Origin of the sequence: Variovorax defluvii, assembly GCF_039541515.1 — a bacterium.
GTDB classification, from domain to species: domain Bacteria; phylum Pseudomonadota; class Gammaproteobacteria; order Burkholderiales; family Burkholderiaceae_C; genus Variovorax; species Variovorax defluvii.
The window spans coordinates 1-54,236 of sequence record NZ_BAABGJ010000075.1 but is presented as its reverse complement, the minus strand read 5'-3'; the positions used below and the strand labels follow the sequence as shown (position 1 = coordinate 54,236).

The window sequence follows — 54,236 nt, the reverse complement described above, 5'->3', positions numbered from 1 at the left end:
CGCACCACCAGGAGACATCGATCATGCAGATCACGGGCATGTTGCACGGCGCGCGGCTGTTGCACTTCGCCGGCTTTCCGGCCACCGAGGTGCTGGGCCCCGCGGCCAGCGAGGAGGAAATCAAGGCGCTCATCGACAAGTACGGGCTCATCTTCATCAAGCCCGTCTTCAAGGGCGGCATCGGAAAGAAGGGCAAGGCCGGTCTGCTGGGCCGCGCCGGCGACCTCAAGACCGCACTCGCGGAGAAGGAACGCCTCTACTTCGCCGAGCACCAGGTCGGCCACGTCAAGGCCAAGGCCAACGGCGTCACCTTCGAGGCCGGCGTGCCCGCCAGGCACGAGGTGTACTTCTCGATCACCGACTCCACGCGCTACCGCGCGCCGACCATGACGCTCACGCACATGGGCGGCATGGACATCGAGGAGCTCGACAAGAGCCAGGTCGCGACCGTCCCCTTCGATCCGCTCACCGGCCTCAAGGCCTTCGTGGTCGCCAATGCGCTGGGCGAGATCGGTGCGCCCAAGGAGATCATCTCTCCGCTGGTGCAGCAGTTGCCCAAGCTGTGGGAGCTGTTCCACGACTTCGGCATGACCACGCTGGAGCTCAACCCCATCCGCATGCGCGAAGACAAGAAAGGCCGCCTCACGCCGGTGGCCTGCGACTTCAAATGCGGCTTCGACCGCGACGACCCGCGCTGGCTGCGCCTAGGCCTGCCGCCGCACCTGTTCGCGGCCGACTACTCCGACTTCGAGCAGGAGATCAACACCCTGCGCACGCACCAGGGCCAGAGCGACGTCTACGTCATCAACGACAAGGGCACGGTGCTCGCCCCCACCTTCGGCGGCGGCGCCAACTCCCTGGTGACGGAGATGCTGGGCGACGACGCGATCATCAGCTCCGACTTCGGCGGCAATCCGCCCTACGAGAAGATGAAGGAGGTGGCGCGCATCTGCTTCAGGCACTGGCTGAAGCAGGCCAACGTGCTCTTCATCATCGGCGGCAAGAGCAACAACACCGACATCTTCGAGACCCTGCGCGCCATGGCCGACGCGCTGCGCGAGCACTTCGGCCAGCACGGCCCCACGCCGCTGTACGTGGTGCTGGGCCGCGGCGGGCCGAACCTGGTGCGCGGCATGGGCGCGCTGCGCGACACCTGCGATGCGCTGGGCCTGCCCTACCGGCTGTTCGGCTTCGATTCCGACATGAGCGAGGTGATCCAGTTCGCCCGCAAGATCGACGCATGGATGAAGGACGGCGGGCGCGAGCAGATCGCCGCGCGCCTGGGCATCTCGGCCGCCACGGCCGCTTGAGCAGGAGGAACGGAACATGCAAGCCAACTGGCAGAAGACGGGCGTGGGCGATTTCAAGTACCACGTCGGCATCAGCTCGCTCACGCAGGTCGCCTCGCGCGAGGACCGTGTCTGCGTGCTCAACATCCTGGGCGGCGAATCGAGCGAGGTGACGCCGGTGAGCCATGCCTACTCGGGCGGCAACGTGGTGTGCGGCACGGCGCCGGGCAAGGGTGGTGCAGTGCTGGAGACCGGCATCGGCAACATCCCGGTCTACAACAACGTGCGCGATGCGCTGGCTGCCGGCCACCGCTTCAACTGCGGCGTGGTGTATCTGCCGCCCTCGGCCGCGCGCGACGGCGTGGCCGAGCTGATCCGCATCAACCCCGACCTGCGCAAGATCTTCATCATCACCGAGAAGATTTCCGTGCACGACGCGCGCGAGATCCGCGCCATGGGCCAGCAGAACGGCATCGACATCTTCGGCGCCAACGGCCTGGGCGTGGCCGATGCATGGAACCAGGTGCGTATCGGCGGTGCCCTGGGCGGCGACCGGCCGGGCGATTCGCTGCGGCCCGGCTCGATCGCGATCTTCTCCAACTCGGGCGGCTTCTCCACCACCATCGCGCAGTACCTGCGCATGGCGGGCTGGGGAACGACCACCGTGATCTCCTCGGGCAAGGACGTCTACATCCACTACGCCGCGCCCGAGTTCGCCTTCGCGCTGGCCAACGACGCGCGCAGCAAGGCCGCGGTGCTGTACTGCGAGCCGGGCGGCTACTACGAGCTCGATGCGAAGTTCACCAAGCCGGTGGTGGCCTGCGTGGTCGGCCGCTGGAAGAGCAAGCTCACCCGCGCCGTGGGCCATGCCGGCGCGATGGCCGGCGGCTCGGACGACGCGATGGCCAAGGAGCGCTGGTTCATGGAGAAGTTCGGCGTGGACGCCATCTTCACGCCCGACAACCCGGTGTTCTCGGCCAAGGGCGCGCTGGTGACCAACATCGCGCACATCCCGGCCGCGCTGACCGCCGTGATGCGCGCCAACGCGACCCTGCCGGATTTCGCGCCCGAGGGCTCGCTCGCACTCAAGCCCTGGTTCGGCTCCGACGAAGGCCTGGACCTGCCCGAGCACCTGCGCCCCGCGGTGGTGGAGGCGCTTGCGCCCTACGACGAGCAGGTGGCCGTGCTCAACATGCAGATCGGCGGCGTGGTGCCGCGCCAGCCGATGAAAGACGCCTCCGGCGCCTCGCAGATGGATGCGAAGACGCAGGTCAGCAGCCTGTACGGCACCACCATGCTGGACGCGGCCACGCTGCCGCTCGAATCGAATGTCGCGCTGGCCCTGGTGCACGACGCCGGCGGCGAGAACGACCGCAAGCTGATCGCGCCGGCGATCGCCGCCTACGTCAACCTCCACGGACGGCCCGAGCTGGCCGCGGCACAGGCCAGCCGCGAGGCCGGCAATGCGCCCAACGCGGTGCTGGCGGCCGCAGCCGCGATCGTCGGCCCGAAGCGCCAGCAGGCGGCGCGTGAGGCCTTGGGCTTCATGCTGGAGCGCTTCCATGCCGCCGGGCTGGGCAACGAGTTCGGTGCCTCGCTCGGCGAGAACTTCGACGTCGCCGGCATCGACGCGGCCGGCGCCCCCGAACTCACGGCCCAGACGCCCGACGCACGCGCTCAGGCCCTGCTGGCCGGCGTGCAGGCACGCGGCGGCCGCTCGGTCTTCCTGCGCTGGCTGCAGGGCCGGCCCGGCCATCCGACCGAGGCCGCGGTGCTGGCCGCGATCTCCGCCACGCTGGCCTGGGGGCCCCTGTCGCGCAAGCGCATCTCGCTGCTGACGGCGATGAGTTTCCCGTGGTGGCTGCAGCTCTTCGGCACGCTGATCGGCGCCTCCGCCGATGCGGCGCGGCACGAGGACGGCCGCTTCTGCGGCCTGCCACAGCAGCGCCTGCTGGACGAACTCAGCCTTGGCGAGATCGCCTTCGCCGCCCTGCTCGGCCGCATGCCGGGCGAGGCCGACCTGTTCGCTTTCCAGACCCTGGTCGGCCTGCTGCTGACCAACGGCCCCGGCGCCATCTCGGCGCAGGGCGCCAAGGGCGCGGTCTCGGCCGACGGCCCCGAGCAGCCGGAGCGCGTGCAGCTCAACAAGGCGCTGGTCGGCTTTCTCACGCACACCGGCTATGCGCACGGCGGCAACGGCTACGAGGGCATCGCCTACCTGCTCGAGCAGTTCGAGGGCAGCGGCCTGGACGATCCGGGCGCCGCCGACCCGGGCGTGGACCTGAAGGCGCTGGCGGAAAAGGCGGTGGCGCAGTATGCGCAGTACAAGAGCCGGAAGAAGAGCGCCGGCAGCCTCGACATCGCCAAGCTGCCCGGCGTGAACCACCCGGTCTTCAAGGACAAGCCGGTCAACTTCGACCCGCGCGAGGTCTTCATCGCGAAGCTGCGCGAGGCGCGCGGCGACCACAACGTGTTCCACGACTTCTACCGCGCACTGGTGCAGCAGCTCTTCGATGCCGGCGTCTCGCGCAATGTCTACTGCGTGAATGTGGACGCGGTGATCGCCGCCCTTCTCCTCAAGATGCTGTGGCAGCCGCTGCAGTCGGGCCGGATCGGCGAGCGCGAGCTGGAGACCGCCGCCTTCACCATCTTCCTCTACCCCCGCATGCTGGGCTGCGCCGCCGAGATCGACGACCACCTCAACCGCGGGCGCAACATGGACACGCGCACCGCCGCGTCGCTCTGCAAGTTCGTCACTTAGCAGGCTCGCCACGGCGCTCGCCGGCCCCTTGCGATCGGCAGGCGACAGGCGCACACTGCCCGGACGGCCCGGGCCGCGCCGGCCGGGCCGTTCAACTCGCACAAGGAGATGCCATGTCCATCCCTTCGCATCTGTACAGCTACCTCGACCAGCGCGGCACCCGCTACGAGGTCTGGACGCACGAGCACAGCCACAGCAGCGCGGAGACCGCCCGCGCCGCGCACATTCCGCCATGCCAGTTGGCCAAGTCGGTGATCCTCCAGGACGACGAGGGCTGCGTGATGGCCGTCCTGCCGGCCGACCGGGTCCTGATGGTGGGCGAGTTCTCCCGCCTCGCCGGCCGCTACCGCCTGCGACTGGCCGACGAGGACCGCATCGCCTCGCTGTTCGAGGACTGCGAGCGCGGCGCGGTGCCGCCGGTCGGCATGGCATGGGGCATCCCGACTCTCGTGGACGACGAGTTGGAAAGCAACGACGTCATCTACATGGAGGTCGGCGATCACCAGCGGCTGCTGCGGATGTCGCACGACCAGTTCCACGAACTGATGCGAGCCCAGCCGCATGGGTGCTTCAGCAAGTCCCCGATGCATTGAAGGCCAGGGGCCGATTCGCCCCACGCAGCCGGGGAGATCGCCGGCGGTGCAGGTCCGCGCGACTCTCTAGAATGCGCATCGCCGCTTCGCAGACGACGCGCCTTCAACCGACATCCGAATGCTTGAGATTGATCTGTCCGCCCAGACCGAAGCGGTCCGCAACGTCCTCGCCAACCATGGCATCCGGCCCGCGCTGGCGCTGCTCAACGATCGCACGCCCTACCGCTACACCGCCCTTTACAAGCTGATCGGCGTGACCATGCATGCGGCCCACGTCTTCGACCGGCAGTCGGAGTACCGCACCTGGCTCAAGGCCGTGCCGCTGGACAGCAGTTTCTGCGCCCTGGCCATGCGCGAGGGCGAGTTCGTCACCCGCCATGCCTCCGCCGATCCCCGGCTGACGCAGAAGCGCCCGCTGGCAGGCCTGGTGGAGTCCTACTACGGCCGCGTCCTGCGGCGCGGCGACGGCACACCCTGGGGCACCTTCATCCACTTCGACCTGGAGCCGCGCTCCATCGCCGAGGGCGAGGTGGCCTTCCTCAAGGGCGTGGTACCGCTTTTTCTCGACTACCTCGACTGACGGCCGGCGGGCACGCGGGCGGGATGTCGGGTCTCGGGCCAGGCACTGACCTTGGCGACGTTCCTTCGAACGCAGGGTTCGAATCAGGCGCGACGAGCGCCCGAATCGATGATGAGCTCACCGTCTTCCTTTGTGAACGGAGGCAGCTTGTCCACCGGCAGCAGTTCGAGGACTTCCTCCGAAGGCCTGCAGAGCTTCGTGCCGAGCGGTGTCTCGACGACGGGCCGGTTCATGAGGATGGGGTGCTGGCCAATGAAGTCCAAAAGCTGATCGTCGGAAAAGCTGGGGGCGTCCAAGCCGAGCTCGGCATAGGGCGTTCCCTTCTCGCGCAGCAGCTCGCGGACGGTGATACCCATCGCCGCAACCAGCTGCCTGAGCTTCTCCTTCGAGGGGGGCGTCTTCAGGTACTCGACAACGGTCGGCTCCAGGCCAGCGTGACGGATGAGCGCGAGCACGTTGCGGGAGGTCCCGCAAGCCGGGTTGTGATAAATCGTGATGGTCATGCAGTTCTCTTGTGAAGGCCGTGCTCGTACCAGCCGGCGGAGCGATTCACGACCGCGACCACGGCCAGCATCACTGGCACCTCGATGAGGACACCGACGACAGTGGCCAGGGCGGCGCCCGACTGGAAGCCGAACAGGCTGATGGCCGTTGCCACTGCGAGCTCGAAGAAGTTGCTGGCACCGATGAGAGCGGACGGACCGGCGACGCAGTGGGCGACGCCCATCTTCCGGTTCAACCAGTAGGCCAATCCCGAGTTCAGGATGACCTGAATGAGGATGGGCACGGCCAGCAACGCGATGACGAGTGGCTGCTCCAGGATAGCTTCGCCTTGGAACGCGAAGAGCAGTACCAGCGTCAGAAGCAGCGCGGCGATGGAAAGCGGCCCGAGCTTGGCGACGACCGCCTGGACATGCCCGACGCCACGGCGTAGCAGCGCTTTGCGCCAGACCTGCGCAATGATGACCGGGACCACGATGTACAGGCCGACCGACACAAGCAGCGTGTCCCATGGCACGGTGATGGAAGACAGGCCCAGCAGCAGGGCCACGACGGGCGCGAAGGCGACCACCATGATGGCGTCGTTCAAGGCCACCTGGGAGAGCGTGAAGTACGGGTCGCCTTTGCAGAGCTGGCTCCATACGAACACCATGGCCGTGCACGGGGCAGCCGCAAGAAGGATGAGCCCCGCGACGTAGCTGTCGAGCTGGTCGGCCGGAAGGTAGGGGGCGAAGAGATGGCGGATGAAAATCCAGCCGAGCAACGCCATCGAGAAAGGCTTGACTGCCCAGTTGACGACAAGGGTGACCCCGATGCCACGCCAATGGGAAGTCACCTGGCCGAGTGCGCCGAAGTCGATCTTCAGCAGCATCGGAATCATCATCACCCAGATGAGCACACCGACCGGAGCATTGACCTTGGCCACTTCGAGCCGGGCCACCGCCTGGAAGACGCCGGGAAGCAGCTGACCGAGAGCGATGCCAACGACGATGCACAGAGCGACCCACACCGTGAGGTAGCGCTCGAAGAAACTGATGGCGGGTTTGGGCCGCGAGGCAGCCGCTATGGTGGAACCGGTCATCGAGGGTCAGCTTTTCGAGACGCGGGTGAGCGCACCCTGTAGGTCGATGGCGCTGAGCTCTTTCAGCGGCAGCGCCAGCAGTTGCAGCATGCGGTAGCCGATGGCCTGGCGCGTCAGCTCGAACGCGTTGGCCTTCTCCGCTTCTGGCGCGTTGGAGGGGTCGGGGTAGCCCCAGTGGACTTTGACAGGGCTGCCGGGCCAATACGGGCACTGCTCCGCTGCCGCGCTGTCGCACACAGTGATGACGATGTGCATTTCGGGTGCACCGTCAGCGGTGAACTCGTCCCAGCTCTTGCTGCGATACCCCTCCGTGTTCACGCCAGCGCCTTGCAGCGTCTCGAGTGCCAGGGGGTTGATGCGCCCGCTGGGCGCACTGCCTGCGCTGAAGGCGCGGACGTCCTTGCCGAGCACTCGCGCCCAGTGATTGAGCATGCCCTCCGCGAGAACGCTGCGCGCGGAGTTGTGGGTGCACAGAATCAGTACGTTGATGGTCATTGGGTCCCGATGCCTTTGACTTCTCGGTGAATCGCCATGGTGTCCAGACGGTCCAGGGGCAGAGCAAGCATGAGTTCGATGCGGCGCTTGAGCGTGATGGCGGCGTCGCGGAACTGCTGGCGCTTGGCATCGTCCGAGCCTTCGAAAGCTGCCGGGTCGGCCACGCCCCAGTGGGCAGTCATGGGTTGGCCTGGCCACACCGGGCATACCTCACCCGCCGCCTTGTCGCAGACCGTCAGGACAAAATCCATCTTAGGCGCGTCAGGCTTGGCGAACTCGTCCCAGTTCTTGCTTCGGTAGCCGCCCGTCGAGATGCGGAACGATTCCAGCGTCTCGAGGGCGAAGGGATTCACCTCGCCGTTCGGATGACTGCCTGCGGAGTAGCCGCGGAAGCGCCCCTTGCCAAGAGCATTCATCAGGCCTTCGCCAGGATGGAGCGTGCGGAGTTTCCCGTGCAGATGAACAGCACGTTGTATGTCCTGTCAGCCAAGAGAGCTCCTTCAGCAGCAGGACGCCGCAGGTTTGACTGCGACACCCACAGGCTTGCCGCGGGTCGTGGGCGCGCAACAGGCGGAAGCCTGTGTTTCGGTTTCGCGCGTGCCCTCGCCGAACACCGGAATGCTGCCCAGCGTGTGGAAATGCTCCCACGCGATGCCTTGTGGGTCGGCAACCCAGTGCTTTTCGCTGCGGGCATAGCAGCAATTGGTCTCTCCCTGGTCCAGGAGCGCCATGTCGGCTGCAGTGGCCCGGGCCTTCAGCTCGGCGAGCTCCTGGGCATCATCGGTCTGGAAGCCAAGATGGTCGACACCGGCGGCCCCGCTTCCACGGGTGGAGATGGCGAAGTTGATTCGAGGGTCCTCGAGCATCCACTTGGCGTAGTCGCTCTCGACACGGGTCGGCTCAGCGGCAAACAGCTTGGAGTAGAAGGCGATGCTCGCCTTCAGGTCGGTGACATGAGCGTGGACGTGAAATCGCTTCATCGTGGTCTCCTAGAAGGGGGTCAGCACTTGCAGGCGTCGCCACTGGCCTCGACTTCGCATACGGCACCTTGGCAACAGTTTTCAGTGAGGTAGCCGAGCAGCGCATTCATGCGGTCGAACGCGGCGCGGTAAATGAGGTTGCGACCTTGGCGTTCCTGGGTGACCAGGCCGGCATGCAGCAACTCTTTCAGGTGGAAGGACAACGTATTGGCGGGGGTACCCAGACCCTCCGCCATGACACTGGGCGTCATACCGCGTGGACCGGCGATGACCAAAGCGCGGAAAACCTGCAGGCGAGCGGCTTGCGCAAGGGCAGCCAAAGAGCGGACGACATCCTGTTCTTCCATGATTCCATTATCCTGGAACTATTGTTGATGTCAACCACAACTAAGGCCCCGGGGTCGGGGGAGGGTCCACACAAAGCCTTCCTGCCCGCCCCTCTGAACATCCGTAGGGGATTGACATACATCAATACCCCGACGTCGCAGGCTGCTACAAGGGTCACATCAGCAGTCGACAACGGTCGCTCCTGCCGGGCGCGTTGCGTTTGATTGGGCACTCTTCGCTCTGGCAGCAGTTCTCGGTGAGCTACCCGAGGACGTCATTCATTCGCTCGAAAGCGGCCCCGAGACGGCACACAATGTCGTATGGTGGCTACGAGTCCTTCAAGGAAGACCATGGACCAGGCCAACGCACCTCTCTCGCTGCTGCGCGACGCCCCGCGCTACCTTTTTTTTACCGGCAAGGGAGGTGTCGGAAAGACTTCCGTCGCCTGCGCTTGCGCGTTGGCCCTGTCCGACGGGGGCGCGCGCGTGCTGCTCGTCAGCACCGACCCTGCCTCCAATCTCGATGAAATGCTTGGCGTGGCTCTGTCGGACCGGCCGCGCGAAGTGCCGGGCGCTTCGGGGCTTTGGGCCATGAACATCGACCCGGACGCGGCCGCAGAAGCCTACCGTTCTCGCGTCTTGGACAAGATGGCCGCAAGCAGCTCGACAGCAGAGCGCGAGGCCGTTCGCGAGCAACTCTCGGGGGCCTGCACGACCGAGATTGCCGCCTTCGATGAATTCATCGGCCTGCTGGCGGGGGATGCGACTGGCTACGACCACATCGTCTTCGATACGGCCCCCACCGGACACACCTTGCGCCTGCTGAGCCTACCCAGGGCCTGGACGGGGTTCCTTGAAGGCAACGACCGCGGTGCGGCGTGCCTCGGGCCACACTCGGGCCTCAAGATGCAGGAGGCACGTTTCCAGGCTGGTCTCAAGGCCCTCTCGGATCTTGGCCAGACGACTATCGTGCTGGTGACGCGTGCTGACAGCGGCGCTCTTCGCGAGGCAGCGCGCACCCATCAGGAACTGCTGCAATTGGGACTGACCAACCAGCGTCTTCTTGTCAATGCGGTGTTCCGCGCCACCTTGGCCGACGATGAGGTGGCCCAAGCGTTGCAGGGCATTGGTGAAAATGCCCTTGCAGAAATGCCCGATGCCTTGCGAACCCTGCCGCAAGACGAGGTACCCCTGCGCTCGTTCGACATGGTGGGGTTGCCAGCGCTGCGAGCCTTGCTCGCGCGGCAGGCGACTGTCGTGGCAGCGGGTGCAACGGTGTCAAAGGTTCCCGCAGAAGTTCAAAGACTGCACGCCCTGGCCGATGAACTCGCAATGCAGGACCACGGGCTGGTGATGGTGATGGGCAAGGGAGGCGTGGGCAAGACAAGTATTGCCGCGGCACTGGCGGTCGCGCTCGTCCAGCACGGTAAGCGCGTGCATCTTTCGACCACAGACCCAGCCGCGCACCTCGCCTCCACCCTTGAGGGCCAGATGCCTGGACTCGAGGTGAGCCGCATCGACCCAGTTGCAGAGACCCAGCGATACATCGACAAGGTCCTGGCCAGTCGAGGTAAGGAGTTGGACGAGCAGGGCCGCGCACTCTTGCTCGAAGACTTGCGTTCCCCATGTACTGAAGAGGTCGCCGTCTTCCACGCTTTCTCGCGCACAGTGGGTCAAGCTCGCGGCGCCTTTGTCGTGCTCGATACGGCCCCCACAGGCCATACCTTGCTGCTCATGGACGCCACCGGGGCATATCACCGGCAGATGGCTCGCGAATTCGAGGGCAAGGCGGGCAGTCGAATAGTGACCCCGCTGATGCGTCTTCAAGACCCCGACTACACCCGCATCGTCATCGTCACCCTGCCTGAGGTCACGCCTGTTTCCGAGGCTGCGGCGCTTCAGGACGACCTTCGGCGCGCCCATATCGAACCCTTTGCCTGGGTCGTCAACCGCAGTCTGATGGCGAGTGGAAGTCGGGACCCGCTCCTAGCCTCGCGGATGGCCGGCGAGGTGAAGCAGTTGGACAGAGTGCAAAACCTTGCTCTAAGGACATACGTGGTGCCATGGACTGCGAAGCCCTTGACGGGAATCGAGGCGCTGCTTGCGCTTTGTGAGTAAGGCATTCCGGCGGCATGGAGTGGTGCTCGACACCACGTCCGACGGTCTGCTTCCGCAACCCTCGAAGTACGGCTTTGGGCCCAGAAGCAACCTTCGCAACCTCCTCCGTACCAAGCATCCCGTTCCGCCCAAGCGGTGCGGCACGGGTTCACGGTCGCGGAAGCACCGACACCGATCCCTTCAGAAGTTGTGCCGCATCCCGAACTCGGTCCCGCGCGCCGCGCGGTTCGGCGCGGTGATCGTGCCGGCGAGCGACTGGGTCGCGCCGTTGCGGTTGCGCAGGTAGGCGAGCGTGCCGTAGAGCGCGGTGCGCTTGGACAGGTTGTAGACGTAGCCCAGCGCCAGCTTGTCGCTGGTCGGGTTGGGCACGCTGCCCACCGGGTCGCGCTTGTAGCGCGCGTAGGAGGCCTTGATCTCGCCCGCGCCGACCGGCAGGTTGATGCCCACCAGCGCGCCGCGGCCGTCCACCGGGCCGAGCGACTCGGTGTAGTACTCGCCCATCAGCCTCATGCCCCACAGCGACTCGAAGGTGTAGGACGCCCCCAGGTTCGACACGCGCAGGTCGCCGGTGGCGTAGCGGGTCTTGCCGGTGGCGATGGTGATGTTGAAAGGCCCGCTCAACCAGCCCACGCGCAGGCCGGCATAGTTGCCATCGTGGCGGTTCGAGATCAGCGTGCCCGGCAGCAGCGAGCGGTTGTCGTTCTCGCCCATCGCCACCATCACCTGCCCGTAGAAGCCGCCCAGGTTCGGCGGCAGGAAGTAGCCGACGCTGTTCGACGCGCGCGTGCCGGTGGCCGACAGCAGTCCGCCGAGTCCCGCGAAGTAAAGATGGTTGGCGCCGATGCCGCCGCCGGTGCCGAAGGGGTCGTACAGCGCCGTGTTCCAGAAGGTGGGCGTGTAGTCGCGGCCCAGGCGCAGCTCGCCGAAGGGGCCGGAGAAGCTCACCGTGGAACGGCGGTTGAAGGTGATCAGCCCCGAGCCGACCGTGCCGCTGGCCTGGTTGTTGAGGTTCGTAGCGAAGCCCGTGCCGTTGTCGCTCTGCAGCCCGGCCTCCAGCCAGAAGCCCGCCGCCAGGCCGCCGCCCAGGTCTTCCGTGCCGCGGAAGCCGAGCCGGCTGAAGCTGTTGCCGCTGTTGGTGAGCTGCCATTTGTGGGTGGAGCCGTAGCCCGAGCCGCTGGCGTAGGTGACGGCGGTGTCGATCACGCCGAACACCTGTACGGAGGTTTGCGCGCAGGCGGCGCCCACGGCCGCGCATGCGGCCGCGGCCACAAGAGTTGTCTTCATTGATTGGGTCGAAACGAGGGTTGAGGGAACTTAGATGTCCAGCACCAGGGGACCGCGCCTGCATTGCGAGACGCAGATCATCATGGTCTTGTTGGCGGCCTGTTCCGCCTTGGTGAGGATGCCGTCGCGGTGAATGATCTCGCCGGCCGAGATGATCTTCGTCTCGCAGGCCCCGCACACGCCTTCCTTGCAGCTGTGGTCGGGGTTGAGCCCGGCGTCGATCAGGCTGTCGAGGATGGACTTGCCGGGCGGCACCTCCACGCTCTTGCCGCTCTTCGCGCACTCGACCACGTAGGTCTCGGTGGCGCTGGGCGCTTCCACGTGCGCGGCGGCGAAGCGCTCGATGTGCGCATGCGCGTAGCCCAACTGCTCGCAGGTCTTCTCGAAGGCATCGAGCATCGGGCCCGGGCCGCAGCAATAGAAGTGGCTGTCGGCGCCTTTGCCGGCCAGCAGCGCGGCCAGGTCGGCCGGGCCGCCCTGCTCCGCATCGAAGTGCCAGTGCAGCGCGACGCCGTAGTCTCTCGCGAGCGCCTCGATGGCGTCGCAGAAGGCGGCCTCCTTGCGGTTGCGGGCGCAGTAGATCATCTCCACCGGCTTGCCGAGGGCCACCAGGCGCTGCAGCATGCACCAGATCGGCGTGACGCCGATGCCGCCAGCCACCAGCACCGAGCGCCCGGCGCCCTCCTCCAGCCTGAAGTTGTTGCGCGGCGCCGAGATCGGCAGCGTCATGCCCACGCGCAGCTGCTGGTGCACGTAGCGCGAGCCGCCGCGGCTCTTGCGGTCGTTCGCCACGCCCACCACGTAGCGCTGGCGATCGCTGCTCGGGTTGCACAGCGAGTAGCTGCGCACCAGGCCGTTGGGCAGGTGCAGGTCGATGTGCGAGCCGGCCTCGAAGGGGGGGAAATCCACCTCGGGCGATGCCGGCCGGAACTCGACGCTGACGATGCCGTCGGCCTCGTAGCGCATGGTGTGCACCAGTGCGTTCAGCGTGGGGGAAGACATGGCAAGAACCTCTCGATTACCTTGACGGATCAACTTTGCCGGGCCGCTGGTGTTGCTCCCGGTGAGGGGATTGGCGGACCACACGAAGTGGGGGAGCCTGGGGGTTAGCCAAGCTGCGCTTGAGCGAGATTGCGCATGTGGCGGCGCAGGCGCACGATGCCCAGGTCGTGCTGGTACAGGTTCTCGTGCTGGTTGGCATCGGGCTCCATGTCTTCCAGCATCACGCGGTCCTGCTCCAGCACGTGCCAGTGGCGCGCCTCCAGGCGGTTCTTGTAGAGGAAGCGCCAGGTGTCCCGCTCCCAGCCCGCGGCCAGCTTGCGCACGCGCCAGAAGAAGGTGGCGGTCATGCCGTTGGGCATGGGGCAGAACGCACCGATGATGATGAAGTTGCCGCCGGGCCCGCCGGTCTTCGGGTAGGGGATCTCCAGGCGCATCCAGTGGATGCCGGTGTCGGCCCACTCGGTCCAGTCGAAGTTGACGTTGCGCTGCCCTTCCTTCTCGAACACGAAGCCGTGGTCGGTCTGGCGGATGCCGAACTTGGCCTGCGATTCGCCCTCGGCCATCGAGTGCGACTGCTTGTGCAGGAAAGTCCCGTGCATCGGGTCCATCACGTTGTCCAGCACGTAGCGGTAGTCGCCCTTCCACTCGGTGTAGCAGAGGAAGTTCGAGTACTGCGCGTCGTCGGTCAGCTCCTCGGGCAGCACCAGCGGCGGCGGCGTCTCGACCGACTCGCGCCCGTTGTAGAGGAAGACCGCGCCGGCGCGCTCCTCCACGTGGAAGAAGCGGGTGGCCTGCGAGCCTTCGAGCTTGCAGCCCGGGCTGCCGGGCACGCGGGTGACGACGCCGTCGCAGCGGACCTCGACGCCGTGGTAGGGGCAGGACAGCCGGTCGCCCAGGATCACGCCCTGGGACAGCGGCGCGCCGCGGTGCGGGCAGCGGTCTTCCAGCGCGTGCAGCTTGCCGGTGCCGTCGCGCCACAGCGCGATCTTGCGGCCGAGGCGGCGCACGGAGACGGGGTTCTCCTGGATGAAGCCCGAGGGGCAGATCGGATACCAGAGATCCTTCAGGCCGATCTCGAGCAACTGGTCGACGGGGTCCTGCGCGACGGGTTGGATGGCAATGGTGGTGCTCATGTGCTTGTCTCCTCAGGCGGCCAGCTTGGCCATTTCCTGGCGATAGTTGTCTTCGGTCCAGGCCTGGCCGGCGGGGGTGGCCAGACCGCTTTCGTTGAGCCGTTCGACGAGCGTGGCGAGGTCCTGCGCGCCCTCGGCGAAGGCGCGCTCGATGGCGTCGCCCAGCAGGTCTTCGTAGGTGGTGGCGGGGCGCTGGCGCGCCTGGTGCGGTTGCAGGTAGCGGTCTTGTTGCATCGTGGGCCTCCGGTGGAAGAAAAATTGGGTTTCAGGCGGCGTCGCGCCTCATTCGGCGACGATGTTGCGGGCCTTGATGATCCGGGCCCACATCGCGGTCTCGTCACGCATGTGGGCGGCGAACTCGGCGGGCTTCATCGTCGCCTCGGTCATGCCCTGGGCCTGGAGGCGCTCTCGCACCTCGGGCTGGGCCAGCATCTGGGCGGCGTCCCTGGCGAGCTGCTCGGCCACGGCCGGCGGCGTGCCGGCGGGCGCGAGCAGTCCGTACCAGGAGGTCACGGTCACGCCCTGGACGCCCTGCTCCGCCAGCGTCGGAATCTCCGGCGCGGCTGGGCTGCGCCTGGCTTCGGTGACGCCCAGCGCCACCAGCTTGCCGTTGCGGATGAAGGGCAAGGTCGCGGGCAGGTTGCTGAACATCAGCGGCACCACGCCGCCCAACACGTCGTTGAGGGCCGGCGACGTGCCCTTGTAGGGCACGTGCAGCAGGTCGATGGCGGCCTGCTGCTTGAACAGCTCGCCCGCCAGGTGCAGGCCGCTGCCCACGCCCGGCGAGGCATAGGACAGTTGGCCCGGCCGGGCCTTGGCCTGCGCCACGAGCTCCTTCGCGCTCCTGATGCCGGCAGTAGGAGAAGCCACCAGCACATTGGGCGCTTTCGCCAGCATGGTGACGGGCACGAAGTCCTTCTCGATGTTGAAGGGGAAGTTCGGCATCAGCGTCGGGTTGATGGTCAGGTTGCCGGCCGGCACCACCAGCAGCGTGTGGCCGTCGCCCTTCGCGCGCTTGACCTTGTCGATGCCGATGTTGCCGGCCGCGCCGGGCATGTTCTCGACCACGGCGGGCTGGCCATAGCGCTTCGCCAGGCCATCGGACAGCACGCGGGCCAGGGTGTCGACCGGGCCGCCCGGCGGGAAGGGCGAGACGATGGTGAAGCGGTCGCCGGCGAGCTGCTTCTCGACCCCGCTCTGCGCATGGGCCGGAGCGGTCGTTGCCAGGGCCATCAAGGCGGCACCGGCGAGCACGATGAGATGAATGCGTCGTTGCATGGCTATTTTTTCTCGGTCAGGAACTTGCCTTGCGGGCCATCCGCGTTCTTCTGCCGGCGCGTGTTGCCGTCCAGGCCGCCATCGACCGCCCATTCGGCGAACACCGTCGGGCCCGGCTCGAACTCGCGCGGCTGCCACTCGGCGGTGAGCTGGTCCTCGTCGGCGTAGTACTCGATCAGGCCACCGGCCGGGTTCCTGAAGTACCAGAAGTAGGCCGAAGACACCGGATGCCGGCCCGGGCCGAGCTGGGTCTCCCAGCCGCAGCGCGAAAAGTGCAGCCCGCCGCCGAACACCTCGTGGATGTCGCGCACGGTGAAGGCCACGTGGTTGAGCCCGCGCTTGCCCGAGGGCAGCTGCAGCAGGAACAGGTCGTGGTGTCCGCCTTCCGGCGCGCAGCGCATGAAGGCGCCGCGGTTGGGGTAGCTGTCCGAGGCGACGAAGCCGAAGCGCTCGGCGTAGAAGGCGCTGGTCGCCTGCACGTCCGCGACGAAGAAGACCACGTGGCCCACTTCGATCGGCGTGGCGCGCTCGTAGACCGGCGCGGGCTGGTTGATGCGCGGCTTCGCGTTCCAGGTGTTCATCGCGCCGCAGTCGACCTGCACCGGACGCTTGCGGCTGACCTGCAGGCGCACGGCCAGGCCGTTCGGGTCGGTGCAGCCGATGCGGCGCGCGCCCTCCACTTCACCGTCGACGAAGTCCTTGTCCTTCGCGATGGCGGCGGCATAGCGCGCGAGGTCGGCCTCGCTCTCGACGCCCCACACCACTTCCAGCAGCGTCGGTCCCTCCTCCATCGCGGCGGGCAGGCCAGCCTTGCCCAGGGCGGCCACGACCACGCGGCAGCCGTTCAGGCACTCGAAGACGAGCTGGTCGGCCGTCTCGGACTTCAGCGCCAGACCCCAGTCCGCGAAGAAGCGGCGGCAGGTGGCGAGGTCGTCCGCGCCGTAGGTGATCTGGTCGATGCCCAGAACGCTCATTGCATGCTCCTTATTGGTTCGCCCACGGAAGGGGCTGTTCGTTGGTGCCCCAGTACATGCTCTTCTGCTCCATGTACTGGAAGATGCCCTCGCGGCCTTTCTCCCGGCCCAGGCCGCTGTCGCGCCAGCCGCCGAAGGGCGTGGAGACGGAGAACTGCTTGTAGGTGTTGATCCACACGGTGCCGGCCTGCACCGCGCGGCCGAGGCGCCAGGCGCGCTTGAAGTCGCGGCTCCACACGCCGGCGGCCAGCGCATAGACGCTGTCGTTGGCCTGCTCGATCAGCTGCTCTTCGCTGTCGAAGGGCATGGCCACCAGCACCGGCCCGAAGATCTCCTCCTGGCTGATGCGTGCGTTGTTGCTCAGCCCTTCCAGGATGGTCGGCGTGTAGAAATAGCCACGCTCCAGCCCGTCGCCGTGCGGGCGCACGCCGCCGGTGCGGATGTGGCCGCCCTCGGACACGCCCAGCTCCACGTAGCGTTCGATGCTCTCGCGGTGCCTGGCGGTGATCAGCGGGCCCATCTGCGTGCGCTCCGAGGCCGGGTCGCCCACGCGCAGCGCCTTGGCGGCCTCGGCCACGCGGGTGACGAACTCGTCGTAGATGCTGCGCGCGACGAACAGGCGCGAACCGGCGATGCACGATTCGCCCGAGGAACTGAAGATGCCGTAGAGCACGCCGTTGACCGCGTGGTCCAGGTCCGCGTCCTCCAGGACCATGGTGGGCGACTTGCCGCCCAGTTCGAGCGACACCGGCATCATCTTGTCGGCCGCGATGTGGGCGATGTGCTTGCCGGTCGTGGTGCCGCCGGTGAAGGACACGCGCTTGACCATCGGGTGCCGGGCGATGGCATCGCCGATCAGCGAGCCCTTGCCCGGCAGCACGCTCACGATGCCCTTGGGCACGCCGGCCTTCTCGCAGAGGCGGGCCAGTTCCAGCGCCATCAGCGGCGTGACTTCGGCCGGCTTGACGATCACCGCGTTGCCGGCGGCCAGCGCCGGCGCGAGCTTCTGCGCCTCGCTGGCGATGGGCGAGTTCCACGGCGTGATCGCCGCGACCACGCCCATGGGCTCGTGCACGCTCATGGTGACGTAGGGGCCGCGCGAAGGCGTGATCGTCTCTTCCAGAGTCTCCAGCGCGGCCGCGAAGAACTGGAAGGTGCCGGCCGCGCTGGCCACCAGCGCGCGCGTTTCGTTGATGGGCTTGCCGTTGTCCAGGCGCTGCTTCTGGGCCAGCGTTTCGGCCTCTTCGCGGATGAGCTGCGCCACGCGGTGCAGCACGGCGGCACGCTCGTGCGGCAGCTTCTGCGCCCAGCCGCTGGTGCGGAAGGCCTTGTCGGCACGCACGATGGCCTCGTCGACGTCGGCGATGCTCGCAGCCTTCAGGCGCGCGATCGGCTCGCCGGTGGCGGGGTACAGGCTCTCGTAGGCATCGCCGCCGCCCAGGCGCCATTCGCCGCCGATGGGGAGGGGGAGGAGTTCGGTGGAGATCATGATGGGAGGTCTCAGATGGCGAGGGCCGCGGCCCGGTTGCGCAGCGCGCGTACCGCGCTGTAGACGGTGAGTGCGGAGGTCTTCGGATTGGCCGCCAGCGGCTTGTTGCGCATGCTCAGCTCGAAGCGGCCGAAGGCGCCCTCGGCCTCGACCGTGTGCACGTTCTCGTCGATCGCCGGGTCGGCGATCAGGCGCACCTGCGTGCGATCCAGGCCGAGCCCGGCCAGCGACACGGTGGCGGCGACGTTGGCGTTCTTCGGGTAAAGCGCGGCAGCCTCGCGCGCGCTGCCTTCGAAGATGACGACTTCGCCGCGCAACGCGTCCAGGTCGTGGCCCTTGTCGGCGGGCGTGCCCTTCCAGGCCTGGGGCGGCTTGCGGCCGGTATAGCGCACGCTGTCGAGGCCGCCGATGCGGGCCGCGGCCAGCGCATCGATGGCGCCGATGGCACCGGCGATCAGCTGCACCTGCGTCCCGCCGGTGATGGCGGCGATCTCCAGCTTCTCGGCCAGTCCCTGCGCCGACAGCGCGCCCACGGAGGCGACCACGCAGGGCGTGCCGCGGCGCAGCGCGGGCAGCACGTGTTCCTCGATCGCCGCGTGGCCGGCGGTTTCGACGACCAGGTCGATGCCGCTGGCCGGCACGGCCGACGCCACCTGCACGCCGGGTGCGAGCTTCTGCAAAAGGACCTGGGCCGCGGCCAGGCCTTCGTCCGGGACGACGACCGCCACCACGGCGAGCGATGCATCGCCCTTCAGCAGCTCGATCACCGAACTGCCGATGGCGCCGCAACCGATGAGCGCAACGCGCAACATGTCGGCTCCTTACTTGTTCAGCGCAGGGATCTGCGTGACGGTGTTGGTCGGCGGGCCGGCGAAGGTGCTCTTGAAGCCGCCGATGGAAAGCATGTCGATCTCCAGCAGGAAGGGCCCGTGCGCGGCCAGCGCTTCGTCGAGCTGGCCCTTCAGGTCTTCCAGGCGGGAGACCCGCGCATGCGGCAGCGCGATCGACTTGCACAGCAGCGCGTAGTCGGGCGTGTGCAGGTCGGCGTAGCAGCGGCGGCCGCCGTACTGCGCGTCCTGGATGTTCTTGATGACGCCGTAGCTCTTGTCGTTCATCAGCACGATCACCATGGGCGCCTCTTCCTGCACCATGCAGGCCAGTTCGCCCAGGTTCAGGATGAAGCCGCCGTCGCCGGCCAGGCAGAAGGTCTTGCGCCCCGAGCCCGTGACGGCCGCGCCGATGGCCGCCCCGATGGCCATGGGCATGCCCTGGCCGATGCCGCCGCCGGTGGCATGCACACCCGCGCTGGGTTCGAAGATGCGCAGCTCGCGGTTGCCCCAGGTGCTGTTGGAGACGGTGACGTCGCGCACCCAGTTGAAGCTGCGGCCCGCCACGGCCTGGATCTGGCGCACCAGCTCGGCGTAGGGTCCGAGGCCGTCGCGCAGCGTCGCGACCGCCTGGTCGTGGGCGGCGCGCAGGTCGGTGAGCAGGGCCGGGTCGGCCTTGTACTTCGCCGCCTCGAGGCGATCGGCCAGGCCTTCGAGGGCCAGGGCTGCATCGCCGCAGACGAAGGCATCGGTCGCATAGCAGCGGCCTTCGGCGGCTGCGTCGGCGTCGATGCGATAGAGCGGGCGCGGCAGCTTCAGCTCGTACTTGAGCGTCTCGTTGCCGCGCAGGCGCGAGCCCACCACCAGCATGGCGTCGCAGGTCTGGTAGAAGGCCTCGACCGGCTTCTGGATGTTGTAGGCGCCGAGCGAGCCCGGATCGTCCTCGGGCACCGTGCCGCGGCCCTGCGTGGTCGTGACCACGCCGAAGCCCAGCTTCTGCAGGCGCTGGATCGCCGCGCGGGCGTGACGGGCGCCGCCGCCGATCCACAGCATCGGGCGCTTCGCCGCCGCGAGTTGCGCGGCCAGCGCGTCCAGCCCGGCCTTCGAGGGCACCGCAGGCTCGATGGGCAGTGGCGAGAGCTCGGCCGGCATGGCCATCAGTGCCGACTGGATGTCGATCGGGATCTCCACGCTGACCGGGCCGGTGGGCGCGGTGAGAGCGGCCTGCACGGCACGCTTGAGGGTGCCCAGCAGGTTGCCCGTGCTGCGCACGCGGAAGGCGGCCTTGGAGACGGCCTTGAGCATCGTGAGCTGGTCGGGCGCTTCGTGGATGTACGACATGCCCTTGTCGATGTAGGGCGTCTCGATCTGGCCGGTGATGTGCAGCACGGGGGCACCGGCAGTCAGCGCCTCCACCATGCTGCCCGCGATGTTGCCGGCGGCCGGGCCGGTGCTGGTGATGCACACGCCCAGGCTGGCGGTGGAGCGGGCATAGGCGTCCGCCATGTTGCCGGCGCCGGCCTCGCCGCGCGCCGAGACGAAGCGAACCGCACCGCGCTGCGCGAAGGCATCCAGGATCGGCATGTTGTGGATCGAGATCACGCCGAAGGCGGCCTTGACGCCGCACTGCTCAAGGAAGGCCGCGACGACGGCGCCACCGGTGACTTGGGATTGCATTCAGTTCTCCACAAACTTTGATTCAGGTTGGCACGCGCAAGGACTAGCGCAGCCGAGGCGGGGAAGGGTGGGCCTATGCATGGCGTGAAAGGCCTCCGGAGATGTCGATGTGGCTGCCGGTCGTATAGGAGGCGAACGGCGAAGCGAGGAAAAGAATGGCGCGCGCGGCTTCACCGGGAAGTCCCAGGCGACCCAGCGGAATGTGTTTGTTCTTCGCGAGCTGGCCGCTCCAGGCAGCCCAGTCCTGCGATCTGTCTTCGCGCGCCTCGAAGCGGCGGCGCCATTGGCCCGACTCGACCAGGCCGATCAGGATCCCGTTGACGCGCACGCCCTGCGGCGCGAACTCGGTCGCCATCGAGCGCACCAGGTTCAGCAGGCCCGCGCGCGCGGCCGAGGTGGCGACCATGTGGGGCTCGGGCTGGCGCGCCAGCAGCGAGTTGGCGCAGACGATGGCGGCATCGCCCAGCAGCGCGCGCTGCGCCGCCAGCTGCGGCAGGAAGGCGCGGGTGGGATGGATGACGGAGAAGAACTTGAGGTGCAGCTCCTCCGTCCAGGCGCTGTCCTCGGTGTCGGCGAAGGTGGAGACGCGGCCCTGGCCGGCGTTGTTGATCAGCATGGCAGCCGGGCCCAGCGCGGCCTCGCTGGCGGCGGCGAAGGCCTGCACCGAGGCCGGGTCCAGCACGTCGCAGGTCCGGGCGAAGAGACGGGCTTGCGGCCGCGCCTCGCGCAGGCCGGCGACCGCGCGGTCCAGCCGCTCGGCATTGCGGCCGCACAGCGCCACCGCGGCGCCGCAGTCCAGCAGCGCCTCGACCGTGGCGAGGCCGATGCCGGAGCTGCCGCCGGTGACCACGGCCACGCGGCCGGCCAGCGCGTCGGCGGCGAAGAGGGAGGAAGAGTTCGCTGTCATGTCCACGTCCTCAGGCGCTGCGCAGCGGCACGACCTTGGCGCTGCCGGCGGGCGAGTAGTTCAGCAGGCCGGAGATTTCGTCGGCCGTTTCGCGCACGCGGCGGACCATCTCGTCCATGCGGTTCTCGTCGATGTGGCCGGAGGTGATGGTCACGCCCAGCGCCGCCACGATGTGGGCGCTGTGGTCGCGCACCGGCGCGGCGATGGTGGAGATGTTCGACTCGAAGAAGCCCTCGCCCAGCACGTAACCGCGCCGGCGGTCGGCCTGGACCATGTCGAAGAGTTCGTTGACGGTCCTGGGGGTGGAGGGCGAAAAGGTCTCGAGCCGCTCTTCCGGATAGAGCGCACGCAGCTGCGGCAGGCTCAGGTCTTCCAGCAGGATGCGGCCCAGCACCGTCGCATGCGCCGGCAGGCGCGTGCCCACCGTCACCGAGCTGGCGAAGGGCGTGGGCGGCGCCACCTTGGCCACGTAGACGATGGAGCGGCCGTCGCGCACCACCAGGTTGCAGGGCGTGCGCAGTTCCTCGCACAAACGGTTGAGCAGCGGCGTACCGAGCTGGGTCAGCTCCAGCGAAGCCAGGTACTCGAAGCCCAGGCGCAGCACGGCCAGGCCCAGGCGGTAGTCGCGGCCGCCCTCGGCACGCTCGAGGAAGCCCATGTTCTCCAGCGTGGTGAGCAGGCGGAACACGGTGGAGCGCGGCAGCCCGAAGCGGCGCGCCAGCTCGGGCGCGGACAGCGTGCGGCTCTCGCGGCTGAACTCGCACAGCATGCGCAGGCCGCGTTCCAGGGCCGGCACGTTGTAGCGGTCGGCGCCCTCTTCCATCGAATCCTTGTCGGTGGTCATGGTGTCTTTCTTGTCGTCGTCGATGCGGGATCAGGCCGCCAGGGTTTCGCGCAGCAGCGCGGCCACGGCAGCGGGTTGCTCCACGTAGCTGGCGTGGCCGGCATGGGGCAGCAGTTCGAGCGGCACGCCGCAATGCTTCGCCACCTCGGCGCAGGTTTCGGGCGTGGTCACCACGTCCAGCGCGCCGCAGGCCACGCGCACCGGCATCGCGGACGGCAGGTCGGCCAGCAGGTCGCCGCCGCACAGCAGCGCCACGGCCTGGCGGTAGCCGCGCTCGTTCAGGCGCGCCATGTTCCAGCGCACCCATTGGCGCGCCGTCTCGCTGGCATGCTCGGAGACCAGGCGGCTGGACCGCTTCGCGGCCATGCCGGCGATGCCGAGCTGCGCCAGCGTGTCCAGGCGCTCGGCGCGCACGCGCGCCTGCGCCTCGGCGCGGCCCGGTGCGCCGTAGCCGGCGGCCGGGCTGATCAGCAGCAGCTTCGCGATGCGCGCCGCCAGCGGCGACCCGCGACGCGCCGCGGCAGCCGCCATCAGCGCGCCGAGCGAATGGCCGACCAGCACGCAGCGGTCGATGTCCAGCGCCTCGAGCAAGGCACCGAGGCGCTGCGCATAGTCGGCGGCCTTCGGCGCGTCGGCCGCGAGCGGCGTCGAGCTGCCGTAGCCCGGTGCGTCCCACGCGATCAGGCGGGCCTCGCCGGCCAGCAGTTGCGCGGTGTCCACCCACGAGGCCGAGCCCGAGCCGATGCCGTGCAGGCAGACCAGCACCGGCCCGGTGCCGCATTCGCGCACCGAGACGCTGGCACCACCGGCCACCGTCACGCTGCGCGCCGGGAAGCGCGCATCGAGGCGCGCCAGCTCGGCGGCGGGCACGGGCTCGTGAATGTCGACGGCGTTCGTCATGGGTCGGTCGCTTTCGGGGAACAGCGGGGAACCGGCTGCACGAAGTGAGCTGAGGAGAGGATTACCTCTTGATCCTGGCGAGCGGATGGTCCGCGGGGTAGGTCGGCGTGACGGGCTTCTTCGCCCCCAGCATCACGCACATCAGCGCGTCCTCGTCGCCGATGTTGATCTCCTCGCGGTACACGCCCGGCGGCACCGAGATCAGGTCGCGGTCGGTCAGAACGGTCTCGTAGCGCTCGCCCTCGGCGGTGGTCAGCACCACCTTGAGCTTGCCGCGCATCACGAAGAACACCTCCTCCACGTCGACGTGCAGGTGCGGCGGACCTTCGTGGCCGGCCGGGATCACCATGGTCGAGAAGGTGAAGTGCTCCGACGGCACGGTGTTGACGTCGGCGGCCACGCCGGTGCCGCCGGTGCCCAGGTAGCGCATCTGCGCGCGGCGGAACTTGGGGTCGTGGTCGGCCTGGAACTTCAGCGCGTCCCAGTCGTACTTGCGGGTCGAATAGCGCGCGATGCGGCTGTTCATCCAGGCTTCCAGGCTCGCGCCGGCGGGGCGGCGCAGGGTCTCGCCGACCTGGCTGTCGTCGAATTTCTTCTGTTCGGACAAATCGCTCATCGAATCACTCCTTGGGTCTCAGTTCATGACGAAGCCGCCATTGACGGCAAGCAACTGGCCGGTCACGAAGCGCGACAGGCCGGACAGGGCAAACAGCACCGCGCCGCAGACGTCCACCGCCTGCTGCTCGCGCGGGATGGCGCGGCCTTCGAGGTATTTCTGGTGGCGCGCCATGGGCACGTACTCTGTGGCCTCCACCAGCGTGAGGCCGGGCGCGACCGCGTTGACGGTGATGCCGTGCTCGCCCCACTCGCGCGAGAGGGAGCGCGTCATCGAGATCACCGCGCCTTTGCTGGAGGCGTAGGCCAGCAGCTTGGGCGCGCCCCACAGGGCGGTGTCGGAAGCCAGGTTGACGATCGCGCCGCGGCCGCTGGCGGCCAGGGCCGGCTGGCAGGCCCGGCTCATGAGCCAGGTGCCGCGCACGTTGACGTCCATCACGCGGTCCCAGGTCTCGATGTCCAGCTCGTGGGCATCGCGGCCGCCGGAGTTGGTGATGGCAGCGTTGTTGACCAGGCCGTCGAGCCGGCCCAGCAGGCGGGTCGCCTCGGCGGCGCAAGTGTCGATGGAAGCCGGGTCGCACAGGTCCAGTGCCAGCGCATGGGCATCGAAGCCGCCGTCGCGCAGGGCCATCGCCTCCTGCTCGGCCAGGTCCGCCAGGATGTCGGCCAGCACCACCGACGCGCCCGCAGCGGCGATGCACTTGGCGAAGGCGAGGCCCAGGCCGCGCGCCGCACCCGTCACCAGCACGCGGCGGCCGGCCAGCAGGTCGTTGGGCAGCTCTGCGAGCAGGGCCTGCAGGCTGTCGTGGTCGGGGATGCCCTTGGGTTCGGTCATGGCGTGCCTCAATCAGCCTGAATGCCGAGGTCCTTGATGATCTTGCCGAAGCGCTCGAAGTCGGCGGCGTTGGTCTTGGCCAGCACCCCGGGGGCGCCGCCCAGCGGCAGGGCACCGAGCACGGCCATCTTCGACACCACGTCGGGCATCTTGAGGATTTCGTTGAAGTGGCCGTTGAGCGTCTTCACGATCTCGGGCGGCATGTTCTTCGGCCCGAAGAGACCGTGCCAGGCCGTCACTTCGACGTTCTTGATGCCCAGCTCGGCGAAGGTGGGCACGTTGGGCGCGAGGGGCGAACGCACACGGTCCGCCACTGCCAGCGGGACCATTTTGCCGCCGGCCAGGTGCGGCGCGATGGGACCGTAGGTGATGTAAGTCAGCGGCACGTGGCCGCCCAGCACGTCGTTGACCGCCGGCGCCACGCCCTTGTAGGGCACGTGGCCGAGGCTCAGGCCTGCAGCCTTGTTCACCATTTCGCCGAGGATGTGCATCGGCGAGCCGCTGCCGGGGCTGGCATAGGACAGCGTCTTGTCCTTGGCGCCCTGCACGTCCTTGAAGGTCTTGAAGCCCGAGGCCGTGCCGGCGACGAGAAACAGCGGCAGCGTGCCGGCCTGCACGATCGGCGTGAAGCCGTTCAGCACGTCGTAGCCACTGGCGCCGCCGGTCTTGAGCACCAGCTGCGCGATCGAGAAGGTGCTGGGCGCCAGCAGCAGCGTGTAGCCGTCGGCCGGTGCCTTCGCCACGAAGCTGCTGCCGATCACGCCGCTGGCGCCGGGGCGGTTGTCCACCACCACCGGCTGGCCGATGCGGGTGGCGAGCTTTTCGGCGAACAGGCGGGCGAGCGCGTCGGTGTCGCCGCCTGCGGGGTAGGCCACCACGATCGTGATCGGCTTGGCGGGATAGCCTTGGGCCCAGACAGGGGCGGCAGCGCCGGCGGCGGCGAGGGAGAGGGCCAGCGCGAGCGCCTGGCGACGGGTGGGCTTCATCATCATGCTTTCGATAGCGGCAACTTCAGGGGCGACTTGGGGGGCTTTGTGTGTTCCACCAATGAAACAATGATTTATTAATGGAACACACAGGCGAAGCATAGTCCTGAAGCAGTCGATTTGTCTAGGGGTCAACCCGGGGGTGGGCACGTGACCTTGGGATCCGTCGATGGCGATCGACAGGTGCGCGACCTGACATGCGCAAGCAGCCCGAAGCGGCGAAGCAGCTGATCCGCTGTTTCAGGTCGTGCAGTCGGCGCCGGGGGATCGTGGACGGATGCTGATCGTCACGAGCGGCAAGAAGACCGCGTTGCGCGAGCGGGGCAGCTGGCGCAATTGAAGACGGGCGCGCCGCGTCGCAAGTTCAAGATGCGCGCCTGCCGGGTCGACGCCAGGGTTGAGGCGCTCTAGCGCAAAGGCGGTGTCGTGGATCACGTGGGCCGTGGTGAGTTCGGCTCGGCGCATGTGATTGATCCTTTTGATCTCGTTTTACCGCCCTCAATCAATGAGATCAGAAACTCCGCGCCCGACGTCGATACCGTTCCAGTCCCAGTCCCTCCACATCGATCCCGGGCCGCCGCCCGCCGATGAGATCAGCGATCACCCGCCCCGTCCCTGCCGCCATGGTCCACCCCAGCGTGCCATGCCCGGTGGCCAGCAGCAGGCGGGGAATGGGCGTGGCGCCGAGGATCGGCGTGCCGTCGGGCGTCATTGGCCGCAGGCCGGTCCAGAACTCCGCGCCCTCGACGCTGCCGCCCTCGGGGAACAGGTCGGTCACCACGTGCTCCAGCGTGTCGCGGCGGCGGTCGTTCAGGCGCAGGTCGTAGCCCGACAGTTGCGCGGTGCCGCCGACGCGGATGCGGTCGCCGAGGCGGGTCACGGCGACCTTGAAGGTCTCGTCCATCACGGTCGACTCCGGCGCCTTGGCCGCATCGGCGATGGGCACGGTGATCGAGAAGCCCTTGACTGGATACACCGGCAGCCGGATGCCCAGCGGCTTGAGCAGCTGCGGCGAGTAGCTGCCCAGCGCGAGCACGTAACGCTCGGCGTGGAAGGGCCCCGCATCGGTGTGGACCGCGGTCACGCCCTGGCCGTCGCGCGCGATGTCGGTGATGGTCGCACCGAAGCGGAAGCGCACGCCCGCCGCCTCGGCGAGCCGGGCCAGGGCCTGGGTGAACTTGAAGCAGTCGCCGGTCTCGTCGCCCGGCAGGCGCAGCCCGCCGACGAACTTGTGGCGCACCGCGGCCAGGGCCGGTTCGTAGCGAACGCAGCCCTCGCGGTCGAGCAGTTGGTACGGCACGCCGTAGGCCTTCAACACCTCGATGTCCTTGCCGGTGCCGTCGAGCTGCTTCTGCGTGCGGAAGAGCTGCAGCGTGCCGAGCGCGCGTTCGTCGTAGCGGATACCGGTGTCGGCGCGCAGCTGCTGAAGGCAGTCGCGGCTGTACTCGGCCAGTCGGACCATGCGGCTCTTGTTGATCTCGTAGCGCACCTGCGTGCAGTTGCGCAGCATCGCGAGGCCCCAGCGCCACATGGCGGGGTCGAGCATGGGGCGGATCACCAGCGGGCTGTGGCGCATCAGCAGCCACTTGACGGCCTTCAGCGGCACGCCGGGCCCAGCCCAGGGCGCCGAGTAGCCGGGCGAGACCTCGCCGGCGTTGGCATAGCTGGTTTCCATCGCGGGGGCGTTCTGGCGGTCCAGCACCGTCACCTCGTGGCCGTCCCGGGCGAGCTCGTACGCCACCGTGGTACCGATCACGCCGCTGCCCAGGACCAGGACCCGCATGGCGCCGCCTACTGGATGCCCAGCGCCGACATGAGTGCCTGCGCCGACATGTGCTCGGGCTTGCGCGGCCAGGCCTCCACCAGCTCCACCATCCTGGCATTGAGCGGCGCCCGGGCCCCGTTGCCGCGCGCCAGGCGGACCACCTCGCCGCAGAGCGCATCGATCTCGGTGCGCCGGCCGAGCGCCAGATCGTCGGCCATGCTGGAACGCGCCTGGGCATCGATGCGCAGCATGCGGGCAGCGACCCAGCGGAACAAGGGCGTGGGCAGGCGCAGGATCGACGGCATCCGGCGCGGCGGCACCGCCGCCAGCTGCGCAGGCCGGATGCGGGCCCATTCCAGCGCCTCCAGCGCCTCGTCCATCAGCGCGGCCAGGCAGCGCCGGTAGCCGCGGTCGAGCAGTTCCTCGCGCAGCGGCAAACCCGAGAGTGCATTGACCGGATTGTTGAGGTTCAGCAGCAGCTTGCCCCACTGCACGGGCAGCAGGTCTGGATGCAGATCGAGGCCCAGGCCGGCCTGATCGAAGACGGCGACCCAGGTGCGCAGAGCCGGGTCCTGCCGGGCCGCCAGCCGGCCGCGGGTGCCGCGGTGGAAGTGGCCGGGGCCGAGTTCCGCGACGTTGAAGGGGACCATGCCCGGCAGCACGTTCAGCGTCGGTGCGGCCCGGGCGGCATGGTGCGCATTCGAGATGCCGTTCTGCAGCGAGAGCACCGGCGTGCGCGGCGGCAAGGCCGCGTCCAGCTCGGCCGCCGCCTCGACCGTGGCGCCGCTCTTCACCGTCAGCAGCACGAGCGCAGGGTGCAGGCCCTCGGGGACGTGGTCGAAGAGTTGCAGCGCCGTGGGCCGCAGCCGGCGGTCGCCACCGTCCAGGTCCGTCAGCACCAGGCCGTGCCGGGCCAGCGCGTCCAGCACGCGCGGACGTCCGACGAAGGCCACCCGCACGCCTTCGGATGCGAGGCTGCCGCCGACATAGCAGCCGACGGAGCCGGCGCCCATGACCAGGACGTCGACCGGTGTCGCCTCAGGCACGGCAGGCGCCTCCTCGTGCCCTCGAGCGGCAGGCTCCAAGTTTGTTGCTCTTCATTGTCCGGATCGATCCCTCGTGTCCGAACCACTATGACATGGACGGAAGCCGTCGGGCTAGAGGCGTGCGCCGACAGCGCGGGAAGGCGCGGACCGGCGTTTCAGGCGCCGCGCGCCGGTGCCACGGCGGCGCCCTGGATGCCGTGCCGCTTCAGCGCCTGCCCCACGAAGCCGCTGGCCTTCATCGTCTCGACGAAATCGGCCAGCGCCGCCTGCGCCGCCTCGCCCCGGCTCGCCGGCGTGCCCATGGCCTGCTGGATCACCATGAAGCGGCCCGGCAGCAGCCGCAGCCCGCCCAGGCGCGCGGCATCGGCTTCGAGCTGCTGCTTCACGCCGGCCGCGACCTCGGCGTTCTCGGCCAGGAAGGCGTCGACGACGGCCGGCGAGCTGGGCGCGCGCAGGATGGTGGCCGCCTTGAGTTCGCGCGTGAGGTAGAGGTCGTAGGCGCTGCCCTTGCCCACCATCACGCTGCGGCCCGGCTGGTCGACCTCGGCGTTGTCCTTCAGCGGCGAGTCATCGCGCACCAGGTAGGCGCCTTCGATCAGCACATAGGGCGCGGTGAAGCGGATGCCCTCCCCGCGCAGCGGGTCGATGGCGAAGAAGCCGATGTCGGCCTGCTCGGCCTTGACCGCGTCGACCGACTTGCCGGCGGTGTCGAAGACGACGAGTTCGCACGCGACGCCCAGGCGTTCGGCGAAGGCGCGTGCGAGGTCGATGGACACGCCCACCGGCTGGCCGGCCGCATCCTTGTTGGCGAGGATCGGGTTGCCGAGGTTGATGGAGGCGCGCAGCCGCCCGGTGGGCGCGAAGGCGGACACGATGTCGCGGGGGATGGGGTGGCTCTGGGTCATGGCGAAGGCCCTCAAACCCGCTGCGCCACCCAACCTTGCACCGAGGCCAGCGCCGCGGGCAGCCCGGCCGGGTCGCTCCCGCCGGCCATCGCCATGTCCGCCTTGCCGCCCCCCTTGCCGCCCACCTGCTGGGCGACGAAGTTGACCAGCTCGCCGGCCTTGAGCTTGCCCATGCTGTCGGCCGTCACGCCGGCCGCGAGCTGGACCTTGGCACCGTCCACCGCCGCCAGCACGATGGCCGCGGTCTTGAGCTTGTCCTTGAGCTTGTCCAGGGTCTCGCGCAGCGTCTTGGCATCGGCGCCGTCCAGCTTGGCGGCCAGCACCTTGATGCCGCCCACGTCGACCGCCTGCGCCAGCAACTCGTCGCCCTTCGATGAAGCGAGCTTGCCCTTGAGGGCGCTGATCTCGCGCTCCAGGCCGCGCACCTGCTCCAGCAACTGCGCCAGGCGCGGCTGCACTTCGGCCGGCGGCGTCTTGAGCGTGGCGGCCACGCTGCCGACCGTGGCCTCCAGGTCCTGCAGATAGGCCAGCGCGTTGGCGCCGGTCACGGCCTCGATGCGCCGCACGCCGGCGGCCACGCCGCCCTCGCTCACGATCTTGAAGAGGCCGATGTCGCCGGAGCGCTGCACGTGCGTGCCGCCGCACAGCTCGCGGCTGCTGCCGATGTCGAGCACGCGCACGGTCTCGCCGTACTTCTCGCCGAAGAGCATCACGGCGCCGGTCTTCTGGGCCGACTCCATGTCCATCACGCGTGCCTGGGTGGCCTGGTTGGCCAGGATCTCCGCGTTGACGCGGCGCTCGATCTCGAGGATCTGCGCCGCGGTGACCGGTGCGTTGTGGGCGAAGTCGAAGCGGGTCTTCTCCGCATCGACCAGCGAGCCCTTCTGCTGCACATGCCCGCCCAGCACCTCGCGCAGGGCCTTGTGCATCAGGTGGGTCACGCTGTGGTTGCGCATGGTGGCGGCGCGCAGCTGCGCGTCCACGCGCGCGGTGACCGCATCGCCCACCTTGAGGGTGCCCTGCGTCTGCGTGCCGTGGTGGCCGAAGACGTCGGCCTTGATCTTCTGCGTGTCGGACACGCCGAACTGCAGGCCCTCGGCCTCCAGCACGCCCTGGTCTCCGACCTGGCCGCCGCTTTCGGCATAGAAGGGCGTGGTGTCGAGCACGACGATGCCGGGCTGGCCTTCCTTCAGTTCCTGCACCGGGGCGCCCTCGAAGTACAGGGCGAGCACGCGCGCCTTTTCCTCGAGGTGCTCGTAGCCGGTGAAGGTGTTGGCCGCCCCGCCGTAGTCGACGGCGCGGTCCATCTTGAACTTGCCCGCCGCGCGGCCGGCGGCCTTCTGCTTTTCCATCGCGGCATCGAAGCCGGCGGCGTCGACCTCCACGCCGCGCTCGCGGCACACGTCGGCCGACAGGTCGAGCGGGAAGCCGTAGGTGTCGTGCAGCTTGAAGGCCACGTCGCCCGGCAGCACCTTGGCACCGCCGGCCAGCGCCGCGTCGAGGATCTCCATGCCGTTGGCCAGCGTCTCGAAGAAGCGCTCTTCTTCCGCCTTCAGCGTGTCGGTGATGCGCTGCTGGTCGGCCACCAGCTTGGGATAGGCCTCCCCCATCAGCGCGACCAGCTCCGGCACCAGCTGGTGGAAGAAGGGCTTCTTCCGGCCCAGCTTGTAGCCGTGGCGGATGGCGCGGCGCACGATGCGGCGCTGCACGTAGCCACGGCCCTCGTTGGAGGGGATCACGCCGTCGGCCACCAGGAAGGAGGTGGCTCGCGCATGGTCGGCGATCACCTTCAGCGAGGGGTTGGACAGGTCCTCGGTGCCGGTGGCGCGCGCGGCCGCCTTGATCAGGCGGTCGAAAATGTCGATCTCGTAGTTGCTGTGCACGTGCTGCAGGATGGCCGCGAGGCGCTCCAGGCCCATGCCGGTGTCGACGCAGGGGGCAGGCAGCTTGATCACGCTGCCGTCGGGCTGCATGTCGAACTGCATGAACACGTGGTTCCAGATCTCGATGAAGCGGTCGCCGTCTTCCTCGGGGCTGCCCGGGGGACCGCCGGGGATCTCGGGCCCATGGTCGTAGAAGATCTCCGAGCAGGGGCCGCAGGGGCCGGTGTCGGCCATCATCCAGAAGTTGTCGGACTTGTAGCGGCCGCCCTTGTTGTCGCCGATGCGGATCACGCGCTCGGGCGGCAGGCCGATCTGCTTCGTCCAGATGTCGTAGGCCTCGTCGTCCTCCTGGTAGACGGTGGCCAGCAGCCGCTCGGGCGGGAGCTTGTACACCTGCGTGAGCAGTTCCCAGCCCCACTGGAGGGACTCGCGCTTGAAGTAGTCGCCGAAGCTCCAGTTGCCCAGCATCTCGAAGAAGGTGTGGTGGCGCGCGGTGTAGCCCACGTTCTCCAGGTCGTTGTGCTTGCCGCCGGCGCGCAGGCAGGCCTGCACGGACGCCGCGCGCACGTAGGGGCGCTTCTCGGTGCCGAGGAACACGTCCTTGAACTGCACCATGCCGGAGTTGGTGAACATCAGCGTCGGGTCGTTGCCCGGCACCAGCGAGCTCGATGGCACCACCGTGTGGCCCTTGGAGGCGAAGAAATCGAGGAAGGACTTGCGGATGTCCGCGACGGTGATCGGGGGTGTGTTCATGTTGGAACGGGCGAAAAGTCAGGAAAGCAACTGGAAGCGCAGGCCGGCGAAGCGTTTGAAGTCTTTGTCGAAGGTGCCGACCTCGGCGTTGTGTTCGATCGCCAGCGCGGCCAGGTGGGCATCGTTGGTGAGGTTCCCGCCGGTGCCGGCGGCCACCAGCAATCGGCCAAGGATACCGGCATGGCGCGGACCGGGCTGAAGAACGCGCACCTGCGGATGGCTGAGCCATTCGTCGACCAGGCCCATGGCCTCGTCGACCGGGAGGGGCTTGGCGAACAGCCCCGGCCGGGTGGCAAGGCGGATGAAGCCGACGAGCGCCAGCCACGCCAGCCCCAGCCCCTGGGGACGCGCGATGGAGGCCTCCAGCCATTGACGGGCGACCGCGTGGTGGGGGCTTTCCGACCACACGGCATTCAGCAGCACGTTGACGTCGGGCAGTCTCATCGGTCCTCGCGCAGCTTGGTGATCAGTTCCTCGTCTTCCAGCTCGCCGGCCAGCTTGTTCAGACGGGTCAGGTCGACCGCCGGGTCGACCTCGCCCAGGCTGAAGGTCCGCTGCACGAAGGGCCGCGGCTTCACGGCGGGCTGGACGCCGCCCTCCAGGGGGACGATTTTGGCGACCGGCTTGTTGTGCCGCATGATGATCACCTCCTCGCCTGCCTCGGCGCGGGCGACATATTCGCTCAGGTGGGTCTTGGCTTCGAACAGACCGACGGATTGCACGGCGGCTCCAGAATTGGTTGAATCAACCAGAGTTTAGCCCTTCATGCACGCTGCTCTTCTTGCCGACGCCGTGCTGGTGCTGCACGGCGTTTTCATCCTTTTCGTCGTGGCCGGCGGCCTGCTGTTGTGGCGCTGGCCGCTGGTCGCGGTGCTGCACCTGCCGGCCGTGGCCTGGGGCGGCTGGATCTCGTGGACGGGCGAGGTCTGCCCGCTGACGCCGCTGGAGAACGCCTTGCGCCGCGCTGCCGGCCAGTCCGGCTACGAAGGCGGCTTCGTCGAGCACTATTTGCTCGGGGCGATCTACCCGGAGTACCTGACGCGCGAATGGCAGATCGGCATGGGGGTCTTCGTGGTGCTGCTGAACCTGGGTGCGTACGCCCTGCTCTGGCGCCGTGCGCGGCTTCGCTCGCGTTGACGCGTCTCCGATCGGCGCGCGCGACTGAAGGTAGAATCCGCAGCCGCTGCGGGCGTAGTTCAATGGCAGAACGGCAGCTTCCCAAGCTTCATACGAGGGTTCGATTCCCTTCGCCCGCTCCATCGATTTCACGTCGCGCCCTCGGAGCCGTCAGAAGGCCGCGACCGGCCTCTGAAGCTCCGCCCGTGCCGGGCTCACGCCGGCACCCCCTCCACCCCCTCAAGCCTGCGGCTCGAACCGCGCCGCCCGCTTCTCGAGATTGGCGCGCACCGCCTCCCCCTGGTTGGCGCTGCCGATCAGCCGCTTCTGCTCCACCGATTCAGCCAGGAGCAATTCCGCCGCGCTGTGCCCCATGGCCGCGTTGAGCAGCCGCTTGCCGGCGCGGATCGCATCCGGGCTCTTCTGCGCGATCTCGTGTGCCACCGCCAGGGCATCCGCCAACGGGTCGGCCGACACGCGGGTCGCGAAGCCGATCGCCACCGCCTCCTCGCCCGAAAAGACGCGGCCGGTGAAGCACAGTTCGCGCACCACGTCCGTCCGCGCCAGTTCGCGCATCAGCACCATGCCGCCCATGTCGGGCACCAGGCCCCACTTGATCTCCATCACCGACATCCGCGTGTCCGGCGCGACCAGCCGGATGTCGGCACCGAGCGCCACCTGCAGCCCGCCGCCGAACGCCACGCCGTGCACGGCGGCGATGACGGGCACCGGCACGTCGCGCCACACCGTGGCCACCCGCTGCGCCGCGTTGGAAATGCCGTGCGTGCGCTCGGCCAGGTCCGCGGCTCCATGCTGCCCGAGCAGTCCGCCGCCGGTGCCCTGCTGCATGCGCTCGAAGGACTGCATGTCCAGCCCGGCGCAGAACGCCTTGCCGCGTCCGGCGATCACGACGGCGCGCACACGTTCGTCGCGGCACAGCTGCTCGCCGGTGTCGATCAGGGCGTCGAACATCGCCGGGTCGAGCGCGTTCATCTTGTCGGCGCGCGAGAGTTGCAGTTCGACCACGCCGTCGGGGTGGCGGATCGATTCGATGCGTTCGGTCATGCGTGGGTCTCCGGGAATGGGTGTGCGGAGTATCGCGGCTCGGCGAAGATCGGCCCTGTCGCATCGTGAACATCGGAACTCATCCTGGAGGAGTCGAAGCATGGCCATCCGAATCGTCCGCCTCGGCAGCGAGCGCGCCCCCGGCGAGGGGCTGCGCATCGGCACGGTGCGCCGCCCGCCGCGCGGCGTGCCCAAGAGCGAGTTCGCCTCGCAGAACTGGTACGACGTCTGGTACCCCAACCTCGCGCCCTCGGTCGAGACCATGAAGGAGGCCCAGGCCGCCATCGCGTCCGGCAAGCCGTCGGAGTGGGCCGCCTTCGGCCGCAAGTTCAGGTCCGAGATGGCCCAGCCCGAGGCCAGCCGCAGCCTGGATCTGCTGGCCGCGCTCTCGCACCAGAGCGCGTTTTCGATCGGGTGCTACTGCGAGGATGAGGCACGTTGCCATCGGTCCTTCCTGCGGGCGCTGCTGGAGGAACGCGGGGCGGAGATCGTCGAATAGGGCTGCGCTCAACGCTCGTGCAAGCTCTCGCCGGCATGCTGCATGAGCGGCGACAGGAAATACTCGATCAAGCGCCGCTGGCCCGTCCTGATCTCGACCGACACCGCCATGCCGGGACTGAGCCGGAGCTCCGTGCCATCGACGAAGATGGCGGACCGGGCCAGCTTCACCCGCGCCGAATAGATCAATCCGCGCTTGTCGTCATGGATCGCATCGTGCGAGACCGAGTTCACCCTGGCGTGGATCGTGCCGTACCGGGTGTACAGGAAGGTTTCGACCTTGACCTCCGCCTCCTGATCGGGTTTGACGAATCCGATGTCCTTGTTCTCGATGAAAGCCTCCACCTCCAGCGGGCCGTCGCGCGGCACGATCGCCATCAGCGGCTGCGCGGCCGTCACCACGCCGCCGATCGTGTGCACGTCCAACTGCTGCACGGTGCCGTCGACCGGTGCGCTCAATCGCATCAGCTTGCCGTGCGAATCGGCCTTCAGGAACTCCTGTTCCAGCGCCGCACCCTTTTGCTGCCCATCGGCGATGCTGTCGAGCGCGATCCGCCGGGTCTCTGCGGTCAGCTCCTCGCGCTGCCCCCGGGCTTCCCGAAGCGCGGCTTCTATTTCCATGAGGCGGCTCCGCTGGTTCGCCAGGTCCGCCTCCTGTTCGATTCGCGCCTGCTCCCGCTCCAGGTAGCCATGCCTGGAAACGAAGTTCTGGTCGACCAGGTGCTTGAAGTCCCTGGCACGCTGCTGCGCGATCGGCACGGTTTGCTCCAGCTTGCGCACGAGGACCATCGCGGTGCGCAGCTCCGCCTCTCGCCGCGCCACCTCGGCATCGATCCGCCCCAGCCTGGCGCGGTATTCGCTCAGTTGTCCTGCCAGCAGGCGTTGCGCGTCCGTGAACTGGAGTTCCGACACCTGTTCCGGCCGCGCCAGCCTGGGCACCATGCCTTTGTCGATCGCGGCCAGCAGAGACTGCGCGCGTGCGACCTGCAGGCGGACCGCCGCCAGGTCGCCTTGCACGCGGTCCTTGTCGGCTTGCGCGGCGGTGGCGTCGAGTTCGATCAGCACGTCGCCGGCCCGGACCGCCTGCCCGTCGCTGACCAGGATGCGCTTCACGGTCGCTGTTTCGAGGGACTGGATGGTCTTGGTGCCGCCGTTGGCCACCACCTTGCCTTGCGCGGTGGCCACCACGTCGACACGGCCCCATATCGCCCAGACCAGTGCCCCCAGGGCAAAGGACAGCATGATCCACATCGCGGCCCGTGGTGCCGGCGATACCGGGCTTTCCTGCAGCGACAGCACGGCAGGCAGGAACTGCGCTTCATGCGGCAGGCGATCCACGGTGCCCATCTGCGCCCGCTGGCGCCACGCCTGGGCAAATGCCACCGCGTAGCGGCGCAACAGATCCCTGGCGGCTTGAAGTCCCGGCTTCGCGTCCATGGCCTCGCTCACGCCTGTTGCAGGCGATGAAGCCGCGCGTAGTGGCCTGCCTCGTGCTTCATCAGCTCGGCATGGCTGCCGCTTTCGGCGATCCGGCCGCGGTCCATGACCACGATGCGGTGAGCGTCCCGCACCGCCGAGAGCCGGTGCGCGATGACGATCACCGTGCGGCCCTCGCAGATGGCCTTCATGTTGTTGCGGATGACGCGCTCGCTCTCGTAGTCCAGCGCACTGGTCGCCTCGTCGAAGATGAGGATGCGCGGATCGGTCATGAGCGCCCGCGCGATGGCGATGCGCTGCCGTTGCCCGCCAGACAGCGTCGAGCCGTGCTCGCCCACCGGGGTGTCGTAGCCTTCGGGCAAATCCGCGATGAAGTCGTGCGCCCCTGCCAGCCTGGCCGCCCGAATCACGGCCGCCAGCGGCGCGCCGGGCTCGGCCAGCGCGATGTTGTCGCGGATCGAGCGGTTGAACAGCACGTTCTCCTGCAACACCACGCCCATCTGCCTGCGCAGCGAGCCTGCATCGGCCAACGCCAGGTCCGTGCCGTCCACCAGGACCCGGCCGCGTTGCGGGACGTGCAGGCGCTGCATCAGCTTGGTCAGCGTGCTCTTGCCCGACCCGGACCGCCCCACGATGCCGATCACCTCGCCGGGGCGGATGTCCAGGTCGATGCCCTTGAGCACCTCGGGCCCGTCGGGGCGATAGCGGAACGCCACGCCTTCCAGGGTGATGCGGCCGGCCAGGGGCGGCAGCACGCTGCGCGTGCCGGCCACCTCGGTGCTTGTGTTCAGGATGTCCCCCAGGCGCTGGACGGAGAGGCCCGTCTGCTGGAAATCGGTCCACAGCTGCGCCAGGCGCATCGTCGGCTGCGCGACCTGGCCCGCCAGCATGTTGAAGGCGATCAGTTGCCCGACCGACAAGCGACCCTCGATCGCCAGGCGTGCACCGACGTACATCGTGGCCACGGTCACCAGCCTGGAGATGAGGCTCACGCCGCCGTTGGCCAAGGTACCGAGGGTCACAGTCCTGAAGCTGGACGAGACATAGGCCGCCAGCTGCTTGTCCCACGTGCGCGTCCAGTGCGGCTCCACGGCCATTGCCTTGACGGTGTCGATGCCGCTGACGGTTTCGACCAGAAAGGCCTGATTTTCGGCACCGCGATTGAATTTTTCATGCAGGCGGGCGCGCAGCAAGGGGGTGAATGCGAGCGAGAGGATGAGGTAGCACGGCAGCGACAAGGCCACGATCAGGGTCAGCCAGCCGCTGTAGTGCAGCATGACGGCGATGAACACCACCGAGAACAGCAGATCCAGGACCAGCGTGATCGCGTTGCCGGTCAGGAAGGCGCGGATGTTCTCGAGCTCGCGCACCCGGGCCACGGAGTCACCCACGCGCCGCGCGTGGAAGTAGTCAAGCGGCAGGCTGAGCAAGTGCCGGAACAGCCGCGCGCCCAGTTCCACATCGATGCGGCTGGTCGTGTGGGCGAACACGTAGCTGCGCAAGGCAGTGAGCGAGACCTCGAACAGCACCACCACCGTCAGGCCCACGGCGATCACGTCCAGGGTGGTGAGGCCGCGATGGACCAGCACCTTGTCCATCACCACCTGGAAGAACAGGGGCGTGATGAGCGCGAAGATCTGCAGGGCCAGGCTCACCAGGAGGGCTTCGCCCAGGAGCTTGCGGTACTTCACGATCGCGGGGACGAACCAGGTGAAGTCGAAGCGGGCCAAACCATCCGCCATCGAGGCGCGCGAGGTGAACAGGATGGCTTCGCCGGCCCAGCAGGATTGCAGTTGGGCCAGGCTGAAGGCCTCGGGCCGGCCCGTCGCCGGGTCTTGCACCAGGACCTGATCGCCATCGAGCCGCGCCAGGATGAAAAAGCGCGTCCTGCCTGCGGCGTCCGTGCCGACTGCGACGGCCGGCAAGGGTGTCTTGCCCAGGCGCGCGATGTCGATCCTGACGGCCTTGGCTTTCAATTCGAGCCGCCTGGCTGCGAGCAGGATGTCGGTGACGCCGAACTCGGTGCCCGACGCGAATTCGTGGGCCAGTTGGCCGGGGTCGGCAGCCACGCCGTGCAGGCGGGCCATCATCACCAGGCAGGCCAGGCCGGTGTCGAACTTGGCAGCGGAGGATGGCTCTGCGGCGGCTGCGGGCGGAGGCTCGACGATCGCCAGGCGCCGATCGGCGCTGTCGAGGGGGTCATGTGACATCGAACTGTGTTCTCTTCGCGAACGCGCGACGGCCGCCGAGCGCGGGCCGGAGGTCGCATCCGGACAGCGCAAGGGGGCGATTCAGCACTTGGACGGACGTCTACTTCCAGTTGGCGGCAATCACCGCGTTCAACGCCGTCTGGTAGTCAGGGGGCAGCGAGGTCTGGCCCGGCGCAGGCGGCGCGAAGGCGGCCATGGCGGCGACCAGGGCGTCGACCTGGTTGTAGAGCAGCACCGCCTGGTCCGAAACCTTGAACTGCTCGACCTGGTTGGCGCTGCCGGCGTACCAGTTGCCGATGGTGAGCTTGTCGTTCGTGCCGATGATGCTCAGTTCCAGGTCACGGCCGACTTGACGGAACCAGAGCTGGTCTGCCGAGACGTCCGGGCCCAAGGACACGACATCGGTGTTGCCCACGGTCGTGTCCCTGTCGACGATCCGGTCCTGCCCGTCGCCGCGGCCGAATTGGTAGGTGTCGTTGCCCCAGCCGTCGTAATACCCGTTCCAGGTGTCGTAGCGGCCACCCGCCAGGATGTCGTTGCCTGCGCCGCCGTGCAGGATGTCGTCGCCCGCGCCACCTTGCAAGGTGTCGTTGCCGGCTTCTCCGTTGAGCGTGTCGTTGCCGTTCTCGCCATACAGGCTGATCGAGCAGGCTGGCCAGTGCCGTCGTGTCGAAGCGGATGCCGTTCTCGTCGATCGTCAGCTCGATGGCGTCCAGATAGGGCTTCAGCCGCGTCTGCAGCACGAGGGCGCTGTAGACGCTTTCCTTCAGCGCGTCGTAGCTTTGCTGCAGCAGCGCAAGCTGGGCGGCTGGCGGGGCGATGCCGTAACCGGCACGCGTGATGTTGGTTGCCGTGTCGATGGTGCCGGTCTTGGTGGTGCCAGCGGTCATGGTCGTGCCGTTGGCGCCGGTGCTGTAGAAGCGCTCGCCGTTGAAGACCTCCAGCACGCCCACGAGGTTACGGTACTGGGCTTCGGTCATGCTGGTGGGCAGGCCGCTGATCTTGACGTTGCCGTCCAGGGTGGTTTCCAGGCTTTGCCAATAGTCCGAGCTTTGCGCCCAATCGGTGAGGAGGCCATCGAGCAAGGCGCGCTGGGTGTCTCGGGTCGTCGCGCTGCTGAAGGCGGCGAGGCTCACGCCGAGTGCGGGGCTCAGGCTGACGGCCTCGGCCAGGTCGCGAGCGCGGCCGGAGCCTTGCATGCCGGGCAACGAGCGGGCTTGCTCGGTCAGCGGCACGGCGACAGTGAACTCGCGGTAGAAGGCGTTCGACTCCAGGTCGACGGCGCCGACGGTGCGGGTGACCTGCACCCCCTCGACCTCGCGGGTGAAGCTGGCGCTCTGGGCGATGAAGTTGCCGTTGACCGTGGTGCCGGCCTGGGTGCCGCCGGTCATGTTGGTGGCACTGCCGTTCAAGCCGATGCGGTTGATGCCCAAGGCGTCGAGCCCCACAAGCTCGCCGACATCGGTCACGCCATCCTGGTCGAGGTCGCGCCAGACCTGCAGGGAGCCCCAGGCCAAATCGGCGGCATCGAGCTGGCCGTCGGCATTGGAATCCAGATCGCCCAGCGCGTCGAAGCCGTTCACCGCGTTCTTGCCGTCGCGCTTGAGCGTGTCGATGCCGAAGAGTTCGCGACCCGAATCGATCGTGCCGTTGGCATTGAGGTCGCGAACGAGGATGCCGTCGTCGGAGCCGATCCAGCCGGTGCCCGTGCGAATGGTGTCGGTGTTGTGGTCAAAGAGGATGGAGCCATCGGCGCGCTTGAGTTCCAAGCCATCGCCGTCGAGGTCGAGCATCAGGGGGTCGACGGGTTGGCGCCAGGCGCGGGCGGTGTCGAAAAACTGGTCCACCAGTCGATCAATGTCCGACCAGGGCAGGCCCGTGATGGGGTCGATCATGTCGACGCCAGGTATGCGGGTGTTTTTGAACGCTTTCCCGAGGGCACCGATCGCGCGGCTGATCTGCTCCCAATTGGCCGTCCCGGGCGCCTTGTCCATCCACTCCCGGGCACGGTCGCTGATGCTGGAGTCGGGCGAGAAGGCGTGCTGACCCATCTCCTTCGACAGGCGAACGCTCTCCCAAAGTCCGTCCCAGCCTGTACCGCCGGTGTCGCGCAGCTTCTCCCAACGCTCTTCCGCGGCTTGCTCGCCCTGGGTTTCTTTGATGATGTCGAAGGGGGTTTTGAGGGTCCAGTTATCGATGCCTAAGTTGTTGTCTTTAAAGGCTTTTTCGTGAAAACTGTAGGTCTCTTTGAAACTAACATCCCGATTCAAAACCCCCTCCGAATTTTCTGCAATGTTCCTCAAGGTTTTGAAATAACCGTCCGCCATGTCATAAACGATCTTTTCAGTTTTCTGAAAAGACAGATCTTTACAAGCGTCTATCCCGAGCCCCATAAGAGCGGAGCCATTCAAATATTCACGTGCCGATGCACCTGTGAGAGTGTCACCTCGAGCGACTCCTTCCGCCCATCCCGCGTATTTGTACCCTTCATCTATTAGGGCTTTGTAGAAGCCATCGACGTCCCCAGCTTGCAACAAGGCCCCGTACTGATCAAGTTTTGAGAGAGTAAGTGCGTTTGCCATAAATATTTCCCTGATTGGTTATTTTTCAACCTTGAAACTGAGTAGCAGCTTTTTAGTCGATGTTTGAATTTCCTGCCAATGCTGCAACATTCCCCGTCGATACATAACCGTTAATTGAACTCGAAGTGCTGGATCAAGATAGAAGAATTGCTCGCAGGGAGCTGCATCGTGATTGCGGTTGCTGCATTCGATGAATGTATCGACCCGCCCTGCCGAATCGTAACTAACGAACATGTCGCGATCACTTATTCTGCTCTGATACCCTCTCTTCAAATCATAATTCCGCAATGATTTGTCAACGCCGATGGGTGTATAGACTTGAAGTCCAAACTGCTTGCCTGGCAATTTCTCGTATTGAAAATTCTTGTCACGATTCATCCAGGAAATCTTCCGCTCCAAGAATTCACCATCTCCAAAAAATGTTCCTGCGGTGATCGTGAAATCCAACCAAGGTGTGTTATGGATACTAAATTTTTGCCGGTCTGCTTCACGCTCCTTGTACGACATTACCGTGAATTCCGGATAGCGCACTCTGAATCCCAAGCTGGTGAATCCCAGTTGGTGAGTCCGCTCAGGCTTCGGCCCGTTGCGCTTCTCACCAAACCCAGGATCGCCTTCGTACTCGACGTTCTCCACAAATCCCGCTGGAAAAGTCACCGGCATGCCCCCCAGATTTCCAATTACCGGCTGGTCCACCGGCTTGAGTGACACCCCTGGAGGAAACAGCGGGTGCTCCTGACGCAATTCCGACGACAGATCCGCCGGCGGGACCTGAACGTGCAGTCGGTATGCAATGAGCCCAGCAAAGCCCAGCAGCACCGCCAGAATGAGTCCAAACGCAATCCACGCTGCAGCAATTGAGGGGCGATCCGTTGTAGGTCCCGTGCCATCAGCTTTCGGAGTGTTGTCCTCAGATCGCATGGCGCACGCCCCCCAGCTTGCATGTGCTTGCCCGCTGCGCGGACCCGTAGCCGGCGCAGGTGACGTTGGTCACCGTGTCGGTGGTGGTCCCCACAATATTTGCTACGTAAATTGAAATCAAGACAACAGTGCACACCAGGAAAAGTCGCGTGACATAATAAAAGACCACCGCATCGGTCGAAGATTGATTGGCCCCAAAGATTCGTGGCGGACTTTTTGGAAAAGCCAAATCAAAATAATTCTGACAAGAGAGAGAAAGGACCAAAATGCAGCAAAGCGCAAAAAAATCCGCAAAGATCAGAATAAAAAGCAAAGACTTCATCATCTGCCACCTTCAAAATCGTTTGCCTCATTCACCATCAACGTACACGGCCAAACTGAGCGCCATCGACCTCGCGGCGATCTGGCAAGGAAACTATGGCGCTAGTACATGGAACGCCAAAGCGGCTGACAGCGCAATCGTCGCCGGGCTGCCCGCCACCAAAGAGGTTTTCGTTGCCGGCGCCGCCCGTGAGCGTATCGGCGCCGGTCTGGCCATGCAGGCAGTCCGCGCCGTCGCCGTCATCGATCCAACGCGACAGGTGGTCTTCTGCTGAGAATGAGCCAGAAGCGTGAGCAGTTGATCGTTGAGTACAGGCGCCATCAACCTCAATGCCTCCAAGCGCTATTCCGGAAATCGGCTCTTTCACGCCCGAAAAGCCAAAATAAGTCCCGCCATTCGCCTTGAGATTCAACACGCCATGACCAGCCACATTGCGGAGGCCGAATTTTTTGATTTCCTCCAGCTCGAATGCGCTTGTATGCGTGGGCGGGGAAACTGGATCAATGCAGAAGGGCTGTCTTGTGGCAAACCACCACTTGAGCGATCCACGATGCTCCAACTCGAACGTGGTCGCCAGCTGCTTCAAATAGGCCTCTTCATGGCCCGTCGCCAGCATGTGCGTCACCTTCAGCTGGCCCGCAACCAGTTCGCCATGGCCGAAGACCAGGCCCCGATAAGGAAAGAATTTCCTGACGGGTCCTTCAAGCCATGGCAAAAAATCATCCAGTGATTGCGGCAAATGGGTGGCGGCATCAAGCCACAGGCGCAAATCGGCCTCAGTCAGGTACCCCATCCCCGTCAAGGTATTACCGCATGCAGCAAATCCCCAATGGAGAATCCGACGCCTGCCAAGATCATGGAAATCACGGCAATCACAGCAAGCGCCATCAGGGCGATCGCTATGCCTCTGCCGCGTTTTCGCGCCGAAGAGTTTTCGACTGCCGGTGCTGGTTCAGGGCTTTGTGCGGCAGCGCAAGACACAAGGCGGGGCTCCTGACCCATGCTCTCGTTTACTGAAGACATGGTCTCAAGCACCGAGTGAACAAGGCGCACGCTGCCCGCGCGGTGCATTCGCGCAAATCGAATTCATGGAATTTCCCTAGGATATTGTGCTGATCGGCCACAGGCAGACGAAATATCCATCAACCTGCAGTGCCGCCAAGCGGCGGCGGCCGTCACACTATCGTTAGAGATCCGCTTTTACGCAGCGTCGCCAGAATTCATCAGATTCTCGACTCGCTGCGCACAGCCCGCCCTCGTCAGGCAAGGCCCGCGCCCCTCAGCGCTGCGCCTTGTCCTTCTGGTTCTGCGCCTCGATCCGCTCCCGCGCCTCCTGCCATTGCGCATCGGTCCACTCGCGCAGTTCGTAGAAGTTGCCGCCGGTCGCCAGCGCGTGCCCGCCGTCCATCATGATGCTCTGCCCCGTCAGCCAGTCGCACTGGCCCGGCGCCATCAGGAAGGCGGCCAGGTTCTGCAGCTCGCTCATCTGCCCGACGCGGGCCATCGGGTTGCGCAGCTTGCTGCGCGCGCCAGGCTCCTCGCCGGGGTTGAGGCGCTTGCTCATGCCTTCGGTCGGGATCTCGCCGGGCCCGACCGCGTTGAGACGGATGCCCCAGCGCGCCCATTCGGTGGCCAGCGACTTGGTCATCACCTCCACGCCGGCCTTGCTCATGGCCGAGGGCACGACGTAGGGGCCGCCGTTGTCGACCCAGGTCACGATGATGCTCATCACGCTGCGGTACGGGTCGCCCTGCTTCCACTGGCCCGCCCTGGCCTCCGCGATCCAGCGCTTGCCCACCGCCTGCGTGACGTAGAAGGTGCCGTGGAAAACGATGTTCGCAATGGCGTCGAAGGCGCGCGAGGACAGGCTCTCGGTCGGCGCGACGAAGTTGCCCGCCGCGTTGTTGATCAGGCCGCTCAGCCCGCCGCTTTGCCAGAGCGCTTCGACCATCTCCTCCACGCTCTGCGCGTTGCGGATGTCCACGCCGAATGCGTCGACCTTGCGTCCCGGGAATTGCGTGCGCCACTGCGCCGCCGTCTCCTCCACCACCGACTGGCGGCGGCCGCAGATCGCGACGTCCGCGCCCAGGCCGAGGAAACGCTCGGCCATCGCCTTGCCGAGGCCGGTGCCGCCGCCGGTCACGAGAATGCGCCGGCCGGCCATGAGGTCGCTTTGGAACATGAGTGTCTCCTTGGGTGTGGGTGGATCGGTGCACGGGTGCAGGCGCATCGTAGATCGCGCGAGCCGAGCCGGTAAGCTCCCAAGGTGACACGGCCCGTCGCGCCCCTGGAGACACCCGATGCCCGCTTCTTCCATTGCCGCCGTCCCTGCCTTCGCACCCCTGGCCGGCGTGCGCGTGCTGAGCCTGGCCCTCAACCTGCCCGGCCCCGCGGCCCTGATGCGCTGCCGCGCGATGGGCGCCAGCTGCCTCAAGTTCGAGCCGCCCGCCGGCGACCCGATGGGCCACTACAACCGCGCTGCCTATGCCGCGCTGCATGAAGGCGTGGAGGTGCAGACGGTCGACCTGAAGACCGAGGCCGGCCTGGCGCGACTGCACGAGACGCTCGGGCGCACCGACGTGCTGCTCACCTCCTTCCGCCCTTCCGCGTTGGCCAAGCTGGGCCTGGACTGGGAGCCGCTGCATGCGCGCCACCCCGCGCTGTCGCAGGTGGCGATCGTCGGCGCACCCGGCGCGCGCGCCGAGGAACCGGGACACGACCTCACCTACCTGGCAGAGAGCGGCCTGATCACCGGCACCGCGCTACCCCCCACTCTCTACGCCGACATGGGCGGCGCCCTGCTGGCGAGCGAGGCGGTGCTGCAAGCCCTGCTGCGCACCCGCTCGGCACCCGGCAACGGCATCTACCTCGAAGTCGCGCTCAATGCCGCCGCCGACTGGCTGGGCCTGCCCCGCACCTGGGGCCTCACGCAGCCCGCGGGCGCCGTGGGCGGCGCCCACGCGGGCTACCGCGTCTATGCCTGTGCCGACGGCCGGGTGGCGGTGGCGGCGCTGGAGCCGCACTTCGCCGCGCGCCTCTGCGAGGCCGCGGGTCTGGGCGCGCGGGACATGATGGAGCCCGCCACCCGCGAAGCCCTGGCGGCCTGGCTGCGCACCCGCACGCGCGCGCAGCTCGACGCGTTGGCGGTCGAGCGCGACGTGCCGCTGCTCACGCTGGAAAACTGAGACCGCCGCTTCACTGCATCAAAGCTTGATGCCCGCCGCCTTCACCGTCGGCCCCAGCACCCCCACCTGCTCCTTCACGAAGCTTTCGAACTGGGCCGGCGTCCCGGGCTTGCTCACGATGCCCAGCTCGACCAGCTTCTTCTGCACCTCGGGCAAGGCCAACGCCTCGTTGCAGGCGGCGTTGAGCCGGGTGACCAGGTCCGCCGGCAGCCTGGCCGGCCCGCTCAGGCCGAAGAAGTTCTCGAACACCAGCCTGGGCTGACCGAGCTCGGCCACGGTGGGCACGTCGGGCATGAGCGGCGAGCGCGCCGTGCCGGTCACGGCCAGCGGCACGAGCTGGCCGCTCTTGAAGAAGGGCACGTAGGCGGTGATCACGTCGATGCCCACCGGCACCACGTTGGCGATCAGGTCGGTCGTCATGGGCGCCCCACCCCGGTACGGAACGTGCACCAGATTCGCGCCGGTGATCTTGCGGATCAGCTCGCCGTGCACATGGCCCACCGAGCCCGGCCCGCCGGAGCCGAAGTCCAGCCGGCCGTCCTTGCGCGCCCTCGCTTCGACGTCGGCGAAGGTCTTGATGCCGGAGCCCTTGCTTGCCATCACCACCAAGGGGGCGGAGCCCAGGTAGGCGATGTGGGTGAAGGCCGCGACCGGGTCGTAGGGCTGCTTTTCCAGCGTAAAGGGCCCGAGCGCGATCGGCGTGGTGTTCGACAGCATCAGGGTGTAGCCGTCGGCCGGCGCCGCCGCCACCTGCGCGCCGCCGATGGTGCCGCCGGCGCCCGGCTTGTTGTCCACCACCACCGGCTGGCCCAGCTTGCGCGTGAGCTGCTCGGCCAGCACGCGCGCCAGGATGTCGCTGGAGCCGCCGGCCGCGAAGGTGACGATGATCTTCACCGGCTTGTCGGGCCATTGGGCCCGGGCCGGCAGGGCCAGGGCCGCCGCGCCGGCCGCCAGGACTTGGAGCGCGCCGCGGCGCGTGGTGCTGCAGGTGATGTTCATGTCTCCTCCATTAGCAAGAGCGGTGCCGGTCCGGAACCGAGCTGCCCGCGGCCGACTTCAATCACAATCGCGTCTTCACCCAGCCCGTTTCTCCGCCTTTCTTCATGATTGCGCAAGCCCCGCTGCTGAGCCCCGAGCATGTCGCGATGATCGACAAAGGTGTCTCGGCCATCGTGGCCTCCCGCAACGCCGCGAACCGGCCCAGCCTGATGCGGGCCGTCGGCACGGCCATCAGCCCCGATGGGGCGGAGATCACGGTCTTCCTCTCGCGCACGCAGTCGCGCCAGCTGCTGCAGGACGTGGCGGCGACCGGCGAGCTGGCCGTGGTGTTCAGCGAGCCGCTGAGCCACCGCACGGTGCAGGTCAAGGGCCGGGCGCAAGAGCTCCGCCCGGCGGCGGAAAGCGACCGTCCGCTGCTGCGCCGCTACCTGGCCTCGATGGAATACGAGGTGTCCTGCGTCGGCTTCGACGCCCGCTTCGTCCGCGCCATGCTGGGCTGCACGCTGGAGGACATGGTGGCCATCCGCTTGCGCCCTTCCCAGGCCTTCGACCAGACGCCCGGGCCCCGCGCGGGCAGCCCGTTGAACGCGGCATGAGCGGCAGCGCGCCCGCCCTGTCCGCCATCCGCGCCTGCTTCGAAGGCGCGATTCCCGGAATGATGGCGACCTGCGCCGAGGACGGCACGCCCAACGTCGCCTACATCTCGCAGGTCTGCTACGTGGACGAGCGGCACATCGCCCTGTCCTTCCAGTTCTTCAACAAGACGCGCCAGAACATCCTGGCCAACCCGTACGCCACCGTCCTGGTGATGGACCCGGTCACGGCCGCATTCCACCGGCTGCACATCCGCTATCTGCGCACCGAGACCGAGGGGCCGTTGTTCGAGAGCATGAAGGCCCAGCTCGCCGGGATCGCGTCGCACTCGGGCATGGCCGGCGTGTTCCGGCTGCGCGGGTCCGACGTGTACGAGGTCGAGGCGATCGAGGCGCTCGAAGGCGAGCACCTGCCCGCACCCCCGCGCCCCGCCCTGCTGGCCGCCGTGCGCCGCTGCGCCGAACGGCTGGCCGCCTGCGCCGCCACCGACGAAGTGCTGCAGGCCGCACTGGCGGTGCTCAGCGACCACCTGGACATCCGGCACGCGATGATCCTCATGCTCGACGCCGCCGCGCAGCGCCTGTACACCGTGGCCAGCAGCGGCTACGCGACCTCGGGCGTGGGCTCGGAAATCGAGATGGGCCACGGCGTCATCGGCACGGCCGCCCGCGAACGGACGCCGGTGCGCATCAGCCACATGACCAGCGCCGCCGCCTACAGCCACGCGGTGCGAAGCAGCCTGCGCGAGACGCAGCCCGGTCTGGAACTCGAGACCGAGATCCCCTACCCGGGCCTGCCCGAGCCCCACAGCCAACTGGCCGTGCCCATCCAGTCGGCGGGCCGGCTGCTGGGCGTGCTTTTCGTCGAAAGTCCGCAGGACATGCGCTTCGGGTTCGAGGACGAGGACGCCCTCGTGGCCATCGCCGCCCACCTGGGCGCCGCCCTCGACCTTCTGCAGACCGCGGCCGAGCCGGCAAGCCCGGAAGCGACGGTGGAGGCCAGCGCTCCCTCGGCCAGCGGCGCGCCCCTGGCGGTGCGCCACTACCTGGCGAACAACAGCGTCTTCATCGGCGAGCGCTACCTGATCAAGGGCGTGGCCGGCGCCATCCTGGGGAAGCTGCTGCGCGAACACACGCGGCAGGGCCGCAACGAATTCACCAACCGAGAGCTGCGCCTGGACCCGGCGCTCAAGCTGCCGGACCTGTCGGACAACCTCGAAGCCCGGCTGGTGCTGCTGCAGCGGCGCCTGGCGGAAAGCGGCAGCGAGATCTGCATCGAAAAGACCGGGCGGGGGCGGTTCCGGCTGAAGGTCCAAAGGCCGGTGGTGCTGGAAGAGATCGCGGCCTAGGCCGCCATTCCCAGGCTGGCGCCCAGCTTCTGCCATTCGCGCGCGCTCAGGTGCGGCCGCACCAGCTCCAGCGCCGCTTCGAAAGCAGGCGCGGGCGCATGCGCACGCATGTCCGCCATCATCGCCGCGCGCTCGGCGGGGTTCATGAAGGGCACCAGCCACCGCAGGATGAACATCATCTCCTCGGGCGGGATCGACGCGACCAAGGCGTTGTGGATGTCGATCAGCTCGGCGTCGGTGTAGCGCGCCCACAGCACCGCGTTGTGCGCGGTCTCTTCGACGTGCATGTGCTCGAAGTTGTGCGCGATGAAGAGCGACAGGCCGCGATAGAGCGCCAGGGTGGCGGCATCGCGTCCGGTGTGATCCGGCTCGAGCAGCGCGGTGGCCTGCGCGGCGAGTGTGCCGATCTCGGCCTCGTGCTGCTCGTGCTCATGCTCGATACGGCTGCTGGAGCCGGCAGCGCGCGCCTCCATCGCGCGGTGCACGAATTCGTTTTCGTGGCGCAGGTGAGAACGGCACATGTCGAGCAGCCGAAGCACGCGCTGCGTGGCCTCGGCCAGTTCCAAAGTGTCCTCGGTGTCGGCGCGGCCGAGGTTGAGAAGGGTGTCGGCCATCAGCGCGCGCAGCGCCTTGTGGATGCCGGCATAGAGGTCGACGCGGGGAGCGGCGGCCTGCGCCACCTGGCGCAACTCGCGGGGATCGATGTTCATGTCAAAGCCTTCTTCTCGGAGTGAAGCGGCCGCCGCACCATGCGTTGGCCTGCTGTGAAGAAGTCTAGAAATCAACGTATTCGCGCGCCGCTAAGAATTGCTTATGCAAACACTCACGGAACCTTAAATTTGCGGACCGGCCCGCTGGCGCCTTTCTCCAACAGCGCGTAACAAAGGGTTCGCCGCCCCGACCCGCCCCGCGAGGCAGTGCCGCGCACGGGCCGCCTTCGCCTGATACGAGTCCTGACAGACCGCCGAAGCATTGCCCGGACACTCGGATGCAAATGCTCCGATTTTTCCGTTCCCAGGGCGCGGCCCGCAAAGGTGAAAAGCGCCCCGATCTACCCGATGTCAGCCAGCCGGCGCCGCTCACGCTTCGCGATGACGATGCGCAGGACGGCGGCGGGGTCACCGTGGTCGAACTCTCCGAACTGGAGGCGCGCGCCATGTGCGCCCGGGAGGACATCCCTGTCTTCTGGCGCCGGCCGGGCGAACAGAAACGCAAGGCTTGACCGCCGCCGCCCGACGGCAAAGATGTCTCAGGCGCGCAGGCGCCGCTCCAGCCGTGCGCGGCTGATGAAGCCGATCTGGCGCAGGGCCTCGGCCACATCCTGTCCCGGCTCGCGCGCAGTGCGGGAAGCCAGCTCCGCCAGCAGGCCGGCCTTGTTGTAGTGCCGCGCAGATGATCGCGGCGAGGTGATCTCCAACCTGGCGGGCTTCGGCGCACCCTACCTGATGGGCCTGATCAAGAATGCCACCGGCAAGGTGAGCGCCGGCCTGTACCTGGTCGCCGCCGTCGAACTGCTGGCCGCCGTGCTCGTCATCACCCTCATTGCGCGCAACACCGGACGCAAGTAGCCTGAGGCCGCTGATCCATCTCTTCAACCGCCTGGACGACGAATGACCCCGCAAGACAAAGACACCGAAAAGTACCTCCTGGAATCGATCCGCCTGGCCATGGACAACGTGCGCGAGCGCAAGACCTGGCCTTTCGGCGCCGTGCTGGTGCGCAACGGCCAGGTGCTGGCCCGCGCCGTCAACGAAGTGGACGCCCTGTGCGACCCCTCCGCCCATGCCGAGATGCAGGCCGTCCGGGCCGCCGCCCGTGCGCAGAGCAGCACCGACCTGAGCGGCAGTACCGTGTATGCCAGCGGCTACCCCTGCCCGATGTGCCTCACGGCCATGTACCTCGCGGGCGTGCAGAGGGTCTACTACGCCTACTCCAACGAAGACGGCGCGCCCTACGACCTGTCGGCCGAACGCGGCTACGTCGAGATCGCCCGACCGCTCGAGCAGCGCGAGATGAAGCTCGAAGGCCTGCGCGTGCGGCCGGAGGGCGAGGACCTCTACGAAGCCTGGCGCCGGGTACAGGGCTAGTCCACTGAAACACTGAAATCGACTGGTGCAGTCCACCCGATACGGGCGCGCTGCGGCGTTGCAAATGCTCGCGATACCGACCGGTATCGCTGCGCTTTGCGCCTTGCATCGCATCGCATCCGTCTCGGGCGGCCCTCACCATTCATTTCAATGTTTCAGTGGACTAGAGAAGGCTCTCGGGCACCAGCGGCGAAAAGATCTCCAGCTTGAGCCGCGAGCCGAAATCGGTCTCGGGCTCGTCGTGCAGCACCACGTCCTGCGCACCGTCGGTGGAGGGGCTCACCCATTCGACGTCGCCGTGCGGGCCCAGTCGGAGGCGGTAGGCCGCATCCATGGTGATGAGGCCGACCAGGCTGGTGAGCTGGGCCGCGATCTGCGGACTGTGAATGAACAGGCCCAGCTCGGTGTTGTGCAGGTCCGAACGCGGATCGAAATTCAACGAGCCGAGGAACACCACCTTGCCGTCCACCACCGCCGCCTTGCCGTGCAGCCGCCCGCTGGCCGAGCCGAACACGCCGAAGCGCTGCGTCTGCTCCACGCGCTTGGGGCTCAGCTCGTACAGGTGGACGCCCAGCCCGAGCAGTTGGGGCCGGTAGCGGCGATAGCCCAGGTGCACCAGCGACTCGTCGGTCGCAGCCAGCGAATTGGTCACCAGGGTGAAGCGCACGCCACGCTTGCGCAGCAGCCGCACCGACTCCATGCCGCCGCGGCCGGGAATCAGGTAGGGCGTGGTGACCAGCGCCTCGCGCTCGGCCCCGCGCACCACGCGCCGGACGTTGAAGAGCACGCCCTCGGGTGCGTCGGCCGCCACCTTGGGCCGCAGTTCGCGCGGGCCGAGGGCCTTGTGCGGCGTGTCGGCATAGGCCTCGGCCCGTGCCCAGATCAATTGCAGCGTGCCCTCGTCCAGGTCCTCGCCCAAAGCGCGATAGCCCAGCAAGTCCCGCTCGATGGGCGTCTGCGGCGCCCAGATCGCGGCATCCATGGTCATCTCCTCGAAACGCTGCCGCAGCGCGCGCGCATCCAGATCCGGCGGGGCCAGCGACTCGACGGGATAGACGAAGGGACTGTTCCAGTACATGTCGAACAGCGAGGACAGGCGCGGCACCGCCGCACCCGTGACCAGCGTGTCGAGGTCGATGAAGTTCGAGCCGGCATCGCGCATGAAGTACTCGTTGGCGATGTTGCGCCCGCCGACGACCGCCATCGCGTTGTCCGCGACGAACAGCTTGTTGTGCATGCGGCGATGGATGCGATCGATGTCCAGCAGCGATGCGGCCAGCCGCGTGGCCAGCCGCTCGCGCCCGGCCGGGAAGGGATTGAACAGCCGCACCTCCACGTTGGGGTGCGCGGCCAGGGCCACCAGCAGGCGGTCGGCGCCTGCCGTGTAGAGGTCGTCGATCAGCACCCGCACGCGCACGCCGCGCTCGGCCGCATCGCGCAGGGTGCGCAACAGGTAGCGGCCGGTTTCGTCGTTCTGCACCAGGTAGTACTGGATGTCGATGCTGCGCTGTGCGCGGCGCGCCAGTTCGAGGCGCGCGTGCATGGACCAGGCCGGCATCGGCAGCAGCCTGAAGCCGCTCTGCGCCCGATCCGGTGCGCCGGCCCAGGCCATGCGACCGAGCGGCGTGCTCTCGGTGGCGGGCAGGGCCTGCGAGGGCATGCGCACGACTTCGCTGGGCAGGCCCGCGCAGCCGGCCAGCAGGCCCAGCAGGCCGGCCAGCAGCCACGCGGCAAAGCGCCCCAGCGGCTCAGCCCGCATGCCCGCCTTCGATCCGGGACAAGGTCGCGCGATCGCGCCGGCCGCCGAAGTACTTGTGCAGGCAGTCACGGAACACCGCCTCGCCGGGATCGGCCGCGTCGAACAGGGTCATGGACGAGCAGAACTTGAGGTCATCGGGCGCGCCGAAGATCTCGCCGACCGTGCGCCCCTGCACCTGCAGCACCAGCGCGCTGCATTCGCGCAGCCGCACGCCAAGGACCGGATGGGCGAGGTAGTCCCGCGCCTCGGCCAGCGAGGCGAGCGCGTAGTGCTGCGCCATCGCGCTGTGGCCCAGGCCCGCGACCTGCGGGAACACGAACCACATCCAGTGCGTGCGCTTGCGGCCGGCGCGCAACTCGGCGCGGACCGCGTCGATGACGGCGTCCTGCGCGTCGACGAAGCGTTGCAGTCTGAAAGGGTCTTGCATCTCGGGCGGGCCCGCGGGTGGCATGTAGGCGGTTTCTGTCCCCAGGTGGCGAAGTATGCCGCGCTTCGAATGTAGTGCTTTGGCATTCAATAACTAACGCCGAGACAGGCCCCTGAAGAAGGCCCCTGAAGAGGATCAGAACCTTGGCAAGGGGCCGCCCGCAAGGGGCCTCACCAACGAGAGACCAACGAGACACCAACGAGCAACACAATGAACTGCGAAGCGATCCACTGCGTCGACACCCACACCATCCGGTTCGCCATCTATCCCGATGGGCTGGACGGGCCCCGCATCACCGCGCACATTTCGGAAGCCGCCTTGCGCGGCCTCGAAGACGCTCCCGCCGCCGAGGACATCGACCTGACCGCGGCCTGCGAAGCCCATTTCGAGTTCATCGAGGCCAAGGCCTTGGAGCGCTATCGGGAGACGCCGTCCCTCCCCATCCTGCTGGAGGCGGAAGACCTCAGCGCATGCGCCTTACCTCATTGATCCATTTCTCGAAGGCGAGCATCTGGGCGCCGACGAACTTGCGCGTGTTCAGTCCTGCGCCAGGGGGTTCAGCACGAAGTCGAAATCCAGGGTGTAGAAGGGCTGCTCGCTGCGGCCGCCATCCGGCGTGGGACCGGGCGGATGCACCACCCAGTCGGCGATCAGCGAACGCCGCACCCCGAAGACGGCATCGGAATCCAGGTACTGGTCGCCGTTGCGGAACACGTGCGTGATCAGCCGCTCGAAGCCCGGCGCCGTGATCATGAAATGCAGGTGCGCCGGCCGCCACGGATGGCGCCCCAGCGCATCGAGCATGCGGCCCACCGGCCCGTCGTGCGGGATCGGATAGGCCTCGGCACGGATCGACTTGAAATGGAAGCGGCCCTCGGCATCCGCATGCAGCGTGCCGCGGGCACGGTGGCCGTGCTCGCCCTTGTACTGCACGTCGTAGAAGCCGTCGGCATCGGCCTGCCAGACCTGAAGCTCGGCGCCCGGCACCGGGCTGCCGTCCCGCGAGAGCACGCGGCCGCGCACGTAGCAGGGTTCGCCGCGTGCGCCGTTGGCCACGTCGGCGCCCAGGGGATATTCGGGCGAGCCTTCGACGTGGAAAGGCCCGAACACGGTGGATTCGGTACATTCGGGCGGCTTGCGGTTGTTCAGCGCCGTCACCAGCATCGACAGGCCCAGCGTGTCCGACAGCAGGATGAACTCCTGCCGCTTGTCGTCGGTCATGTGGCCCACCTCGGTGAGGAAGCGGATGCCTTCGAACCACTCGGCCTCGGTCAGCCGCACATCGCGCGCGAAGGCATGCAGGTGCTGCACCAGGCTGGTCATGATCTCGCGCAGCCGCGCATCAGGCGCGCCGGTGTGGCGGGCCAGCACGGCCTGGGTGATGGTGTCTTCGTCGAGGTTGCGCATCGTTGCCGCTCCTTGTTTCCGTGTCGTCGTGCCCGAAGCGCAACACTATGGACCGGCGGCCGGGCTGCGCACAGGGCCGGCGGCGGAAAACTGTTTTGCACGGCTGCGCGGCCCCCGCCGGCCTACCATCCGCCGCATGACCGTCACCGCCTTCACCTACACCAGCCAGCCGCAGCGCGTGGTCTTCGGCCCCGGCAGCCTGGCGCAGCTGGGCCGCGAGATCGGATCCCTGGGTGCCCGGCGCGCCCTGGTGCTCAGCACCCCCGAGCAGCGCGCCCAGGCCGAGCGCGTGGTCGAGCTGCTCGGCCCGCAGGCCGCCGGCATCTTCGACCGCGCCGTCATGCACGTGCCCATCGAGACCGCCCGCGAAGCGCGCGAGGTGGCCCGCCGGCTTGGCGCCGACTGCGCCATCGCCATCGGCGGCGGCTCCACCACGGGTCTGGGCAAGGCCA

55 protein-coding genes, 1 tRNA gene and 2 pseudogenes are annotated in these 54,236 nt (G+C 67.6%); 16 read left to right on the top strand and 42 right to left on the bottom strand.

The window, feature by feature from the left end:
- The first annotated feature begins 23 nt into the window (after positions 1 to 23).
- The 4 genes from ABEA07_RS20415 (at position 24) to ABEA07_RS20400 (ending at position 5,223) form a co-directional block, all read left to right on the top strand.
- Positions 24 to 1,310: an ATP citrate lyase citrate-binding domain-containing protein gene (locus tag ABEA07_RS20415; protein ID WP_345540121.1), complete on the top strand. Its 1,287-nt coding sequence runs from the start codon at positions 24 to 26 to the stop codon at positions 1,308 to 1,310.
- Positions 1,311 to 1,326: 16 nt separating this feature from the next.
- A complete protein-coding gene (locus tag ABEA07_RS20410) occupies positions 1,327 to 4,050 on the top strand; it encodes a CoA-binding protein (RefSeq protein WP_345540120.1) in 2,724 nt (907 codons plus the stop codon).
- A 113-nt stretch (positions 4,051 to 4,163) separates the two neighbouring features.
- Entirely contained in the window at positions 4,164 to 4,643 is a 480-nt protein-coding gene (locus tag ABEA07_RS20405) for an aminoacyl-tRNA deacylase (protein ID WP_345540118.1), read from the top strand.
- Between the two features lie 118 nt (positions 4,644 to 4,761).
- A complete protein-coding gene (locus tag ABEA07_RS20400; RefSeq protein WP_345540117.1) occupies positions 4,762 to 5,223 on the top strand; it encodes a hypothetical protein in 462 nt (153 codons plus the stop codon).
- An 83-nt stretch (positions 5,224 to 5,306) separates the two neighbouring features.
- Here ABEA07_RS20400 and arsC read toward each other — a convergent pair whose 3' ends face one another.
- The 6 genes and pseudogenes from arsC to ABEA07_RS20370 all read right to left on the bottom strand — a co-directional run bounded on the left by arsC (position 5,307) and on the right by ABEA07_RS20370 (position 8,627).
- Positions 5,307 to 5,726, bottom strand: a complete 420-nt coding sequence (gene arsC, locus ABEA07_RS20395; protein WP_345540115.1) for an arsenate reductase (glutaredoxin) — start codon at positions 5,724 to 5,726, stop codon at positions 5,307 to 5,309.
- A complete protein-coding gene (gene arsB / locus ABEA07_RS20390) occupies positions 5,723 to 6,805 on the bottom strand; it encodes an ACR3 family arsenite efflux transporter (protein ID WP_345540113.1) in 1,083 nt (360 codons plus the stop codon). Before arsB ends, arsC begins: the two co-directional genes overlap by 4 nt.
- 6 nt (positions 6,806 to 6,811) lie before the next feature.
- Entirely contained in the window at positions 6,812 to 7,300 is a 489-nt protein-coding gene (locus ABEA07_RS20385) for an arsenate reductase ArsC (protein ID WP_345540112.1), read from the bottom strand.
- Positions 7,297 to 7,790: pseudogene (locus tag ABEA07_RS20380) on the bottom strand (arsenate reductase ArsC). The gene ABEA07_RS20385 and the pseudogene ABEA07_RS20380 overlap by 4 nt, the downstream one beginning before the upstream one ends.
- Before the next feature lie 10 nt (positions 7,791 to 7,800).
- Complete coding sequence (locus ABEA07_RS20375) at positions 7,801 to 8,280, bottom strand: ArsI/CadI family heavy metal resistance metalloenzyme (RefSeq protein ID WP_345540110.1); 480 nt, start codon at positions 8,278 to 8,280, stop codon at positions 7,801 to 7,803.
- Between the two features lie 20 nt (positions 8,281 to 8,300).
- Positions 8,301 to 8,627, bottom strand: a complete 327-nt coding sequence (locus ABEA07_RS20370) for an ArsR/SmtB family transcription factor (protein ID WP_345540108.1) — start codon at positions 8,625 to 8,627, stop codon at positions 8,301 to 8,303.
- 330 nt (positions 8,628 to 8,957) lie between these two features.
- Here ABEA07_RS20370 and arsA point away from each other — a divergent pair, with 330 nt between their 5' ends.
- Positions 8,958 to 10,724: an arsenical pump-driving ATPase gene (gene arsA, locus ABEA07_RS20365; RefSeq protein WP_345540107.1), complete on the top strand. Its 1,767-nt coding sequence runs from the start codon at positions 8,958 to 8,960 to the stop codon at positions 10,722 to 10,724.
- Between the two features lie 180 nt (positions 10,725 to 10,904).
- On the opposite strand, the gene ABEA07_RS20360 is transcribed toward arsA, so the two are convergent.
- From ABEA07_RS20360 to ABEA07_RS20255, 22 genes are all read right to left on the bottom strand, one after another.
- Entirely contained in the window at positions 10,905 to 12,008 is a 1,104-nt protein-coding gene (locus ABEA07_RS20360; RefSeq protein ID WP_345540106.1) for a porin, read from the bottom strand.
- A gap of 30 nt (positions 12,009 to 12,038) precedes the next feature.
- Positions 12,039 to 13,010 (bottom strand): PDR/VanB family oxidoreductase, encoded by a 972-nt coding sequence (locus tag ABEA07_RS20355; protein WP_345540104.1) that lies wholly within the window; start codon positions 13,008 to 13,010, stop codon positions 12,039 to 12,041.
- 104 nt (positions 13,011 to 13,114) lie between these two features.
- Positions 13,115 to 14,143, bottom strand: a complete 1,029-nt coding sequence (locus ABEA07_RS20350; protein ID WP_345540102.1) for a Rieske 2Fe-2S domain-containing protein — start codon at positions 14,141 to 14,143, stop codon at positions 13,115 to 13,117.
- Positions 14,144 to 14,155: 12 nt separating this feature from the next.
- The gene (locus ABEA07_RS20345; protein WP_345540100.1) at positions 14,156 to 14,377 is read right to left on the bottom strand and encodes a recombinase-like helix-turn-helix domain-containing protein; all 222 of its coding nucleotides are present in this window, start codon (positions 14,375 to 14,377) and stop codon (positions 14,156 to 14,158) included.
- A 48-nt stretch (positions 14,378 to 14,425) separates the two neighbouring features.
- A complete protein-coding gene (locus ABEA07_RS20340; protein ID WP_345540099.1) occupies positions 14,426 to 15,421 on the bottom strand; it encodes a Bug family tripartite tricarboxylate transporter substrate binding protein in 996 nt (331 codons plus the stop codon).
- A gap of 2 nt (positions 15,422 to 15,423) precedes the next feature.
- Entirely contained in the window at positions 15,424 to 16,395 is a 972-nt protein-coding gene (locus ABEA07_RS20335; RefSeq protein ID WP_345540097.1) for a VOC family protein, read from the bottom strand.
- Positions 16,396 to 16,405: 10 nt separating this feature from the next.
- Positions 16,406 to 17,884: an aldehyde dehydrogenase gene (locus ABEA07_RS20330; protein WP_345540096.1), complete on the bottom strand. Its 1,479-nt coding sequence runs from the start codon at positions 17,882 to 17,884 to the stop codon at positions 16,406 to 16,408.
- Positions 17,885 to 17,895: 11 nt separating this feature from the next.
- Positions 17,896 to 18,696 carry an aspartate dehydrogenase gene (locus ABEA07_RS20325; RefSeq protein WP_345540094.1) on the bottom strand — a complete coding sequence of 267 codons (801 nt, stop codon included), beginning with the start codon at positions 18,694 to 18,696 and terminating at the stop codon, positions 17,896 to 17,898.
- Between the two features lie 9 nt (positions 18,697 to 18,705).
- A complete protein-coding gene (locus ABEA07_RS20320; protein WP_345540093.1) occupies positions 18,706 to 20,388 on the bottom strand; it encodes a thiamine pyrophosphate-binding protein in 1,683 nt (560 codons plus the stop codon).
- Positions 20,389 to 20,461: 73 nt separating this feature from the next.
- A complete protein-coding gene (locus tag ABEA07_RS20315) occupies positions 20,462 to 21,295 on the bottom strand; it encodes an SDR family oxidoreductase (RefSeq protein ID WP_345540091.1) in 834 nt (277 codons plus the stop codon).
- A gap of 10 nt (positions 21,296 to 21,305) precedes the next feature.
- The gene (locus ABEA07_RS20310; RefSeq protein WP_345540090.1) at positions 21,306 to 22,139 is read right to left on the bottom strand and encodes an IclR family transcriptional regulator; all 834 of its coding nucleotides are present in this window, start codon (positions 22,137 to 22,139) and stop codon (positions 21,306 to 21,308) included.
- A 30-nt stretch (positions 22,140 to 22,169) separates the two neighbouring features.
- A complete protein-coding gene (locus ABEA07_RS20305) occupies positions 22,170 to 23,039 on the bottom strand; it encodes an alpha/beta fold hydrolase (protein WP_345540088.1) in 870 nt (289 codons plus the stop codon).
- Positions 23,040 to 23,100: 61 nt separating this feature from the next.
- Complete coding sequence (locus ABEA07_RS20300) at positions 23,101 to 23,655, bottom strand: cupin domain-containing protein (protein ID WP_345540087.1); 555 nt, start codon at positions 23,653 to 23,655, stop codon at positions 23,101 to 23,103.
- Between the two features lie 18 nt (positions 23,656 to 23,673).
- Positions 23,674 to 24,489 (bottom strand): SDR family oxidoreductase, encoded by an 816-nt coding sequence (locus ABEA07_RS20295; RefSeq protein ID WP_345540085.1) that lies wholly within the window; start codon positions 24,487 to 24,489, stop codon positions 23,674 to 23,676.
- An 8-nt stretch (positions 24,490 to 24,497) separates the two neighbouring features.
- Positions 24,498 to 25,475 (bottom strand): Bug family tripartite tricarboxylate transporter substrate binding protein, encoded by a 978-nt coding sequence (locus ABEA07_RS20290; protein ID WP_345540135.1) that lies wholly within the window; start codon positions 25,473 to 25,475, stop codon positions 24,498 to 24,500.
- Positions 25,476 to 25,715: 240 nt separating this feature from the next.
- Positions 25,716 to 25,940 (bottom strand): hypothetical protein, encoded by a 225-nt coding sequence (locus tag ABEA07_RS20285; protein WP_345540084.1) that lies wholly within the window; start codon positions 25,938 to 25,940, stop codon positions 25,716 to 25,718.
- 46 nt (positions 25,941 to 25,986) lie between these two features.
- Positions 25,987 to 27,258: a D-amino acid dehydrogenase gene (locus ABEA07_RS20280; protein WP_345540082.1), complete on the bottom strand. Its 1,272-nt coding sequence runs from the start codon at positions 27,256 to 27,258 to the stop codon at positions 25,987 to 25,989.
- An 8-nt stretch (positions 27,259 to 27,266) separates the two neighbouring features.
- Entirely contained in the window at positions 27,267 to 28,286 is a 1,020-nt protein-coding gene (locus tag ABEA07_RS20275; protein WP_345540081.1) for a 2-dehydropantoate 2-reductase, read from the bottom strand.
- A gap of 155 nt (positions 28,287 to 28,441) precedes the next feature.
- A complete protein-coding gene (locus tag ABEA07_RS20270) occupies positions 28,442 to 29,191 on the bottom strand; it encodes an ABC transporter substrate-binding protein (RefSeq protein ID WP_345540080.1) in 750 nt (249 codons plus the stop codon).
- Positions 29,192 to 29,202: 11 nt separating this feature from the next.
- Entirely contained in the window at positions 29,203 to 31,827 is a 2,625-nt protein-coding gene (gene alaS, locus ABEA07_RS20265; RefSeq protein ID WP_345540079.1) for an alanine--tRNA ligase, read from the bottom strand.
- Between the two features lie 18 nt (positions 31,828 to 31,845).
- Complete coding sequence (locus ABEA07_RS20260) at positions 31,846 to 32,271, bottom strand: type II toxin-antitoxin system VapC family toxin (protein WP_345540078.1); 426 nt, start codon at positions 32,269 to 32,271, stop codon at positions 31,846 to 31,848.
- Positions 32,268 to 32,549: a type II toxin-antitoxin system Phd/YefM family antitoxin gene (locus ABEA07_RS20255; RefSeq protein WP_345540077.1), complete on the bottom strand. Its 282-nt coding sequence runs from the start codon at positions 32,547 to 32,549 to the stop codon at positions 32,268 to 32,270. Before ABEA07_RS20255 ends, ABEA07_RS20260 begins: the two co-directional genes overlap by 4 nt.
- 43 nt (positions 32,550 to 32,592) lie before the next feature.
- Here ABEA07_RS20255 and ABEA07_RS20250 point away from each other — a divergent pair, with 43 nt between their 5' ends.
- Together ABEA07_RS20250 and ABEA07_RS20245 are read left to right on the top strand one after the other, a co-directional pair.
- Entirely contained in the window at positions 32,593 to 32,964 is a 372-nt protein-coding gene (locus ABEA07_RS20250) for a DUF2784 domain-containing protein (protein ID WP_345540076.1), read from the top strand.
- 48 nt (positions 32,965 to 33,012) lie between these two features.
- Positions 33,013 to 33,086, top strand: a tRNA-Gly gene (locus ABEA07_RS20245).
- 97 nt (positions 33,087 to 33,183) lie between these two features.
- Here ABEA07_RS20245 and ABEA07_RS20240 read toward each other — a convergent pair.
- Entirely contained in the window at positions 33,184 to 34,008 is an 825-nt protein-coding gene (locus ABEA07_RS20240) for a crotonase/enoyl-CoA hydratase family protein (RefSeq protein ID WP_345540075.1), read from the bottom strand.
- A gap of 100 nt (positions 34,009 to 34,108) precedes the next feature.
- Here ABEA07_RS20240 and ABEA07_RS20235 point away from each other — a divergent pair, with 100 nt between their 5' ends.
- A complete protein-coding gene (locus ABEA07_RS20235) occupies positions 34,109 to 34,507 on the top strand; it encodes a DUF488 domain-containing protein (RefSeq protein WP_345540073.1) in 399 nt (132 codons plus the stop codon).
- A gap of 8 nt (positions 34,508 to 34,515) precedes the next feature.
- On the opposite strand, the gene ABEA07_RS20230 is transcribed toward ABEA07_RS20235, so the two are convergent.
- The 7 genes from ABEA07_RS20230 to ABEA07_RS20195 all read right to left on the bottom strand — a co-directional run bounded on the left by ABEA07_RS20230 (position 34,516) and on the right by ABEA07_RS20195 (position 44,160).
- The gene (locus ABEA07_RS20230; protein ID WP_345540072.1) at positions 34,516 to 35,943 is read right to left on the bottom strand and encodes an HlyD family type I secretion periplasmic adaptor subunit; all 1,428 of its coding nucleotides are present in this window, start codon (positions 35,941 to 35,943) and stop codon (positions 34,516 to 34,518) included.
- A gap of 8 nt (positions 35,944 to 35,951) precedes the next feature.
- Positions 35,952 to 38,153: a type I secretion system permease/ATPase gene (locus tag ABEA07_RS20225; RefSeq protein ID WP_345540070.1), complete on the bottom strand. Its 2,202-nt coding sequence runs from the start codon at positions 38,151 to 38,153 to the stop codon at positions 35,952 to 35,954.
- A 100-nt stretch (positions 38,154 to 38,253) separates the two neighbouring features.
- Positions 38,254 to 38,550, bottom strand: a complete 297-nt coding sequence (locus ABEA07_RS20220) for a calcium-binding protein (RefSeq protein ID WP_345540069.1) — start codon at positions 38,548 to 38,550, stop codon at positions 38,254 to 38,256.
- A 2,203-nt stretch (positions 38,551 to 40,753) separates the two neighbouring features.
- On the bottom strand, positions 40,754 to 41,656 hold the full coding sequence (locus tag ABEA07_RS20210) for a hypothetical protein (protein ID WP_345540066.1): 903 nt from the start codon (positions 41,654 to 41,656) through the stop codon (positions 40,754 to 40,756).
- The gene (locus ABEA07_RS20205) at positions 41,646 to 41,981 is read right to left on the bottom strand and encodes a hypothetical protein (protein ID WP_345540064.1); all 336 of its coding nucleotides are present in this window, start codon (positions 41,979 to 41,981) and stop codon (positions 41,646 to 41,648) included. Before ABEA07_RS20205 ends, ABEA07_RS20210 begins: the two co-directional genes overlap by 11 nt.
- 34 nt (positions 41,982 to 42,015) lie before the next feature.
- Positions 42,016 to 42,771 (bottom strand): hypothetical protein, encoded by a 756-nt coding sequence (locus ABEA07_RS20200; protein WP_345540063.1) that lies wholly within the window; start codon positions 42,769 to 42,771, stop codon positions 42,016 to 42,018.
- Positions 42,772 to 43,257: 486 nt separating this feature from the next.
- Entirely contained in the window at positions 43,258 to 44,160 is a 903-nt protein-coding gene (locus ABEA07_RS20195; protein ID WP_345540061.1) for an SDR family oxidoreductase, read from the bottom strand.
- A gap of 118 nt (positions 44,161 to 44,278) precedes the next feature.
- Here ABEA07_RS20195 and ABEA07_RS20190 point away from each other — a divergent pair, with 118 nt between their 5' ends.
- Positions 44,279 to 45,163 (top strand): CoA transferase, encoded by an 885-nt coding sequence (locus tag ABEA07_RS20190; protein ID WP_345540059.1) that lies wholly within the window; start codon positions 44,279 to 44,281, stop codon positions 45,161 to 45,163.
- Between the two features lie 18 nt (positions 45,164 to 45,181).
- On the opposite strand, the gene ABEA07_RS20185 is transcribed toward ABEA07_RS20190, so the two are convergent.
- Positions 45,182 to 46,162 carry a Bug family tripartite tricarboxylate transporter substrate binding protein gene (locus tag ABEA07_RS20185; RefSeq protein ID WP_345540058.1) on the bottom strand — a complete coding sequence of 327 codons (981 nt, stop codon included), beginning with the start codon at positions 46,160 to 46,162 and terminating at the stop codon, positions 45,182 to 45,184.
- Positions 46,163 to 46,266: 104 nt separating this feature from the next.
- On the opposite strand from ABEA07_RS20185, the gene ABEA07_RS20180 reads away from it, so the two are divergent.
- Positions 46,267 to 46,758: a pyridoxamine 5'-phosphate oxidase family protein gene (locus ABEA07_RS20180; protein WP_345540057.1), complete on the top strand. Its 492-nt coding sequence runs from the start codon at positions 46,267 to 46,269 to the stop codon at positions 46,756 to 46,758.
- Positions 46,755 to 48,104 (top strand): GAF domain-containing protein, encoded by a 1,350-nt coding sequence (locus ABEA07_RS20175; RefSeq protein WP_345540056.1) that lies wholly within the window; start codon positions 46,755 to 46,757, stop codon positions 48,102 to 48,104. Before ABEA07_RS20180 ends, ABEA07_RS20175 begins: the two co-directional genes overlap by 4 nt.
- Here ABEA07_RS20175 and ABEA07_RS20170 read toward each other — a convergent pair.
- Positions 48,101 to 48,814: a hemerythrin domain-containing protein gene (locus ABEA07_RS20170; RefSeq protein ID WP_345540055.1), complete on the bottom strand. Its 714-nt coding sequence runs from the start codon at positions 48,812 to 48,814 to the stop codon at positions 48,101 to 48,103. The genes ABEA07_RS20175 and ABEA07_RS20170 overlap by 4 nt on opposite strands.
- Positions 48,815 to 49,092: 278 nt before the next feature.
- Here ABEA07_RS20170 and ABEA07_RS20165 point away from each other — a divergent pair, with 278 nt between their 5' ends.
- Positions 49,093 to 49,326: a hypothetical protein gene (locus ABEA07_RS20165; RefSeq protein ID WP_345540053.1), complete on the top strand. Its 234-nt coding sequence runs from the start codon at positions 49,093 to 49,095 to the stop codon at positions 49,324 to 49,326.
- A gap of 27 nt (positions 49,327 to 49,353) precedes the next feature.
- Here the strand turns inward: ABEA07_RS20165 and ABEA07_RS20160 are convergent, their stop codons facing one another.
- Positions 49,354 to 49,521, bottom strand: a complete 168-nt coding sequence (locus tag ABEA07_RS20160; protein ID WP_345540052.1) for a hypothetical protein — start codon at positions 49,519 to 49,521, stop codon at positions 49,354 to 49,356.
- Here ABEA07_RS20160 and ABEA07_RS20155 point away from each other — a divergent pair.
- Both ABEA07_RS20155 and ABEA07_RS20150 read left to right on the top strand, forming a co-directional pair.
- Positions 49,514 to 49,672: pseudogene (locus ABEA07_RS20155) on the top strand (MFS transporter); the annotation flags it as partial. The gene ABEA07_RS20160 and the pseudogene ABEA07_RS20155 sit on opposite strands and share 8 nt — an antisense overlap.
- 42 nt (positions 49,673 to 49,714) lie before the next feature.
- On the top strand, positions 49,715 to 50,191 hold the full coding sequence (locus ABEA07_RS20150) for a nucleoside deaminase (protein WP_345540050.1): 477 nt from the start codon (positions 49,715 to 49,717) through the stop codon (positions 50,189 to 50,191).
- Between the two features lie 163 nt (positions 50,192 to 50,354).
- Here ABEA07_RS20150 and ABEA07_RS20145 read toward each other — a convergent pair whose 3' ends face one another.
- Together ABEA07_RS20145 and ABEA07_RS20140 are read right to left on the bottom strand one after the other, a co-directional pair.
- Positions 50,355 to 51,950, bottom strand: coding sequence for a phospholipase D family protein (locus ABEA07_RS20145; RefSeq protein ID WP_345540049.1), 1,596 nt, complete (start codon positions 51,948 to 51,950; stop codon positions 50,355 to 50,357).
- On the bottom strand, positions 51,940 to 52,377 hold the full coding sequence (locus ABEA07_RS20140) for a DUF1810 domain-containing protein (RefSeq protein ID WP_345540134.1): 438 nt from the start codon (positions 52,375 to 52,377) through the stop codon (positions 51,940 to 51,942). Before ABEA07_RS20140 ends, ABEA07_RS20145 begins: the two co-directional genes overlap by 11 nt.
- A gap of 210 nt (positions 52,378 to 52,587) precedes the next feature.
- Between ABEA07_RS20140 and ABEA07_RS20135 the strand changes: the two genes are divergently transcribed.
- Positions 52,588 to 52,866, top strand: a complete 279-nt coding sequence (locus ABEA07_RS20135; protein ID WP_345540047.1) for a hypothetical protein — start codon at positions 52,588 to 52,590, stop codon at positions 52,864 to 52,866.
- A gap of 48 nt (positions 52,867 to 52,914) precedes the next feature.
- On the opposite strand, the gene ABEA07_RS20130 is transcribed toward ABEA07_RS20135, so the two are convergent.
- On the bottom strand, positions 52,915 to 53,784 hold the full coding sequence (locus ABEA07_RS20130; protein WP_345540045.1) for an intradiol ring-cleavage dioxygenase: 870 nt from the start codon (positions 53,782 to 53,784) through the stop codon (positions 52,915 to 52,917).
- Positions 53,785 to 53,920: 136 nt separating this feature from the next.
- Between ABEA07_RS20130 and ABEA07_RS20125 the strand changes: the two genes are divergently transcribed.
- A partial coding sequence (locus tag ABEA07_RS20125) for an iron-containing alcohol dehydrogenase (RefSeq protein WP_345540043.1) occupies positions 53,921 to 54,236 on the top strand: 316 nt, incomplete at its 3' end.

What these genes read in the sequence shown, in the direction of transcription:
- ABEA07_RS20415 (WP_345540121.1), top strand. Translation starts at nt 24, where the DNA reads ATGCAGATCACGGGCATGTTGCACGGCGCGCGGCTGTTGCACTTCGCC.
- ABEA07_RS20410 (WP_345540120.1), top strand. Translation starts at nt 1,327, where the DNA reads ATGCAAGCCAACTGGCAGAAGACGGGCGTGGGCGATTTCAAGTACCAC.
- ABEA07_RS20405 (WP_345540118.1), top strand. Translation starts at nt 4,164, where the DNA reads ATGTCCATCCCTTCGCATCTGTACAGCTACCTCGACCAGCGCGGCACC.
- ABEA07_RS20400 (WP_345540117.1), top strand. Translation starts at nt 4,762, where the DNA reads ATGCTTGAGATTGATCTGTCCGCCCAGACCGAAGCGGTCCGCAACGTC.
- arsC (WP_345540115.1), bottom strand. Translation starts at nt 5,726, where the DNA reads ATGACCATCACGATTTATCACAACCCGGCTTGCGGGACCTCCCGCAAC.
- arsB (WP_345540113.1), bottom strand. Translation starts at nt 6,805, where the DNA reads ATGACCGGTTCCACCATAGCGGCTGCCTCGCGGCCCAAACCCGCCATC.
- ABEA07_RS20385 (WP_345540112.1), bottom strand. Translation starts at nt 7,300, where the DNA reads ATGACCATCAACGTACTGATTCTGTGCACCCACAACTCCGCGCGCAGC.
- ABEA07_RS20375 (WP_345540110.1), bottom strand. Translation starts at nt 8,280, where the DNA reads ATGAAGCGATTTCACGTCCACGCTCATGTCACCGACCTGAAGGCGAGC.
- ABEA07_RS20370 (WP_345540108.1), bottom strand. Translation starts at nt 8,627, where the DNA reads ATGGAAGAACAGGATGTCGTCCGCTCTTTGGCTGCCCTTGCGCAAGCC.
- arsA (WP_345540107.1), top strand. Translation starts at nt 8,958, where the DNA reads ATGGACCAGGCCAACGCACCTCTCTCGCTGCTGCGCGACGCCCCGCGC.
- ABEA07_RS20360 (WP_345540106.1), bottom strand. Translation starts at nt 12,008, where the DNA reads ATGAAGACAACTCTTGTGGCCGCGGCCGCATGCGCGGCCGTGGGCGCC.
- ABEA07_RS20355 (WP_345540104.1), bottom strand. Translation starts at nt 13,010, where the DNA reads ATGTCTTCCCCCACGCTGAACGCACTGGTGCACACCATGCGCTACGAG.
- ABEA07_RS20350 (WP_345540102.1), bottom strand. Translation starts at nt 14,143, where the DNA reads ATGAGCACCACCATTGCCATCCAACCCGTCGCGCAGGACCCCGTCGAC.
- ABEA07_RS20345 (WP_345540100.1), bottom strand. Translation starts at nt 14,377, where the DNA reads ATGCAACAAGACCGCTACCTGCAACCGCACCAGGCGCGCCAGCGCCCC.
- ABEA07_RS20340 (WP_345540099.1), bottom strand. Translation starts at nt 15,421, where the DNA reads ATGCAACGACGCATTCATCTCATCGTGCTCGCCGGTGCCGCCTTGATG.
- ABEA07_RS20335 (WP_345540097.1), bottom strand. Translation starts at nt 16,395, where the DNA reads ATGAGCGTTCTGGGCATCGACCAGATCACCTACGGCGCGGACGACCTC.
- ABEA07_RS20330 (WP_345540096.1), bottom strand. Translation starts at nt 17,884, where the DNA reads ATGATCTCCACCGAACTCCTCCCCCTCCCCATCGGCGGCGAATGGCGC.
- ABEA07_RS20325 (WP_345540094.1), bottom strand. Translation starts at nt 18,696, where the DNA reads ATGTTGCGCGTTGCGCTCATCGGTTGCGGCGCCATCGGCAGTTCGGTG.
- ABEA07_RS20320 (WP_345540093.1), bottom strand. Translation starts at nt 20,388, where the DNA reads ATGCAATCCCAAGTCACCGGTGGCGCCGTCGTCGCGGCCTTCCTTGAG.
- ABEA07_RS20315 (WP_345540091.1), bottom strand. Translation starts at nt 21,295, where the DNA reads ATGACAGCGAACTCTTCCTCCCTCTTCGCCGCCGACGCGCTGGCCGGC.
- ABEA07_RS20310 (WP_345540090.1), bottom strand. Translation starts at nt 22,139, where the DNA reads ATGACCACCGACAAGGATTCGATGGAAGAGGGCGCCGACCGCTACAAC.
- ABEA07_RS20305 (WP_345540088.1), bottom strand. Translation starts at nt 23,039, where the DNA reads ATGACGAACGCCGTCGACATTCACGAGCCCGTGCCCGCCGCCGAGCTG.
- ABEA07_RS20300 (WP_345540087.1), bottom strand. Translation starts at nt 23,655, where the DNA reads ATGAGCGATTTGTCCGAACAGAAGAAATTCGACGACAGCCAGGTCGGC.
- ABEA07_RS20295 (WP_345540085.1), bottom strand. Translation starts at nt 24,489, where the DNA reads ATGACCGAACCCAAGGGCATCCCCGACCACGACAGCCTGCAGGCCCTG.
- ABEA07_RS20290 (WP_345540135.1), bottom strand. Translation starts at nt 25,475, where the DNA reads ATGAAGCCCACCCGTCGCCAGGCGCTCGCGCTGGCCCTCTCCCTCGCC.
- ABEA07_RS20285 (WP_345540084.1), bottom strand. Translation starts at nt 25,940, where the DNA reads ATGCGCCGAGCCGAACTCACCACGGCCCACGTGATCCACGACACCGCC.
- ABEA07_RS20280 (WP_345540082.1), bottom strand. Translation starts at nt 27,258, where the DNA reads ATGCGGGTCCTGGTCCTGGGCAGCGGCGTGATCGGTACCACGGTGGCG.
- ABEA07_RS20270 (WP_345540080.1), bottom strand. Translation starts at nt 29,191, where the DNA reads ATGACCCAGAGCCACCCCATCCCCCGCGACATCGTGTCCGCCTTCGCG.
- alaS (WP_345540079.1), bottom strand. Translation starts at nt 31,827, where the DNA reads ATGAACACACCCCCGATCACCGTCGCGGACATCCGCAAGTCCTTCCTC.
- ABEA07_RS20260 (WP_345540078.1), bottom strand. Translation starts at nt 32,271, where the DNA reads ATGAGACTGCCCGACGTCAACGTGCTGCTGAATGCCGTGTGGTCGGAA.
- ABEA07_RS20250 (WP_345540076.1), top strand. Translation starts at nt 32,593, where the DNA reads ATGCACGCTGCTCTTCTTGCCGACGCCGTGCTGGTGCTGCACGGCGTT.
- ABEA07_RS20240 (WP_345540075.1), bottom strand. Translation starts at nt 34,008, where the DNA reads ATGACCGAACGCATCGAATCGATCCGCCACCCCGACGGCGTGGTCGAA.
- ABEA07_RS20235 (WP_345540073.1), top strand. Translation starts at nt 34,109, where the DNA reads ATGGCCATCCGAATCGTCCGCCTCGGCAGCGAGCGCGCCCCCGGCGAG.
- ABEA07_RS20230 (WP_345540072.1), bottom strand. Translation starts at nt 35,943, where the DNA reads ATGGACGCGAAGCCGGGACTTCAAGCCGCCAGGGATCTGTTGCGCCGC.
- ABEA07_RS20225 (WP_345540070.1), bottom strand. Translation starts at nt 38,153, where the DNA reads ATGTCACATGACCCCCTCGACAGCGCCGATCGGCGCCTGGCGATCGTC.
- ABEA07_RS20210 (WP_345540066.1), bottom strand. Translation starts at nt 41,656, where the DNA reads ATGCGATCTGAGGACAACACTCCGAAAGCTGATGGCACGGGACCTACA.
- ABEA07_RS20205 (WP_345540064.1), bottom strand. Translation starts at nt 41,981, where the DNA reads ATGATGAAGTCTTTGCTTTTTATTCTGATCTTTGCGGATTTTTTTGCG.
- ABEA07_RS20200 (WP_345540063.1), bottom strand. Translation starts at nt 42,771, where the DNA reads ATGGGGTACCTGACTGAGGCCGATTTGCGCCTGTGGCTTGATGCCGCC.
- ABEA07_RS20195 (WP_345540061.1), bottom strand. Translation starts at nt 44,160, where the DNA reads ATGTTCCAAAGCGACCTCATGGCCGGCCGGCGCATTCTCGTGACCGGC.
- ABEA07_RS20190 (WP_345540059.1), top strand. Translation starts at nt 44,279, where the DNA reads ATGCCCGCTTCTTCCATTGCCGCCGTCCCTGCCTTCGCACCCCTGGCC.
- ABEA07_RS20185 (WP_345540058.1), bottom strand. Translation starts at nt 46,162, where the DNA reads ATGAACATCACCTGCAGCACCACGCGCCGCGGCGCGCTCCAAGTCCTG.
- ABEA07_RS20180 (WP_345540057.1), top strand. Translation starts at nt 46,267, where the DNA reads ATGATTGCGCAAGCCCCGCTGCTGAGCCCCGAGCATGTCGCGATGATC.
- ABEA07_RS20175 (WP_345540056.1), top strand. Translation starts at nt 46,755, where the DNA reads ATGAGCGGCAGCGCGCCCGCCCTGTCCGCCATCCGCGCCTGCTTCGAA.
- ABEA07_RS20170 (WP_345540055.1), bottom strand. Translation starts at nt 48,814, where the DNA reads ATGAACATCGATCCCCGCGAGTTGCGCCAGGTGGCGCAGGCCGCCGCT.
- ABEA07_RS20165 (WP_345540053.1), top strand. Translation starts at nt 49,093, where the DNA reads ATGCAAATGCTCCGATTTTTCCGTTCCCAGGGCGCGGCCCGCAAAGGT.
- ABEA07_RS20150 (WP_345540050.1), top strand. Translation starts at nt 49,715, where the DNA reads ATGACCCCGCAAGACAAAGACACCGAAAAGTACCTCCTGGAATCGATC.
- ABEA07_RS20145 (WP_345540049.1), bottom strand. Translation starts at nt 51,950, where the DNA reads ATGCGGGCTGAGCCGCTGGGGCGCTTTGCCGCGTGGCTGCTGGCCGGC.
- ABEA07_RS20140 (WP_345540134.1), bottom strand. Translation starts at nt 52,377, where the DNA reads ATGCAAGACCCTTTCAGACTGCAACGCTTCGTCGACGCGCAGGACGCC.
- ABEA07_RS20135 (WP_345540047.1), top strand. Translation starts at nt 52,588, where the DNA reads ATGAACTGCGAAGCGATCCACTGCGTCGACACCCACACCATCCGGTTC.
- ABEA07_RS20130 (WP_345540045.1), bottom strand. Translation starts at nt 53,784, where the DNA reads ATGCGCAACCTCGACGAAGACACCATCACCCAGGCCGTGCTGGCCCGC.